Annotated in this window: 54 protein-coding genes; 37 read left to right on the forward strand and 17 right to left on the reverse strand. The window is 44.2% G+C overall.

All coding sequences use genetic code 11. From position 1 onward, the window contains the following. The 7 genes from F597_RS23080 to F597_RS0104330 all read right to left on the reverse strand — a co-directional run. A partial coding sequence (locus F597_RS23080; RefSeq protein ID WP_169337964.1) for a helix-turn-helix domain-containing protein occupies window positions 1-154 on the reverse strand: 154 nt, incomplete at its 3' end. A 54-nt stretch (window positions 155-208) separates the two neighbouring features. Further along, the gene (locus F597_RS0104305) at window positions 209-1,255 is read right to left on the reverse strand and encodes a tetratricopeptide repeat protein (RefSeq protein ID WP_019538481.1); all 1,047 of its coding nucleotides are present in this window, start codon (window positions 1,253-1,255) and stop codon (window positions 209-211) included. A gap of 173 nt (window positions 1,256-1,428) precedes the next feature. Then, window positions 1,429-3,120 carry a M56 family metallopeptidase gene (locus F597_RS0104310; protein ID WP_019538482.1) on the reverse strand — a complete coding sequence of 564 codons (1,692 nt, stop codon included), beginning with the start codon at window positions 3,118-3,120 and terminating at the stop codon, window positions 1,429-1,431. A 61-nt stretch (window positions 3,121-3,181) separates the two neighbouring features. After that, on the reverse strand, window positions 3,182-4,606 hold the full coding sequence (locus F597_RS20100; RefSeq protein ID WP_019538483.1) for a M56 family metallopeptidase: 1,425 nt from the start codon (window positions 4,604-4,606) through the stop codon (window positions 3,182-3,184). A 29-nt stretch (window positions 4,607-4,635) separates the two neighbouring features. After that, window positions 4,636-4,998, reverse strand: a complete 363-nt coding sequence (locus tag F597_RS0104320) for a BlaI/MecI/CopY family transcriptional regulator (protein WP_019538484.1) — start codon at window positions 4,996-4,998, stop codon at window positions 4,636-4,638. 144 nt (window positions 4,999-5,142) lie between these two features. Beyond that, complete coding sequence (serC, locus tag F597_RS0104325; RefSeq protein WP_019538485.1) at window positions 5,143-6,222, reverse strand: 3-phosphoserine/phosphohydroxythreonine transaminase; 1,080 nt, start codon at window positions 6,220-6,222, stop codon at window positions 5,143-5,145. 104 nt (window positions 6,223-6,326) lie between these two features. Next, window positions 6,327-7,253, reverse strand: a complete 927-nt coding sequence (locus tag F597_RS0104330; RefSeq protein ID WP_026327109.1) for an NAD(P)-dependent oxidoreductase — start codon at window positions 7,251-7,253, stop codon at window positions 6,327-6,329. A 242-nt stretch (window positions 7,254-7,495) separates the two neighbouring features. Here F597_RS0104330 and recR point away from each other — a divergent pair, with 242 nt between their 5' ends. The 6 genes from recR (at window position 7,496) to fmt (ending at window position 13,171) form a co-directional block, all read left to right on the forward strand. Further along, window positions 7,496-8,128 (forward strand): recombination mediator RecR, encoded by a 633-nt coding sequence (recR, locus tag F597_RS0104335; RefSeq protein WP_019538487.1) that lies wholly within the window; start codon window positions 7,496-7,498, stop codon window positions 8,126-8,128. Window positions 8,129-8,294: 166 nt separating this feature from the next. Next, window positions 8,295-8,918: a hypothetical protein gene (locus tag F597_RS0104340; protein ID WP_139224039.1), complete on the forward strand. Its 624-nt coding sequence runs from the start codon at window positions 8,295-8,297 to the stop codon at window positions 8,916-8,918. Further along, window positions 8,896-9,423: a GNAT family N-acetyltransferase gene (locus tag F597_RS0104345; RefSeq protein WP_019538489.1), complete on the forward strand. Its 528-nt coding sequence runs from the start codon at window positions 8,896-8,898 to the stop codon at window positions 9,421-9,423. Before F597_RS0104340 ends, F597_RS0104345 begins: the two co-directional genes overlap by 23 nt. A 25-nt stretch (window positions 9,424-9,448) precedes the next feature. After that, window positions 9,449-10,012 carry an L-threonylcarbamoyladenylate synthase gene (locus tag F597_RS0104350; protein WP_019538490.1) on the forward strand — a complete coding sequence of 188 codons (564 nt, stop codon included), beginning with the start codon at window positions 9,449-9,451 and terminating at the stop codon, window positions 10,010-10,012. A gap of 193 nt (window positions 10,013-10,205) precedes the next feature. Further along, the gene (locus F597_RS0104355; RefSeq protein ID WP_026327110.1) at window positions 10,206-11,996 is read left to right on the forward strand and encodes a chloride channel protein; all 1,791 of its coding nucleotides are present in this window, start codon (window positions 10,206-10,208) and stop codon (window positions 11,994-11,996) included. 200 nt (window positions 11,997-12,196) lie between these two features. Beyond that, window positions 12,197-13,171, forward strand: a complete 975-nt coding sequence (gene fmt, locus F597_RS0104360; protein WP_019538492.1) for a methionyl-tRNA formyltransferase — start codon at window positions 12,197-12,199, stop codon at window positions 13,169-13,171. A 2-nt stretch (window positions 13,172-13,173) separates the two neighbouring features. Here fmt and F597_RS20105 read toward each other — a convergent pair whose 3' ends face one another. Further along, entirely contained in the window at window positions 13,174-14,766 is a 1,593-nt protein-coding gene (locus F597_RS20105) for a DUF3078 domain-containing protein (RefSeq protein WP_019538493.1), read from the reverse strand. 194 nt (window positions 14,767-14,960) lie between these two features. Here F597_RS20105 and F597_RS0104370 point away from each other — a divergent pair, with 194 nt between their 5' ends. From F597_RS0104370 to F597_RS0104430, 13 genes are all read left to right on the forward strand, one after another. Further along, window positions 14,961-15,422 carry a protease-associated domain-containing protein gene (locus F597_RS0104370; RefSeq protein WP_139224038.1) on the forward strand — a complete coding sequence of 154 codons (462 nt, stop codon included), beginning with the start codon at window positions 14,961-14,963 and terminating at the stop codon, window positions 15,420-15,422. A gap of 20 nt (window positions 15,423-15,442) precedes the next feature. Continuing rightward, window positions 15,443-16,519 (forward strand): M20/M25/M40 family metallo-hydrolase, encoded by a 1,077-nt coding sequence (locus F597_RS0104375; RefSeq protein WP_019538494.1) that lies wholly within the window; start codon window positions 15,443-15,445, stop codon window positions 16,517-16,519. Between the two features lie 17 nt (window positions 16,520-16,536). Further along, window positions 16,537-16,998 (forward strand): hypothetical protein, encoded by a 462-nt coding sequence (locus F597_RS0104380; protein WP_019538495.1) that lies wholly within the window; start codon window positions 16,537-16,539, stop codon window positions 16,996-16,998. A 59-nt stretch (window positions 16,999-17,057) separates the two neighbouring features. Continuing rightward, a complete protein-coding gene (locus tag F597_RS0104385) occupies window positions 17,058-17,378 on the forward strand; it encodes a hypothetical protein (protein ID WP_019538496.1) in 321 nt (106 codons plus the stop codon). Window positions 17,379-17,611: 233 nt separating this feature from the next. Continuing rightward, complete coding sequence (locus tag F597_RS0104390; RefSeq protein ID WP_019538497.1) at window positions 17,612-18,193, forward strand: LemA family protein; 582 nt, start codon at window positions 17,612-17,614, stop codon at window positions 18,191-18,193. A gap of 58 nt (window positions 18,194-18,251) precedes the next feature. Next, on the forward strand, window positions 18,252-18,674 hold the full coding sequence (locus F597_RS0104395; RefSeq protein ID WP_019538498.1) for a TPM domain-containing protein: 423 nt from the start codon (window positions 18,252-18,254) through the stop codon (window positions 18,672-18,674). After that, window positions 18,652-19,449: a TPM domain-containing protein gene (locus F597_RS0104400; RefSeq protein WP_019538499.1), complete on the forward strand. Its 798-nt coding sequence runs from the start codon at window positions 18,652-18,654 to the stop codon at window positions 19,447-19,449. Before F597_RS0104395 ends, F597_RS0104400 begins: the two co-directional genes overlap by 23 nt. A 1-nt stretch (window position 19,450) precedes the next feature. Next, window positions 19,451-20,374: a tRNA (adenosine(37)-N6)-dimethylallyltransferase MiaA gene (gene miaA / locus F597_RS0104405; protein WP_019538500.1), complete on the forward strand. Its 924-nt coding sequence runs from the start codon at window positions 19,451-19,453 to the stop codon at window positions 20,372-20,374. Between the two features lie 146 nt (window positions 20,375-20,520). Beyond that, window positions 20,521-21,678, forward strand: coding sequence for a diaminopimelate decarboxylase (gene lysA, locus F597_RS0104410; protein WP_019538501.1), 1,158 nt, complete (start codon window positions 20,521-20,523; stop codon window positions 21,676-21,678). A gap of 3 nt (window positions 21,679-21,681) precedes the next feature. After that, entirely contained in the window at window positions 21,682-22,842 is a 1,161-nt protein-coding gene (locus F597_RS0104415) for a glycosyltransferase (RefSeq protein WP_019538502.1), read from the forward strand. Window positions 22,843-23,106: 264 nt separating this feature from the next. Beyond that, a complete protein-coding gene (locus tag F597_RS0104420) occupies window positions 23,107-24,636 on the forward strand; it encodes a Do family serine endopeptidase (RefSeq protein ID WP_019538503.1) in 1,530 nt (509 codons plus the stop codon). A gap of 208 nt (window positions 24,637-24,844) precedes the next feature. After that, on the forward strand, window positions 24,845-25,705 hold the full coding sequence (locus F597_RS0104425; protein WP_019538504.1) for a sigma-70 family RNA polymerase sigma factor: 861 nt from the start codon (window positions 24,845-24,847) through the stop codon (window positions 25,703-25,705). Window positions 25,706-25,985: 280 nt separating this feature from the next. Continuing rightward, window positions 25,986-27,143, forward strand: a complete 1,158-nt coding sequence (locus F597_RS0104430) for an OmpA family protein (protein ID WP_019538505.1) — start codon at window positions 25,986-25,988, stop codon at window positions 27,141-27,143. A gap of 60 nt (window positions 27,144-27,203) precedes the next feature. Here the strand turns inward: F597_RS0104430 and F597_RS0104435 are convergent, their stop codons facing one another. The 5 genes from F597_RS0104435 to F597_RS0104455 all read right to left on the reverse strand — a co-directional run bounded on the left by F597_RS0104435 (window position 27,204) and on the right by F597_RS0104455 (window position 33,499). After that, window positions 27,204-29,672, reverse strand: a complete 2,469-nt coding sequence (locus F597_RS0104435; protein ID WP_026327114.1) for a bifunctional UDP-N-acetylmuramoyl-tripeptide:D-alanyl-D-alanine ligase/alanine racemase — start codon at window positions 29,670-29,672, stop codon at window positions 27,204-27,206. 70 nt (window positions 29,673-29,742) lie between these two features. Next, complete coding sequence (locus tag F597_RS0104440; protein ID WP_026327115.1) at window positions 29,743-30,717, reverse strand: GSCFA domain-containing protein; 975 nt, start codon at window positions 30,715-30,717, stop codon at window positions 29,743-29,745. Window positions 30,718-31,170: 453 nt separating this feature from the next. Further along, the gene (locus F597_RS0104445) at window positions 31,171-32,364 is read right to left on the reverse strand and encodes a class I SAM-dependent rRNA methyltransferase (protein WP_019538509.1); all 1,194 of its coding nucleotides are present in this window, start codon (window positions 32,362-32,364) and stop codon (window positions 31,171-31,173) included. Next, on the reverse strand, window positions 32,361-32,936 hold the full coding sequence (locus tag F597_RS0104450) for a 3'-5' exonuclease (RefSeq protein WP_019538510.1): 576 nt from the start codon (window positions 32,934-32,936) through the stop codon (window positions 32,361-32,363). The genes F597_RS0104445 and F597_RS0104450 overlap by 4 nt, the downstream gene beginning before the upstream one ends. After that, complete coding sequence (locus F597_RS0104455; protein ID WP_019538511.1) at window positions 32,927-33,499, reverse strand: DUF5063 domain-containing protein; 573 nt, start codon at window positions 33,497-33,499, stop codon at window positions 32,927-32,929. Before F597_RS0104455 ends, F597_RS0104450 begins: the two co-directional genes overlap by 10 nt. 351 nt (window positions 33,500-33,850) lie before the next feature. Between F597_RS0104455 and rimP the strand changes: the two genes are divergently transcribed. The 18 genes from rimP to porN all read left to right on the forward strand — a co-directional run bounded on the left by rimP (window position 33,851) and on the right by porN (window position 53,898). After that, window positions 33,851-34,318: a ribosome assembly cofactor RimP gene (rimP, locus tag F597_RS0104460; RefSeq protein WP_019538513.1), complete on the forward strand. Its 468-nt coding sequence runs from the start codon at window positions 33,851-33,853 to the stop codon at window positions 34,316-34,318. Window positions 34,319-34,321: 3 nt separating this feature from the next. Then, a complete protein-coding gene (gene nusA / locus F597_RS0104465; RefSeq protein ID WP_019538514.1) occupies window positions 34,322-35,719 on the forward strand; it encodes a transcription termination factor NusA in 1,398 nt (465 codons plus the stop codon). 75 nt (window positions 35,720-35,794) lie between these two features. Continuing rightward, window positions 35,795-38,887 (forward strand): translation initiation factor IF-2, encoded by a 3,093-nt coding sequence (gene infB / locus F597_RS0104470; RefSeq protein WP_019538515.1) that lies wholly within the window; start codon window positions 35,795-35,797, stop codon window positions 38,885-38,887. Window positions 38,888-39,102: 215 nt separating this feature from the next. Beyond that, window positions 39,103-39,627, forward strand: coding sequence for an OmpH/Skp family outer membrane protein (locus tag F597_RS0104475; protein WP_026327116.1), 525 nt, complete (start codon window positions 39,103-39,105; stop codon window positions 39,625-39,627). Window positions 39,628-39,643: 16 nt separating this feature from the next. Beyond that, window positions 39,644-40,495, forward strand: coding sequence for a glutamate racemase (gene murI, locus F597_RS0104480; protein WP_019538517.1), 852 nt, complete (start codon window positions 39,644-39,646; stop codon window positions 40,493-40,495). Between the two features lie 5 nt (window positions 40,496-40,500). Beyond that, the gene (locus F597_RS21485) at window positions 40,501-41,079 is read left to right on the forward strand and encodes a CvpA family protein (protein WP_019538518.1); all 579 of its coding nucleotides are present in this window, start codon (window positions 40,501-40,503) and stop codon (window positions 41,077-41,079) included. A 154-nt stretch (window positions 41,080-41,233) separates the two neighbouring features. Then, window positions 41,234-41,914: a phosphatidylserine decarboxylase family protein gene (locus F597_RS0104490; RefSeq protein WP_044060050.1), complete on the forward strand. Its 681-nt coding sequence runs from the start codon at window positions 41,234-41,236 to the stop codon at window positions 41,912-41,914. A gap of 6 nt (window positions 41,915-41,920) precedes the next feature. Further along, on the forward strand, window positions 41,921-42,634 hold the full coding sequence (gene pssA, locus F597_RS0104495; protein WP_019538520.1) for a CDP-diacylglycerol--serine O-phosphatidyltransferase: 714 nt from the start codon (window positions 41,921-41,923) through the stop codon (window positions 42,632-42,634). A 70-nt stretch (window positions 42,635-42,704) separates the two neighbouring features. Beyond that, window positions 42,705-42,950: a hypothetical protein gene (locus F597_RS0104500; protein WP_019538521.1), complete on the forward strand. Its 246-nt coding sequence runs from the start codon at window positions 42,705-42,707 to the stop codon at window positions 42,948-42,950. 174 nt (window positions 42,951-43,124) lie between these two features. After that, complete coding sequence (locus F597_RS0104505; protein ID WP_019538522.1) at window positions 43,125-44,387, forward strand: aminotransferase class I/II-fold pyridoxal phosphate-dependent enzyme; 1,263 nt, start codon at window positions 43,125-43,127, stop codon at window positions 44,385-44,387. Window positions 44,388-44,396: 9 nt separating this feature from the next. After that, complete coding sequence (locus F597_RS0104510) at window positions 44,397-45,728, forward strand: threonine synthase (protein ID WP_019538523.1); 1,332 nt, start codon at window positions 44,397-44,399, stop codon at window positions 45,726-45,728. 171 nt (window positions 45,729-45,899) lie between these two features. Further along, on the forward strand, window positions 45,900-46,694 hold the full coding sequence (locus F597_RS0104515) for an SDR family oxidoreductase (RefSeq protein WP_019538524.1): 795 nt from the start codon (window positions 45,900-45,902) through the stop codon (window positions 46,692-46,694). A 4-nt stretch (window positions 46,695-46,698) separates the two neighbouring features. Then, the gene (locus F597_RS0104520; RefSeq protein ID WP_019538525.1) at window positions 46,699-47,793 is read left to right on the forward strand and encodes a VOC family protein; all 1,095 of its coding nucleotides are present in this window, start codon (window positions 46,699-46,701) and stop codon (window positions 47,791-47,793) included. Window positions 47,794-47,846: 53 nt separating this feature from the next. Beyond that, a complete protein-coding gene (locus F597_RS0104525) occupies window positions 47,847-48,821 on the forward strand; it encodes a PorP/SprF family type IX secretion system membrane protein (protein ID WP_157278954.1) in 975 nt (324 codons plus the stop codon). Between the two features lie 171 nt (window positions 48,822-48,992). Next, window positions 48,993-50,411, forward strand: a complete 1,419-nt coding sequence (gene porK, locus F597_RS0104530; RefSeq protein ID WP_019538527.1) for a T9SS ring complex lipoprotein PorK/GldK — start codon at window positions 48,993-48,995, stop codon at window positions 50,409-50,411. A 98-nt stretch (window positions 50,412-50,509) separates the two neighbouring features. Next, on the forward strand, window positions 50,510-51,265 hold the full coding sequence (gene porL / locus F597_RS20115; protein WP_019538528.1) for a type IX secretion system motor protein PorL/GldL: 756 nt from the start codon (window positions 50,510-50,512) through the stop codon (window positions 51,263-51,265). A gap of 8 nt (window positions 51,266-51,273) precedes the next feature. Further along, window positions 51,274-52,824 (forward strand): type IX secretion system motor protein PorM/GldM, encoded by a 1,551-nt coding sequence (porM, locus tag F597_RS0104540; protein ID WP_019538529.1) that lies wholly within the window; start codon window positions 51,274-51,276, stop codon window positions 52,822-52,824. A gap of 105 nt (window positions 52,825-52,929) precedes the next feature. After that, window positions 52,930-53,898, forward strand: a complete 969-nt coding sequence (gene porN, locus F597_RS20120; protein WP_044060067.1) for a type IX secretion system ring subunit PorN/GldN — start codon at window positions 52,930-52,932, stop codon at window positions 53,896-53,898. A gap of 59 nt (window positions 53,899-53,957) precedes the next feature. Here the strand turns inward: porN and F597_RS0104550 are convergent, their stop codons facing one another. The 4 genes from F597_RS0104550 to F597_RS0104565 all read right to left on the reverse strand — a co-directional run bounded on the left by F597_RS0104550 (window position 53,958) and on the right by F597_RS0104565 (window position 57,585). Continuing rightward, window positions 53,958-55,274 (reverse strand): UDP-glucose dehydrogenase family protein, encoded by a 1,317-nt coding sequence (locus tag F597_RS0104550; RefSeq protein WP_019538531.1) that lies wholly within the window; start codon window positions 55,272-55,274, stop codon window positions 53,958-53,960. 97 nt (window positions 55,275-55,371) lie between these two features. After that, a complete protein-coding gene (locus tag F597_RS0104555) occupies window positions 55,372-56,595 on the reverse strand; it encodes an FtsX-like permease family protein (protein ID WP_026327120.1) in 1,224 nt (407 codons plus the stop codon). A gap of 11 nt (window positions 56,596-56,606) precedes the next feature. Next, complete coding sequence (gene rbfA / locus F597_RS0104560; RefSeq protein WP_019538533.1) at window positions 56,607-56,945, reverse strand: 30S ribosome-binding factor RbfA; 339 nt, start codon at window positions 56,943-56,945, stop codon at window positions 56,607-56,609. Window positions 56,946-56,952: 7 nt separating this feature from the next. After that, window positions 56,953-57,585 (reverse strand): O-methyltransferase, encoded by a 633-nt coding sequence (locus tag F597_RS0104565; protein ID WP_019538534.1) that lies wholly within the window; start codon window positions 57,583-57,585, stop codon window positions 56,953-56,955. Window positions 57,586-57,671: the final 86 nt, after the last annotated feature.

Raw genomic sequence — 57,671 nt, forward strand, 5'->3', positions numbered from 1 at the left:
CTTCTTCACTCATCTTCTTGTACCTGGAAACAGTTCTGCGATCAACACCCAACTTTTTTGCAATTTTACTGTCCGAATTGCCCGGATTACTGGAAAGTTCTTTAACTTCGTACCACATACGTACCTTTCTAAGGTCATGTATCTGAGTCTTCATAGTGTTTGTATTTTCGTGAATTACAAATATATGAAGACTCTTCTTTAACCCTTTTTATGTACATTGCATATTGCCAATTTCTGTACATTCAATCTTGCCGAAAATTGTACATGCGAAGTTACTGATTACAAGGACCTCTATCCCCCTCTTTCGGTTGTATGTCCTGGAGAGAGTTGTTCCATAGTAATAGAGCAGATTGATATCAGTATTATTCTGATTATATGCTTTTTCCAGCCAGCTAACTGATTCATAATACAATTTGGAAGCATACAAGCTCATACCCAGATAGTAACAGGTTGTATATGAACTGTCACCCAAAATAATATTTTCCTTTAACCGTTGGGTCGCTTCCATATAGTTGCCCGCCGAGTAGTGTGCCATTCCGTTCAATTGACCGATTAATTGCTGGCCAGGGTTGATATTTTCGAGATATGTCTGCGTCAGATTGATCGCAGCATCATAAAATTTTGCTCCCAGATAGATATTCCCCAGCTTATTTACAGCCAGATAATCCGCCGGATTTTTCGCGATAGCCTGGGAATAGTACCAGATGGCGGAATCACCTTCGGAGCTGTATAAATAGGCATCACCCACCATACGAAGAAGAAGAGGTACAGAATCTGCTTCAAAGACCACTTTCGCCTGTTCAATGGCTTGTTTCCAATTATTATTCCTGTAAAAAGCCATTGCTTTTTGGGTCTGAATAAATTGGTTTTCCGGTGATAAACTGTCGGCCACTATCCAGCATTGTAACGATAACGGTGAATTCCCCGCCTGTAATGCACATTCTGCCATAGAAATCGCCAGATTGGCATCATCAGGATATTCATCCACCAACTGTTTGTAAATATTCAGTGCGGAAGTGTAACTATACAACTTTTCATAACAATGAGCCTTTAGTTGCAAATTCTCCCGGGTGAATGGTTCCGACTCCAACAATATCAATACTTCATTGTATTGATAGTTACGCAAGGCATCCTGCAACTCATTCGACTGAGATAATAACCACACCGAATGAAGGAACAACAGACTGAAAAGTAAGATCTGGGCATGATAGAAAGTGTTTGAACTGTCAGAAGAAACCTCCCTTGCCGGAGACATTCTTTATACCTGCATGTTTTTGTTAAGTTACATGAGCAGAGTCCGGATAAACCCGTCCTCTGCTCATGTCGAAAAAATGATTAACAAGAAGATAGGGTCGATTATTCTAGATTACTTCTGTATTCGACATAGCCAGAACAGATATATTTTTTATTTATTCAACGGAATATTGATCAGTTCTGAAGCCTGAAGACAACCGGCAATGTATAACGTACTCTCACCCGCTCTCCCCTCTGGACACCCGGTTTCCATTTGGGCATAGCCTCTATAACCCTTACAGCCTCTTTATCGAGAGCAGCGTCCTGACCGCGGACAACCTGCACATCACTCAGGCCGCCATCCTTCTCGACCACAAAATTCACGATTACGCGTCCTTGAATTCCATTCTCCTGGGCTACCATGGGATATTTGATATTGTCGGAAAGATATTTCATCATGGCTTCCTGCCCTCCAGGAAATTCGGGTTGTTTCTCTACCACCACAAATACTTCATCGGAAACGCTCGCTTTAACCGGTGCAGAAGATGCTGAAGCTGAAGAAGAATCTTTGGTGTCTTTCCCCTTTAACCTGAAAACCACAGGCAACGTAAACCGTACCCTTACTATCTCTTCCCGCTGCTTACCGGGAGTCCAGTTGGGCATACTTTTCAATACCCTCAAAGCTTCACTGTCCAATAAAGGATCAACACCGCGCACAACATTAAAATCGCTCAGGCGACCATCTTTTTCGACGACAAAGTTAACGATCACTCGTCCTTCAGTTCCTTTTTCCTGTGCCTCTTTCGGATATTTTATATTATCAGCCAGGAACTGCATCATTGCCTCATTTCCCCCGGGAAATGAGGGTTGCTCTTCCACAACCACAAAAACTTCACTGTTATCTTCTCCTACTTCTTCAGGGAGAAGATCGGGCGTATCCGTTGAACCCGGTGTAGTAACAACACTCTCCGTTGTCGCATCCTCTCCGCTTTTCTTATCCCGATTTACACAACTATTGGCAAAGACCAGTAAAAAAGCCAAAGGAAGTATCAGCAGGTATTTCGCCAGTTTCAACGTAGGCGATTTCGTTTTATTCATCATCATAATTCGTTGTTTTAATTGTGATACATTAAAGTTATTTACTATCTGAACTGCAGTCTCATGATAAGTCAATCGTAAAAGATGATATTGGTATTCTCTGCTGTCAACCCCTTCACTCAGTACGCCATTATCAGCAAGGTATTCCAAATTCATAGCCATTTCCCGCTTCAGCAGCCATACAAACGGATTCCACCAGGAAAACAGACATACCAGTTCGACAAGCATGATATCGATGGAATGCCATTGGCGTGTATGCATCTGCTCATGCAATAAAATCTGGGAAAGTTCGGCCTCAGAATGATTTCCGGTATGAATAAAGATCCGGTTAAAGAACGAAAAAGGTGTTATGTCATCTTTTAACCGATAAACTAGAATGCCAGCGATGCTACACCTTTCGCTACGCATATTCACCTGAAGGATCGATAAAAGCTGCCCGATAAAGCGCAAGAGAAATATAACAGTAACAACAACATACATCAACGAAATTATCCTGGTCCAGGGAACAGCCGCTCTGGCAGTACTGTCCTCATCCTGTAATATTGTCGCATTTGCCCCTTCCACAATTACCGTTGCCTCTACTTCTCCCAATCCTATGGACGATATCCGGAAATCACTAAGTGTCGGAATAGTCCAAAAGGGATAAAGAAGCGAGAAAACAATCGCCGACAGGAAGAATACTCGCCGCAGACGCAGGAAAGTATCATTCTTCAATACAAGGGAATAGAGCAGGTAAAACAAGGTAAGCGCAATATTTACTTGTATCAGGTATATAAAAAACGAATGCATGGTTTGTACAAGTTAGCGTGAAACAAATATCTTCTCAGAACCTTTTTAATTTTGCCGTTACCTACTTTTGTTCAGCCATACCATAGCCAACGACTACCACTTCTTCAAGTATCATCATTCCTTCTACTTCTTTTAAATCATCCAGAAGGTCACTCTTAAAGAGATTCGACTTCTCTTCACTTGTCAGAGGATCATCTTCGGGATTATCCCACTGGAGCCTGAAAACCACGGGGAATACACCCCGTACATTTACAACATTACCACGCTGGTTGCCCGGCTTCCATTTAGGCATTGAACTGATGAGACGTTTTACTTCCGCATCCAGCGCAGGATCCACTCCCTGTAGTATATTCACATTGCTGATGCTACCATCTTTCATTATCGTGAAGTCACAGACCACACGTCCCTGAATACCGTTCTCCTGTGCTATCACTGGATATCTGATATTGTCGGCCAAAAATTTCATCATGGCGGTTTCACCTCCGGGAAATTCGGGTTGGGACTCCGCTACTATAAAGAGTTCCTCAGCCTCTCCTTTCTTTTGGGGTGGAGGTTCAGGCAAATTATTTCCTGCCATGCTTTTATCTCCATTCTCTGCCGCATACATGCTGTTCGCCATTACAAACAGAAAAAAGATGGGTACTACCAATACATATTTTACCAGTTGTAATGCCGGCGTTTTTGCTTTATTCATCATCATAATTCGCTGTTTTAGTTGTGATACATTAAAGTTATTTACTATCTGAACTGCAGTCTCATGATAGGTTAATCGTAAAAGATGGTACTGATATTCCCGGCTGTCGATACCCTCGCGCAGCACACCGTTATCCGCAAGATATTCCAGATTCATGGCCATTTCCCGCTTTAGCAGCCATACAAACGGATTCCACCAGGAGAACAGATACAACAGTTCGACAAGCATGATATCGATTGAATGCCATTGTCGCACATGTGTTTGTTCATGCAGTAAAATTTGAGACAGTTCGGTTTCGGAATGCTTTTCGGTATGGATAAAAATCAAACTGAAAAAAGAAAAAGGAGTAATATTGCTCTTTAATTGGTACACCGGGATTCCCGAAATAATCTGTTTTTCACTTTTTGTCCATATACCATAGATAGATAGCAATTGAAATACAAACCGTAATAAGAACGCAAGCGTGACGGCTATATAAAACAAGGAAAGAATTTTTTCCCAAGGGATAGCTACAGGTGCAACCGCCTCTCCTTCTACTACCATAGCCATACCTGGTTCACCAATAATAACCGTGGCAGTCGTTTCCTGAAAATCGGAAGAACGGGAAGTCCATATATCACTTAGCCCCGGGATGGTAAAAAAAGGATAGAGAAGTGAAAAAACAATCACCGACAAGAAAAAAAGGCGTCTCAGTCGCAAAAAAGTATCTCTCTTCAGCACAATCGCATATAAGAGATAAAACAGAGACAGCGCAATATTTACTTGTATCAGGTATATAAAAAACAGTGACATGATATGTTCAATTTGGTTGAAACAAGTCCTTACTTCCGTTTCTTTTCAATCAGACGAATAATCTCCTCAAGTTCGTCCGCAGTAATTTTCTGTTCTTTGGCAAAAAAAGAAACCAACTCTTTATATGAGTTATCAAAATAACTCTGCACTACCCCGGACAAAAAATGTCTCTTATAGGCCGATTCCGATATTACTGGCTTGAATACCTTCACGTTTCCAAATCGCCTCTTTGCAAGATATCCTTTATTCTCGAGGTTTTTGAAGATAGATGCCACCGTGGTATACGGCGGTTTCGGATCTTCCATTCTGTCTACCACATCCTTAATAGCACATTCGTTGAGTTGCCATACATGCAACATTACATTTTCTTCCTGGTGAGTCAAACGTTCCATATCTTTTTATCTATATTAATAATGCAAATCTACGATTTTATCGTAACAAACAATGCATTTCGTAAAAATAATCTGGTTAAATAATTATAAAAAGAGCCGCCTCTATAACAGAGACGGCTCTGGATAAGCTACCGCAATAGACAATCAGAGCTGTTTCTCAAAGTCTTGCATACACCGGATCAGAGCTTCTACTGCCTCTTTGGGACAGGCATTATAAATAGAAGCGCGGAATCCGCCTACAGAACGGTGCCCTTTGATGCCCACCATTCCTCTTTCAATAGCAAACTGAAGGAAAGCAGCTTCTTTGTCTTTGTATTCTTCATTCATCACAAAGCAGACATTCATGATAGAGCGGTCTTCTTTGGCAGCGGTTCCCACGAAAAGTTTATTACGGTCTATCTCATCATAAAGAAGCGCAGCTTTCTCCTTGTTAAGTTTATACATTACTTCCAGACCTCCCAGTTCCTTCACCCATTTCAGTGTTTCATGCATCACGAAAATAGGAAATACCGGAGGTGTATTGAACATAGAACGATTCTTGTCGGAATCGCTGATATGTGTACGGTAATCAACCATAGTCTGCAGTGGCCGGTCAATCTTACCGAGAATATCTTCACGAACGATCACGAAAGCCACACCTGCCGGGCCTACGTTTTTTTGTGCACCACCGTAGATAAGACCATATTTGGATACGTCTATCGGACGGCTCATAATATCGGACGACATATCGGCCACTAAGGGAACCGGGCTATCGATATCTTCATGCAATTCAGTACCGAAAATAGTATTATTGGTAGTAATATGGAAATAATCGGCATCTGCCGGAATAGTGTATTCTTTGGGGATATAGGAGTAGTTTTTGTCTTCTGATGAAGCCACCACATCCACTTCACCGTAAAATTTCGCTTCTTTGATGGCTTTTTTAGCCCAGGTTCCGGTTTGCAGATAGGCTGCTTTTTTCTTCATCAGGTTGGCAGGAACCATAAAAAACTGTGTACTGGCACCTCCGCCAAGCAAAAGCACCCGATAATTATCAGGAATATTAAGCAGTTCTTTCCACAGATCTGCCGTCTCTTTCATGATCCGCTCCCACCCCGGAGTACGATGCGATATTTCCAGAATACCTATTCCGGTATTGTCGAAATTGCGTATCGCTTCAATGGCTGACTCCACTGCCGGCCGGGGAAGTACGCACGGACCGGCATTAAAATTATACTTCTGCATACGGTTATATTTTTGAATTATAAATTAAAAATTATAAGTTACCAAATCACCCCAGTCTCCCTATCTCCTAAATCTCCACAGTCATTTTCCCACCTTATTATTCCTCAATTTACCCTGAAACGTTCATCTCCATTCTGGAAGTACGCCACAATTTGATTGGCAGCAGCTAAACCCGCATTTTTATTGGCATCCATAGTTTGTGCACCCAATTTTTTGGGCGTAGCAAAATAACGTCTCGGGAATTTTTCCAGAAATTCCTCATGTTTATCGGGTTTGACATCGGTAACATATTGGAAAGCCGGGCGTTCTTCCATGATACGGATCAAATCGTCTTCTACCACCAACTCCTTCCGTGCTGTATTGAGGAGAAGCCCATCTTGCGGCATCAGGGATAAAAGGGAATAATCCACACAGTAACGTGTTTCTTCCAGCAAAGGCATATGGAGGGAAACAAAATCGCTATTCTGAAACAATTCCTTATTAGTATATGCAGTGATCACTCCATATTCTCCTTCTTTACGCAAGTCATCATGCGTAAGCGTAGGTGAAAAAGCATACACCGGCATATCGAAGCCTCTCGCTATCTTGGCCACCATCTTGGCCACGTTCCCGAAAGCATATAAACCCAGCCGTCTGCGAGTCAACTCACGTCCTACCGAACCATCGAAATGATTACGCTGCGCATAAATCATCATTCCGAAAACAAGCTCAGCCACAGCATTGGCATTCTGTCCGGGAGTGTTCATTACACAGATACCACAATCGGTAGCGGCTTCCAGATCCACATTATCGTATCCTGCCCCGGCCCTGACAATTATTTTCAGATTGGGGGCAGCTTCCATTACATTCTTGTTGACAATATCACTTCGTATGATCAAAGCATCCACGTCCTTCACAGCATCAAGCAACTGGCTTTCCGCCTCATACTTCTCTAACTTCACGAACTGATGACCCGCAGATTCTATAATATGTTGAATCCCCTGCACAGCAGGTAAAGCGAATGGCTTACTCGTTGCCAAAAGTACTTTCATATTCATCCTTTGTTTATAAAAATTCACCGGATACTCGACCGATTCCCTCAAAGCAGGGCTTTTTATACACTTTTTTAAATTATCACTTTGTAATTAAGAAGTGCAAATTTACAAACTTATATCTAACAAAAAACGAAATCGGAATAAAAAATCCATGATGATTCTATTTTCTACGATTTAAAAGTTATTTGCCCGATAAATTGAATCATCGTATCTTTGTACCACTCGAAAATGTTACGTAAATGAACAGTCCTTACCCATCCGCTTTACTCGAAAATGCAGTCAATGAATTTGCCAATCTTCCCGGGATTGGTAGAAAATCAGCACTGCGACTGGTACTTCATCTGTTACGTCAGGATGAAGACAGAGTAGCCAATTTTGCCGGCACTATGCTGAAATTGAAGCGGGAGATTAAATATTGTGCTGTCTGTCATAACATTTCCGATACCGAGGTATGTAATATTTGCAGTGACAAATCCCGAGACAGTTCTTTGATCTGCGTAGTGGAGAATGTAAAGGAGGTAATGGCCATTGAGAAAACAGTACAATTTGGCGGCCTTTACCATGTTTTAGGGGGTATTATCTCCCCTATCGACGGTATCGGCCCGTCCGATCTGGAAATAGCCAGTCTCGAAGAGAGGGTGAAATCGGGCGAAGTCCGGGAGGTGATCCTTGCCCTCAGTGCTACCATGGAGGGCGACACTACCAATTTTTATATCTACCGTAAGCTTCAGCCTTATGGAGTAAAAGTGAGTATTATAGCCAGAGGGGTATCAATTGGCGATGAGATTGAGTATGCTGATGAGGTGACACTTGGCCGCTCCATTTTGAACCGGACGCCGTTTGATGAATCCTATAAACTTGTTTCAAAATGAAACGAGCATGTAAGTCGATTTAATGATGTGCTGACTTGTCCCGATCTTCGGGAAGTAGTGCAGGTTTGATAATTACTAATCGATAAATCGTTAAATTAACTAATCATTCCGGGTCCATACACTTTAATGAAAAAAGTGAAATAATGATATGAAAAACGTGAATACAATGGAGAAAACCATAAGGCTCTTGAAAGGGCATTATTATGGAAATATTATCCTGCTGGCGACTATTTTCCTACTTACCATATTTAGTCTGATTCCATTCTTTACGAATGGAGAGGTCATTAGCGTTACGACTGAGAGATATGCCATCATGATCTCTATCATAGCCATCCCGGCCTCACTGAAATTTTTCGCCCATCAATTAAAGAAAATACCTCGTCCCACGGAAACCAAGACAGCTACAGAAAAGTATAAAAATGCTTCTTTCCTGCGCCTGTACACTATCAGCGCAGTGACACTGATGCATATTATATTGTTTACCATTTCGCGGAATATGAATTTTTTCTGGTTTACGGTAGTATTGTTTATCGTTTTTCTCTTTTGCAAACCATCATACGAAGAGTTGGAAAACCTCACTGAAACGCCCGGAAAACAAGGTTTGACCGGGGAAGAAGAACAAGAACTACAAGAAGAACAATTATACCCAAATCAGTCTTACGGGGATCACAGCCGGACCGATGACAGAAAAGCCGGAGAAATGCAGGAAAAACGATTTGAGAATATAGAAGATATCCCAGAACCAACACACAATAAATATCCGGAAAATGAACAGGTTACTGGAAAATAATATTCTCCGCCTCCGTGCTCCCGAACCGGAGGATCTGGATTTGCTTTATGCCTGGGAGAACGACACGGCCATTTGGCAAAACGGCGCCTCTATTGTCCCTTTTTCCCGGTACTCCATCAAACAATATCTGATCGATTATAAGCATGACATATATGTGGACAAACAGTTACGGCTGATGGTGACACTCAGGGAAACGGACGAATGCATAGGTACCGTCGACCTGTATGATTTTGATCCGTTTCACCGAAGGGCCGGTGTAGGGATATTGATTGACTGCAAACACCGGCGTAAAGGCTATGCAGTGCAAGCACTCATGCTGCTGGAAGAATATGCGTTCCGGTTCCTCAATCTGAGACAACTCTACGCGATCATTCCCGAAAAAAACAATAGTAGTATCGGTTTGTTCGCTAAGACGGGTTATCGGCAGACAGGGCTGTTGGAAGAGTGGCTTTCTTCGGAAGATTCATTTTACCACGCATTGATAATGCAAAAACTCAAACTGTAAGGTCAAAATATTTTTTTAAAGAACGATGCAAGACGATATAAAAAAAGCGTGCGACATATTAAAAAAAGGGGGAATCATTCTCTATCCCACCGACACCATCTGGGGTATTGGCTGCGACGCAACCAATGAAGAGGCCGTAAAACGCATTTACGAACTGAAGCAACGTGACGATAGCAAATCGATGCTCGTGCTGTTGGATAACCCCGCGAAGTTACAGACATACGTAAAGGATGTGCCCGATATTGCATGGGATTTGATAGATCTGGCCGACAAGCCGCTTACCATTATCTACGATGGAGCCAAGAACCTGGCGGCAAATCTTATTGCTCCGGATGGTTCCATTGGCATCCGCATCACCGCCGAAACTTTTTCTATGGAATTGTGCAGGCAATTCCGTAAGCCAATCGTATCCACATCGGCCAACATAAGCGGGGAATCGTCGCCTTCCTCTTTTTCACAAATCGGACAGGCGGTCAGAGAAGGTGTGGATTATATCGTTACATACCGGCAAAAAGAACAAAGCCAAGCCAAACCATCGGGGATCGTGAAACTGGCCAAAGACGGCTCCATCAAAATTATACGTAAGTAAAAAAAATAATTATCTTTGCATAAAGGCTATTTATAGCCATTTTGAATTTCATTCTACTATTTTAAATGCTTTAGACTATTTCCACGTTTGGCAGCTTTGTTTCTGCTCTCACTTATCGAAATAGTTCTGTGCTCGACAGAGTTAAAATAAGTTTTATCTCTGTATTCGCTTAACGAAAATGTTCCGTACTCCGATGCAACTGACAGAAAGATTCAATAAATTTCTTATTTGGCGCGACAGACACATAAAGGAGCGTCATTTTTTACTGTTCGTCTGCTTCTTAGTGGGAATTCTCACGGCATTGGCCGCCTTCTTTCTGAAAACAGCGATCCACTTCTTTCAGGTTTTTCTCACCGAAAATTTCAGCCGTCCCAACCTCAACTTCTCGTACCTGCTCTACCCTATTGCAGGAATCCTGATTGCGGGACTGTATGTGAGATATGTGGTAAAAGACGATATCAGCCATGGTGTTACAAAAATCCTCTTTGCCATCTCCCAGCGCAAAAGCCGGATCAAACCACACAACATGTATTCATCGTTGGTGGCCAGTTCCATTACTATCGGATTCGGGGGGTCAGTAGGAGCGGAAGCACCGATCGTACTGACAGGTTCCGCTATCGGCTCCAATCTGGGTAGATTCTTCAAACTGGAACAACGCAGCCTGATGATCCTTGTGGGTTGTGGTGCCGCCGGTGCTATCGCAGGCATCTTTAAAGCACCCATTGCCGGAATTCTTTTTGTGATAGAAGTGCTGCTGCTCGACCTCACTATGTCGTCTATCCTGCCTCTTCTGGTAACGGCTGTCACGGCCACTACCGTGTCATACATCCTTACGGGTATGGACGCTATGTTCGCTTTTACACTGATCGAACCTTTCACCCTCAACCGTATTCCCCACGTAATCTTTCTGGGGATACTCTGCGGATTTCTGTCCTTGTATGTGATCCGTATCATGAGCCGTCTGGAGGGGCTTTTTCACCGACTGTCACACTGGAAGAAATTCCTGCTTGGGGGAACCATGCTGAGTTTGCTTATCTTCTTTTTTCCACCGCTCTATGGTGAAGGATACAATACCATCAATATCCTGTTAGCCGGTGGAGATCTATTCCAATCGCTCACCAACGAAAGCTTTTTTCATCAACTGGAAAGTAGATGGACTATTGTTGCATTCCTGGTGCTGGTCATACTCTTTAAGGTTTTTGCCACCAGCGCTACCAACGGCGGAGGCGGTACCGGAGGAGTATTTGCTCCTACCCTTTTCTTAGGTTGTATTGCCGGGTTTGTCTATTCATATACACTCAATCAATTGGGATATACCGTTTATCTCCCGCAGGAAAATTTTGCTCTGATGGGGATGGCAGGGGTAATGGCAGGGGTAATGCATGCTCCGCTTACCGGCACCTTCCTTATTGCAGAATTGACAGGTGGTTATGACTTGTTTTTACCTCTTATGATCGTCTCCCTACTCTCCTATGGGACTATCATGGTCTTCGAAAAGCATAGCATTTACGCTATCCGCCTTGCCAAAAGAGGAGAGCTGATCACCCATCATAAAGACAAGGCCGTACTTACTTTCCTGAAGATCAAAGATCTGCTTGAAAAAGATATTCCAACCGTAACGCCGAAAATGACCCTTGGCGATATGGTAAAAGTAATCTCTACCAGTAACCGGAATATTTTCCCGGTAGTAGATGATAAGGGTATTCTTTTGGGACTCGTAATGATGAACGATATCCGCAACATTATGTTCCGACCTGAGCTGTACGACCGGTTTACTGTAGAGAAATTCATGGTAGGATCTCCCGCCACAATAGAAATACACAGCAGCATGGAAGAGGCAATGGCAAAGTTTGAAAACACCAAAGCATGGAATTTGCCGGTAGTAGACCATAAAGGGGTCTATCAGGGTCTCCTGTCTCAATCATCTGTATTCAATTCTTACAGGGAAGTATTGGTCGAAAATTATTCCGATACGGATGAGTAAGGTGGGAAAATGACCGGGGGACCAGGGGACCAGGGGAGAGGGTGATAGGGTGATAGGGTGATAGGGGTAAATTAGGCTGATATAGTTACACTTTTCATTTTCACTTTTAGTTTTTCACTTGGTTCTCACTTCTTAGTTCTTAGTTAATTACTTATTCGGTAGTTTATTATTCATAACTTATAATTCAAAAATATAACCGCATGGACAAAAAATCATTACGTATCCTCTTCATGGGAACTCCCGAATTTGCCGTAGAGTCGCTGAAAGCACTTGTAGAGAACGGATATAACGTAGTGGGAGTTGTCACTATGCCCGATAAGCCGGCAGGCAGGGGATATAAACTACAACCATCACCGGTAAAGCAATATGCACTGCAGCGGGGACTTCCGGTACTACAACCTGAGAAACTGAAAAATGAAGGGTTTCTGCATGAGCTAAAACGGTTAAACGTCGATCTCCAGATCGTAGTAGCCTTCCGTATGTTGCCGGAAGTGGTGTGGAATATGCCGCCGAAAGGCACTTTTAACCTCCACTCATCACTCCTGCCCCAGTACCGGGGCCCCGCCCCTATCAATTGGGCCATTATCAACGGGGAGAAAGAAACCGGCGTGACTACTTTCTTTCTTTCACACGAGATTGATACCGGTAAGATCATCTTTCAGGAAAAGACAATGATCGATGAGACAGACAATGCAGGTACTTTGCACGACAGGCTGATGATAATGGGGGCACAACTGGTACTGAAGACCGTCAATGCCATACTTGAAGAGAATATACAAACCGTTCCGCAGGATAAACTCTTCAAAGACCTGTCCGAATTAAAGAATGCCCCTAAAGTATTCAAGGAAGACTGTCGGATCGACTGGAATAAACCAGTGCGGGAGGTATATAATTATATCCGCGGTCTATCGCCTTATCCGGCGGCATGGACGGAACTGGTGACCGACAATGAGGAAAAGCAACGTTTCAAACTGTTTGCCGGTGAGCCGATTGAAGAAAAGACTCACGATTTACAGCCGGGCACTATCAGGACTGACAATAAGTCACACCTCGACGTGGCGGTAAAAGACAGTTTCTTACGAATTACGGAACTTCAACTGACCGGCAAGAGGCGAATGAGTACCATCGATTTCCTGAATGGATACCACTTCGAAGAAAAAGCACGCTTCTGTTGAGGTTACCACTTATAATTCAGGCCAAAACTGAGCGTCTGGTTCATCTGCCAGTACTTCAGATCAGGATCGGGAGGAACCCCATCGTCAAATCTCATGATCACATACAAACGAGTGGAGAATGCATTCGTCAAAGCCATATTCAGGCTATTCTCAAATTCCGAGATAACTTTCTCGTAACTGGTAAAATAAGTCAGGCGCGAATCCCAGGTAATATATCTTGTGATATCGTATTTTAATATGGAGGTAATGGTGCTACCGAAGTCAAACTCGGATTTCTTTCCTTCCTCAATACCGAAACGTTTCTCGTCCACATCATCATTCATCACATAGACATAGTTGATGGAGACAGGGGCAATTGCCAGTTCCCACTTAATCTTACGATGGCGCACCGTCTTGGAGGGTCTTTCGTAATTAAACTTCAACCCGACCCCCGCATTCACATACAAAGGAGACAGTATTGACGAAAGGAGGTCGTTTGAGTTGACCGGATATGCTTTAAACATCTGTGATTTTGCTTCCAAATTGGTGGAGTAAGACCAGCCTTTACCAAAAGCATCTATTCCAAAGTCGCCATAATAGCGAATAAGGTCATTACCGATACGGTGCTTGCGCAATGAATCGTCAGGAGAATTAAAGACGGATAACCGCCACTCGAGGGTATTGTTAAACTTCACCCTTTTTTTCTGGTAATTAGCTTTCAATATATGCAGGCTATTAATGTTCAGATTATTCACGCCCCCTTTATGCCAGTTGTCAGAGAAGTAGTTTTGTGCAAACTGAAAAGAGTGTTCACCGGAACGAACCCAATATTTTCGGCCGATCGTAACCCCTTCAATACCCGGAGCATCCAACGAATAAGTCGTTTCTGCCTTTATCAATTCGCGGAAAGGATTGAATGTCTCTCTTACAACCTGATCATCAGACTCCAGACTCGGTATTGAGTCGAAACTTGCCACGGAATATCTGATCCGGTCAGGATACTTCATATAATAATCACGCCGCACATTTCGTACAAAGTCGATATGATCGAGCCGGGGAGCAAAGGTTTTTTCCCGCGGAATAAGGACCCCTTTATCACGATCCTTTTCCTCAGAGTATAACGACAACTCCCGGGGAAGCATCTCTCCAGTAAATATCATCGGCAGGAAAAGCGGATTATAAAAAAGTGTATCCCGGAATGTAAGTCCACTCATTGATTCAAAACTACTATAATTCACCGGAAGCTGCAACGTACCATTCTCTTTCCTGAAATAGATGAAATCAAGTGGGTTCCGGTATGAAGGAGTCGAATCTACCGGCACTATAGGACCCGTTTTCCTCGGTATTTGTCTCGAAACCGGAGGAATAATAATGCTATCAGGAAGCGTATCAGAAGGCTGCTGCGGAGAAATAATCGCACTATCGTCTATCTCTTTGGGTTGTACTCTACGACGTTCAATCTGCCTGCTGATATCGGTAATATCCCGGAACAGATCCAGGCTATCTATCACCGGTATAGAATCTGGCCTCTCGGCGACCTTTTTTTCAACTACGGAAGCTATCACTCCGAATGAGCATACAGTTATTATCAAAAAAGGGAGAATAATTCGTCTCATACGATTATTTTATTTTTTTACGTCAATTCACCTATACATTCTTCCAATGGGCAAAGATATAAAAAAAGTTTTATTTATTCTTTGTTTTTCTTGCCTGGGACTTTAAAACTCACTATTTTTGAGGAGTAAAGAATTAAAACCGAAAAACAGACGTTCATATCTTAATTGATAATTACCATTTTATAACCTCCATTATGATAAGAATCATCATTATTTCCCTGTTACTACTGTCCGGCTTATTTGTTAATTGTCTTCATTCGCAAGAAGTATCCTTAAAAGGATTAGAACAAATTTCGGAACCTTTGGTGAAAGAGTTTATAGATGTTCTGGCTTCAGACGAAATGCGTGGACGCTCGGCACCGAGTATAGAAGCAGATAGAGCCGCAGATTATATCGCCATGAAATTGAAAGAGTTCGGGATAAGATCTGTAAATGGATCTTATTTTCAACCAATTCCATTTTGTGCGGCCGACCTGAATATTGAAAACTGTAAATTTTTTTTAACTAAGGGCAGTATAAATCACCCATATGACTTAAAGGAAAATTTCACTCCTCTGTTCAATACAGGAAGTAACCAGGTACAAGGTGAACTGGTTTTTGCGGGATATGGTATCACAGCTCCCCAAATTATGATGATTATAAAGATATTGATGTAAAAGGCAAGATTGTGCTGGTGATGAAACAGGAACCTCGCAAAAACGACACTATCGCCACATTCTTTGAAGGAAAAAAAGAGACACAATATTCCGGCATACCCTACAAAATACGGAACGCGGCGAAACACGGTGCAACAGGACTTTTACTGGTAACCGACCCGCTTCATAATGTGGCCATTACCGCGCAAGGATATTTATGGAACAGCCTCTATATGAAAGGGCAGGGAAATCCTTCCTATAATATATGCGAAGAAAACGCAAATATTCCCGCAGTCCAGGTGAACCGGGATGTGATTAATGAAATATTCGGTAGCGTGGATTCGCTGAGGACTCTACAGCGAAAAATCGATGAAAGCATGCATCCGGGATCATTTGTAGTACCCGGAATTGAGATTGATCTATCCGTTTCAGTCGGTAAAAAAGAGTTTCCTTCGAGCAATGTAATCGGGTGGTTAGAAGGTTCAGATCCTGTGCTAAAGGATGAATTTATTGTCATAGGAGCCCACTACGACCACATTGGCGTATCACCAATTCCCAATCATCTGAACGATTCTATCATGAATGGAGCCGACGATAATGCCTCGGGAACAGCAGCCGTGATGGCTGTAGCGAAAGCTTTTGCCGCTTCAGATAAGAAACCGGCAAGAAGTGTCCTGTTTATGTTGTTTACCGCCGAAGAGCGCGGCTTGATCGGCTCCGATTACTACACCAAAAATCCACTGTTCCCACTGGAGAAAACGGTGGCAATGATCAATATGGATATGGTCGGCCGGAACGGAAACGATACAGTATATGTGATCGGGCAACAATATAATCCTGATCTGGCAGCACTGGTAAATGCAACAATTCCAGAAGCCGGATTGAAAAAAGAGGAGATGATGATGGATCTATATCGGTCGAGCGATTATTATCCCTTTTACAAGAAGGGTATATCGGCTATCGGGCTAACATCGGGTCTGCACAACGATTACCACGGCGTAGGAGACAATCCGGACAAGATCAATCATGTGAAAGTGCAAAAAATAGCACAACTCGCCTATAAAGTGGCATGGCAAATTGCAGACTCTAACAATTACTACACTATAATCGAACACTAACACATAAACTGAAAATTATGAACTCAAAAAATTTATTCATTATCCCTTTGCTTTTTATTGTATTTGGAGCGTTTGCACAAGAAGCCAACCTGACGATAAAACCTGTTGCGAAAAAGGAATACGACCTGAACCTGCAGTCGTTGACAGATATTACACAGACCATGGCAGGAATGGAAATGAAAGCGAGCATTGCGTACATCGTAAAAGCCGTGATGGAAATAAAAGAAATCAATTCCAACGGCGATTTTACCGTTTTATCCACCTGGAAAGATATTGAAGCAACCTCATCGGCTATGGGAAAAGACACCACCTCGCGTGCTGAAAATCTGAATGTGGTAATGGAAACCGTGTACGACAAATCAGGAAAAATAATCAAAAACAACCGGATAGATACGTTAGGTTCCACAGACCCGTTCGTTGCAATGATCGAACAATTAGCGAAAAATGTAAAACTCCTATTCTGCCGGCCAAAACAATAAAAAAAGGAGACAGCTGGCAATCCTATACCAATGATACCATTCAAACAATGGAGTTTCCAATGGCAATGATTGTCCAAACGGAAGATGAGTACTCATTTGAGGGAGCCGTTACGGAGAACGGGGTAGAATATTACAGAATCAATAAATCCGGCCCTACAAAAGTATCAGCTGAGGGAGCGCTAGAGGGAATGGATATGCACATTGAAGGTACGGGCATGAGCGAGAGTTATTCCCTGCTTGATAAAGCGACTCTGCTTCCGGTAAGAATGGAAGAGAAAACCGGTATGGATATGAGTATCATAATATCCGGTCCGCAATCCATGGCTATTCCGATGACACAGAACACAGAAACAAAAATTCAATTCTCAGAAGTGAAATAACGAATGCATTCAAAAGAAAAACTTTTCTCACCGTTTATCTGTTATTTATATCTGTTAAGATCTCTTGTGGCAGACGGTAGCAACAAAAATTGTTTTACTTTTGCCGGACGGGACAAGACAATGTGAATAATCCCGACAAGTAGTGCCAATGAGACTAATGTACCAATGTACTAATGGGACTAATTTAAATTGGTAGTTAGTGTTGGTAATTCATAACTCATAAATACAACCAAATGAGAAAATTATCTTTCGTTTTACTGATCGTAGTAGGTGCAATGGGCCTTACCGGATGCCAGGGATACAATCGGATGGTAGAAAAACAGGAAGCAGTAACCTCACAGTGGGGGAATGTGCAGAATGCTTATCAACGCCGTGCCGATCTCATTCCCAACTTAGTGAATACAGTGAAGGGATACGCCCAGCACGAACAGGAGACCTTTACTCAGGTGACCGAAGCACGGGCCAAAGCTACACAAACAACTATCAACCCCGAAAACCTCACCGCAGAGAGCTTGCAGGAATACCAGCAGGCCCAGGATCAACTGAGCCAGGCATTGGGAAGATTGTTACTGATACAGGAGAATTACCCTGAACTGAAAGCCAACCAGAATTTCCTCGCACTTCAGGATGAACTGGCAGGAACAGAAAACAGGATCTCGGTAGAGCGGAACCGTTTCAACCAGTTGGCGCAGGACTATAATGCCTATATCCGCAAATTTCCACAGGTGATCTATGCGAAATGGTTCAAATTTGAACCGAAAGCTTATTTCGAAGCGACTTCCGAAGCCCAGACCGCTCCCCAGGTACAATTCTGAGAAGATATTCCCACACCATACAATTTAACTTAACGGGAAAATAAAAACCGGTTGAGATATGTTGAACAAAGAGGAACTACAGAGAATCACGGAATCGATCCAACTCGCGGAAAGCCATACTTCGGGAGAGATACGCGTATGCGTGGCCCGGCAATGCAAGGGCGATCCGCTGGAAGCCGCATTCAAAAAGTTCAGTCAACTGAAGATGGATACGACCCGGCTCCGTAATGGTGTGCTCATCTACGTATCTCCATCCGACCATAAAACAGCTATTATCGGGGATCAGGGCATCCATGACGCCGTGAATGGTGGATTCTGGAATGAAGCCCTGGAAAAGATGCTCTCCTATTTCAAAAAAGGAGAAATTTCGGAAGGGATCTGCAAAGGTGTAGAAAAAGTGGGAGAATTGATCAAGTCCCGTTATCCTGTATCGGAAAATGATATAAATGAATTAGGCGATGAAGTTATTATGGAAGAGTAAATATCTTCTTATACTTATATTCTTTTCTTCTTTAGGGTTATCGGCGCAGGATATCCCCGAACCGATGGTGCCCTACCGTTTGGTAAACGACTTTGCAGATATTTTCTCTCCGGCTGAAGAACAGGCTCTGGAGCAAAAACTACGTGCCTACAATGACTCCACATCCACACAAATATATGTAGTCTCAGTAACCGATCTGGGCGGTTATCCCGCCTCCGATTATGCTTTCAGGCTTGGTGAGAAATGGGAGATTGGACAGAAGAGTAAAGACAACGGTGCCGTCATCCTTATCAAACCGAAAATAGGGAATAGCCGCGGACAGGCATTTATCGCCACCGGTTACGGTCTGGAAGCACGGATCAATGATGCCTATGCCGGTCGTATTGTACGCAACGAGATGATCCCCTACTTTATTGACGAGGATTATTTCGGTGGAGTGAATGCCGCTATTGACGTAATGATAGCACGCCTCTCCGGTGAATTTGTTGCCGATGCCGAAGAAGAGGAAGGGATCCCCTTTTTCGTGATCATTATTATTCTGGTCGGCATCATCCTGTTGCTCTCTTCCCTTTCTAAGGGAGGAGACCAGCATATCGGCGGCGGTGGTCACCGGACAAGCCCCCCTATATTCTTCCCGCCAATGAGTGGTGGGCGTAGAAGCGGCGGCTTTGGCAGCGGAAGCGGCTGGAGCGGGGGTTTCGGTGGAGGTGGAGGCGGCTTCGGCGGCGGTGGCGGTGGCAGATTCGGTGGTGGGGGCGCCGGAGGAAGCTGGTAACATGGAAAAGAAAACTTTGATCACCGTTCTGGGCCCCACGGCGAGTGGAAAAACCGCATTTGCTGCACAATTAGCATACACGCTCGATGGCGAAATTGTGAGTGCCGACTCCCGTCAGATATACCGGCGGATGGATATAGGTACCGGCAAAGACCTTTCGGAATACACTGTAAAAGGATCTTCTATCCCCTATCATCTTATCGACATCCGCGAACCGGGAGAGAAATACACCCTCTTTGACTATCAACACGATTTTCATAAAATCTACTGCGACATCCTCAGCCGCAACAAGACTCCCATACTGTGCGGCGGCACCGGACTTTATATCGAATCGGTGCTGAAAGGATACAATCTTCCTGATGTACCCGCCAATCCGAGACTGAGGTCAGCACTCGAACAAAAATCACTCGAGGAACTGACCGACATCCTGCAAAGTTATCGTCCACTACATAATACAACCGATACCGACAGTAAAAAAAGGGCAATCAGAGCCATCGAAATAGAAGAGTACAAGTCGAAACAAGAGAGTTCAGCCACCACCCTCCCGGCAGTGAATAGCATCCTATTAGGTCTTGATATCGACAGGGAGCTCCGGCGGAAAAAGATCACTGCACGCCTGCACGCACGTCTTCAGGAAGGGATGATCGAAGAGGTGCGGAGTATCCTTGATTCCGGAGTTTCACCCGAAGATCTGATTTATTACGGACTGGAATATAAATTCGTAACACTTCACGTGACCGGTAAGTTAAGTTACGGAGAGATGTTCCGGCAATTAGAGATTGCCATTCACCAATTTGCCAAACGGCAGATGACATGGTTCAGAGGCATGGAACGACGCGGATTCTTCATTCACTGGATAGACGCAACCCTACCCATGGAACAAAAACTGCAACTGGCAGGTAAATTGACAGTGGACAATGGATAATGGACAATGGATAATTTTCAGTTGTCAATTGTCAATTGTCAATTAAAGAAAAAAATCGTAATTTTGCCGTTCAGATAGTGATGCGCCCGAAAAAATAAGATACGCAAGGTGCTTTTAACAAACTCCATCTTTATAAATTAACACCAATGATCAAAGGAATATTTCCCGTTGAGAAATTCAAACAACTCGACACACCGTTTTATTATTACGACATAAAATTGTTGCGGGCAACACTCCACGCAATAAAAAAAGAGACAGAGAATAAGCCTTTTCATGTGCATTATGCAGTGAAGGCGAATGCCAACCCACGTATCCTGAAAGAAATCGCTTCCTACGGATTCGGTGCTGACTGCGTAAGCGGCAATGAGATACTGGCTGCACTGGCAGGCGGGTTCACTCCGGACAAGATCGTCTTTGCCGGTGTAGGAAAAAGTGATCGTGAAATAGAGATCGGGCTCGATAACGATATCTTCTGCTTCAATGTGGAATCGATTCCCGAGCTCGAAGTGCTCAACATATTGGCCTCGGCAAAAGGGAAAACAGCAAGGGTCGCGTTCCGCATCAATCCGAATGTGGATGCACATACACATAAATATATCACTACCGGACTGACAGAAAACAAGTTCGGCCTCAATGAGCAGGATCTGCCACGGATTCTGGAGGTAATGAAAACCTCGGTAAACCTGCAACTTACCGGTATCCATTTTCATATCGGTTCGCAGATCACCGACCTTAAATCATTTGAGGATCTTTGTGTAAAAGTAAAGGAATTACAGGAATGGTTCAATACGCAGGGGATCAAACTACCGATTATCAACGTTGGTGGAGGGTTGGGAATAAACTATCAGCACCCCAACCATATCCCGATGGCTGATTTCGAGTCTTATTTCCGGCTCTTTGAAAAAAACCTGCAATTACAGGAAAACCAGGCATTGCATTTCGAACTGGGACGTGCGGTGGTAGCACCCTGTGGCTCGCTTATATCACGGGCACTCTTCGTGAAAGAGGGTATCCAAAAGAAATTCCTGATCGTGGATGCGGGCATGACCGACCTGATACGTCCCGCGCTCTATCAGGCTTTTCACCATATTGAGAACATTTCCTCCGACAAAGAGCCTATGCTGTACGATGTGGTAGGCCCTATCTGTGAATCGAGCGACGTCTTCGCAGAACAGATATTACTCAACGAAAGTGCCAGGGGAGACCTGATCGCTATCCGCTCAGCCGGTGCATACGGAGAAGTCATGGCATCCCGATACAACTGTCGTGACTTGCCCCTATCCTACTTCTCCGACCAGTTTTAAATTATGATACTCAACCAATTTACCCTGATAGAATGGATACTGGGAGGTACACTATTGCTTTGCTTCCTGATACAACTCTTTTTCTGGCTCTTCTTCTATAAACGGCCTTATAGTTACCAAAAAAAGAGAAAAGAGATATCTGTTCCCGATGAAGCGCTACCTCCCATCTCAATCATTGTTACCTCAAAGAACAGTGCCGAAGAGTTAGCACGGAATCTGCCATTCATTATCGAACAGGATTATCCCGATTTTGAAGTGATTGTGGTGAACAGGGGATCGACCGATGATACCGACATGGTACTGAAAGCCGCAGAACAGAAATATTCACGGCTCTATCATACTTATGTACCGGCGGAGGCCGACGGCGTCAATGAAAAGAAACTGGCACTCACATTAGGTATCAAGGCAGCGAAAAACGACTATCTCCTTTTTACCGAAGCATATTGCAAACCCTGTTCCGAACACTGGATAAAAGAATACGGAAAGGAATTTACACAAGGTAAAGAGGTGGTCCTGGGTTTTAGCCGGTTAGAAATTTCCCGAAAAACAGGCCTGCGGGGTTTTATGCTGTATGACAACCTTATCCATCACCTGAAATTCCTCTCTATGGCCATCCTGCGCAAACCGTTCATGGGAATCGGTCGTAACCTGGGTTACAAAAAGGAGCTTTTTTTCAAGCATAAGGGTTACTCCCCTATATTGAATCTGGAAGGCGGGGAAGATGACCTTTATATTAACAGGATCGCCCCTAAAAAAAAGACAGGAGTGGTACTTTCCAGGGAGAGCCTGACGGAGACTGACAGCGTGAAACACTTCTCCACATGGCGCACATTGAAGTCGGGATATCTCTATTCAAAACAATATTATAAAGGATTCTCTTTCCGTTTATTCGGACTGGAAACATTTTCAAAATATCTTTTTTATCTGTTATTTATTTGTGCTATTATACTGGGAGTGGTAACCGACAACCATATACTGACAGTTTCAGCTCTATTGCTTTTTGCGATCAGATACGTAGTTCAATGGAGAGTGATCACCCTGAACAGCCGTCTCTTCAACGCAGGGAAATACCATATTAACCTTCCCTTTTACGATATCTTCCAACCGCTCAACAACACCCGCTTCAGGAAATATGCAACCAGACGAAACAGGACGGGAAGATAAGCATAAAAACAGACATGACAAAAATGACAGACAAAAGCAGTAAAAAACAGAAACTAAAGAAGCGCTATAGAAAGTGACAAACGGTTTTCCGTCAATCTGTCATGCTAAAACGGCTCTGAATGAAACGGATAGGGTTAAATCGGGTTAATCGCTCTTCGTTTGCGTTAAAAGTGTTAAAAAGTCGATCTACAGCGAAAAAATCTGCATGCTATTTGTCATATATTTGCAAAATAGATTAATGACAAACATCAACATTCAAAGAATATGAACACAGGAAATAGTAAAAATGTATTTGTTATCGTTCTGGTCGCAATTATAAGTTCCGTTGTCACTCTATTAGGTTACAACGTAATAAGTAAAAACAACGGAAACAGTGCATTCTCCGGTTTATCAGGAGACAGGGTTTCAGAAGAAGTCAGCGCCTATGCCGACTCCTTTGAACAAGACAAGAACATAGTACTCACAAACCTTACCACATCGGATGGTTATCCCGATTTTACGGAAGCAGCCGCCAAATCGGTCGACGGCGTAGTGCACGTAAAAACAAAGACAATAAGCCAGCAACAATATATTAATCCGTTCGATTTCTTCTTCGGATTCGGTGACCGCATGCCTTCTCAACCACGCGAACAGGTGGGTTTCGGCTCAGGGGTGATCATCTCCAAAGACGGATATATCATTACCAATAATCACGTGGTGGAGAATGCCAATGAGGTATCGGTCACACTGAACGACAACAGGGAATTCAACGCCAAAGTGGTCGGTACCGACCGTATGAGCGATATTGCCCTACTAAAAATTGATGGGGATGACTTCCCCTATCTCACTTTCGGGAATTCTGATGCTCTCCGGGTGGGAGAATGGGTATTGGCGGTAGGTAACCCGTTTAACCTGACCTCTACGGTCACTGCCGGTATTGTCAGTGCCAAAAACAGAGGTAATGTGATGGGAGGCGGGTTAGGTATTCAATCATTCATTCAGATAGACGCAGCCGTCAATCCCGGAAACAGTGGAGGTGCACTGGTCAATACACGGGGAGAACTGGTAGGGATCAATACAGCTATTTACTCACAGACTGGTAATTTTGCTGGTTATGCCTTTGCAGTGCCTATTTCCATCGCAGGTAAGATCGCGGCTGACCTGAAGGAATACGGAACAGTGCAACGCGCCTTGCTGGGAATTTCAGCGCCCAATATAGAAAATATCAGGCGTCAGGATCCCGAAAAAGCGCGCGAACTGTCGCAAATCAGGGGTGTCCTTGTAGAAGGCTTCAGTGAGCGGAGCGCCGCCAAGGCAGCCGGTATCCAGAAAGGGGATATCATCACGGCCATCAACAATGTCCCTATCCGAAGCTTCTCCGAATTGCAGAGCCAGTTGAACAGGTACCGGCCGGGAGACAAGGTCAGCGTAACTGTTAAACGTAACGATAACGACCGTTCATTCAATGTTGAACTCACGAACGACGAAGGAAGTACCGAAATCACACGCGGAACAGATGTCACGAGCAGTCTGGGCGCCACATTCAAACAAATACCTGATGAAAGGAAAAGAGCATTGGGAATATCGAGCGGTATTGAAGTGGAAAGCGTAGAAAGCAATGGGCTCTTCCGGAAAGAAGGAATCAACAAAGGATTTATCATTATGAGAATCAACAATACACCTGTGAATAGCGAAAGCGATGTGAATAACATTGTAGCAGCCACCAGCAACCGTCAGGATAAAGTACTGCTTGTAGCGGGCTTTTATCCCAACGGAAGAACACAGTATATTGCCATTGATTTGACAAACAGGTGATGAACACGGGTTAACAAAGGTTAATCTCAACTTTTTCAGTAACAAAAAAGTAGTGATTCGTGTTTTATAGCAAAGGAATTGGGTGTAGTACCAGATTCCTTTGTTATAGTTTATTGACGGGGCTTTTATTTAAGTATCAGAAATATTTTGTACTTTTGCACCCCCGAAATAATGCATCATAAGATAATTTAGTAAGGATTAAGTATAAATGAGACAATTAAAGATTACAAAATCAATCACAAACCGGGAAAGCGCTTCTTTGGACAAGTACCTCCAGGAGATCGGCCGTGAAGACCTGATCACCGTAGAGGAAGAGGTCGAATTGGCACAAGCCATCAAAAGAGGCGATCGCCAGGCACTGGAAAAACTCACCAGGGCCAATCTCCGATTTGTGGTATCGGTAGCCAAACAATACCAAAACCAGGGATTGAGTTTACCCGACCTTATCAATGAAGGGAACCTCGGTCTGATAAAAGCTGCCGAGAAATTTGACGAAACCAGAGGGTTTAAATTTATCAGTTATGCCGTTTGGTGGATTCGTCAATCAATTCTGCAAGCGTTAGCCGAGCAGTCTAGAATTGTCAGATTGCCGTTAAATCAAGTAGGATCACTTAATAAAATCAGCAAAGCCTTTCAAAAATTTGAACAGGAGAATGAGCGGAGGCCTTCGGCTGAAGAATTGGCACAGGAACTGGATCTGTCGGTAGAAAAAGTGACAGACTCACTAAAAGTGTCAGGCCGCCATATCTCTATGGATGCTCCTTTTGTAGAAGGAGAAGACAATAGCCTGTTGGATGTATTGGTAAACGATGACGCACCTGTAGCTGACCGCACACTGATTAACGAATCACTCCAAAAAGAGATTGACAGGGCGCTCTCTACACTGACCGAAAGAGAAAGCGATATCATCAAAATGTTTTTCGGCATCGGCTGCCAGGAAATGACCCTGGAAGAGATCGGTGATAAATTTCAGTTGACGCGCGAACGTGTCCGCCAGATCAAAGAGAAAGCAATACGAAGGCTCAGACAAGACTCCAGGAGCAAGTTACTAAAAACCTACCTGGGTTAATCAGAGCCTATTCTCAGATGAAAAAGCAAAAAAATTGCTTAAAATGCCACTATACCGATGTTTTTTGGTGATTTTTTACACAAAATAGAGTATATGTGAAAATTAAGTTTTATATTTGTGATCCGAAGTAAGAATGAATACGCTTCGATGAACATTATTTTAGCGGAAATGTTATACATGAAGTAATAAAGGTACTAAGTGTGTATTACACATGTCTAACGAACGACAGAAAAATAATATCGAGTTATTGTAATAAAATGTTTAATTAGAATTTAAATTTATGAAAAAGTTTGGTTTACTTTTATTCTCGGCTCTTATCGCTTTCAGCATAAGTGCACAAGAAGTACAAAACGTTTCTCACGGTACAGTGTATCTGAAAAACAAAGCAAGTGATAATTGGTATATTGGTCTTGGCGGTGGAACCAACCTTTACATGACCAAAGGCGAAAATGACGCCGATGCAAGCTTCGGCGACCGTCTGGGATGGAACGGACAAATCGAGATCGGACGCTGGAACTCTCCTAACTGGGGTGCCCGTGTAGTTATCGACGGTGGTCACATCAAACACGTTGCAGGTGGAACTGTTCCTCCCGAACAAAACTGGTTAGGCGGTCACTTAGACCTGATGTATGACGTTACCAACGCATGGGGTAGCTACAATCCCGACAGGGTTTACAGCCTGGTTCCTTATCTTGGTATCGGTTACATGTACGGACTGGATGCAGACTGGAAAAAACCCAATCCTGACGGAGACCTGTTCAAACATCAGAACCAGACATTGACCTACAATGTGGGTTTGATCAACAATTTCCAACTTTCCAGAAGCGTTGCTTTGTTCCTTGAAATAGGCTACAAAGTATTCCAGGAATCTTTTGATTTCAGTGGAACAGCTGGAGATTTTGAATATGACAGCAAGTTGACTGCTGCAGCAGGTATCAAATTCGGTCTTGGCGGAAAACAGGATTTCACTCCTGCCGAACTGATGGATTACAACCTGATCAACGACTTGAACAGCCAGATCAACAGACTGCGTGCTGAAAACGAAGAACTGAGACTCAGACCGGAATCTTGCCCGGAATGTCCTGAAGTTCAACCGACCGTTGTTTCTGAAGGTGTATACGTTCCGAACGTAGTATTCTTCCGCATCAACTCTGCGAAGATCGACAGAGGTCAGCAAGTAAGCGTTTACAACACTGCTGAATACCTGAAAGCTAACCCGAATGCGAAAGTAAACATCGTGGCTTATGCCGACAGACAAACCGGTACTCCGGAATACAACTTCGCACTTTCTGAAAAACGTGCAAGAGCGGTTGCCGACGCGTTGACTAACGACCACGGAATCAACAGTGATCGTATCTCTATCGACTGGAAGGGTGATACCGAACAGCCGTACGCAGAAAATGACTGGAACCGTGTTGCTATCTTCTTCGTTGAGTAAGATTAAGGTATAGCAAACAGTAAATAAAAAAAATATCCCGGCAATGCCGGGATATTTTTTTTATTCCTTAATATAGACACGTTTTACGCGTGGGGACACAGAAGTGAGTATTTCATAAGGGATCGTTCCGATACTTTCCGCCAACTCTATTACAGATAGATTTTCGCCAAACAGAATAACGGTATCTCCCTCCGCTGCTTTAATATCGGTAACATCTACCATACAAAGGTCCATGCAAACATTCCCCACAATAGGAGCATATTGCCCGTTAATAAGTACTTTTCCTTTCCGGTTCCCAAATTGCCTGTCCAATCCATCCGCATAACCAAAGCGAATAGTAGCTATACGGGCATCCCGTTCCAGTTTTTCCTTTCTCCCGTAACCAATAGTTTCGTTTGAGGAGATCCGCTTGATCTGTAAAATAGTCGTTTTCAATGTACAGGCATTCTTAAGACCCGGTAAACCGCTTGCACTTATGCCATACAACCCGATTCCCAAACGCGCCATATCCCACTTCGTTTCCTGAAAACGCTCCATACCTGCAGAATTGAGAATATGCTTATAGACGGGATAATTGAAGGCTTGCTCAATTTCCTCTGCAGCCTTTCTGAATATTTCCATCTGCCTGTGGGTAAAATCATCGAAATGCCAGCTTTCACTTGCCGACAGATGAGAGAATACGGAACGTACCTTCAACCCCTTTTGTTTTTTAAGCAGGACAATCATCTCCGGTATCTGCTCCGGCAAAAATCCCAACCGGTGCATTCCGGTATCGATTTTCAGATGGATGGGATAACCAGTAATACCTCTTCGTTCCGATTCCTTAATGAATGCCTCCAGAATACGGAAATTGTACACTTCCGGTTCCAGATCGGCAGAGAAAAGTTCTTCGAAACCATTCACTTCGGGATTCAACACGATCAAAGGCAAAGAAATACCTTCTTTCCGGAGTTGGATCCCTTCCTCGGCCACAGCTACCGCCAGGTAATCACAACGGTGGTATTGAAGAGTCTTGGCAATCTCTACAGCACCGGCGCCATATCCGTTGGCCTTCACCATGCAAACCAGTTTCACATCCGATTGCAGGCGGGATTTATAAAAATTGAAATTATGTACTACAGCATCCAGGTCGACTTCCAGCATTGTCTCGTGTATACGCTCCTCAATAAGAGCGCTGATCTGTTCGAAATGATATCTCCGGGCCCCTTTCAGCAGGATCAACTCATGATTGAAGTTTTTCCATTCGCCTGAAGAGATGAATTGATCCGTTGTCTGATAAAAGGATTTCTCCGGCATTGAAAACAGATCGTGATGGGCAGAGATATCTCTGCCTATACCGATAATTCTCACCACGCCACTCTGCTCAACCATCTCCGCTACCTTTTTATAGAGAGACCTCGGTGGTATCCCCGTCTGAAGAATATCGGAAAGAATCAACGTTTTCTTCAGATGGCGGTCCAGCTTTCGCTGTTGTTGGAAATCAAGCGCAATTTTAATGGAATTGATATCAGAATTATAGGTATCATTGATAATAATGCAATTCTCTTTTCCTTTCCGCACGTCTAACCGCATGGCGACCGGTTCGAGTGTAGCCATTCTGGAGGAAATATCTGCTGGAGAAATATGCAGGTAAAGTGCCACCGCAAGGCAACTTATTGCATTTTCAATAGCAGCATCATCCGTAAAAGGGATGGTAAAGGAATCGTCAAAATCCAGCAACGAATAGTTAATCACCGTTTTCTCCCCTTTCTTTTTTACGGAAGAAATATATAAATGTGCATCTCTGTTCTTTCTCGACCAGGTAAAAGTTTTTTGGGAAAGCACCATCTGATCGACACATTCTGAAACCAGATCGTTATCTTCATCAAAAATAAACACATCACAGTTGACAAAAAGTGTCAGTTTTTCCATGATCTTTTGCTGCAAAGAAGCAAAATTTTCCTGATGAGCCTCCCCTATTTTTGTCAATACTCCGATAGTAGGCCGGATAACCGGCTCCAGCTTTTCCATCTCATCCGGCATCGATATCCCTGCCTCAAAAATACCCAGTTCTGTATCATCGTCTAATTGCCACACTGAGAGAGGTACGCCGATTTGGGAATTATAACTCCTGGGTGAACGGACAATATTATAATTTTTCTCGAGTATCTGGTAAAGCCATTCTTTTACAATAGTTTTCCCGTTACTGCCGGTAATTCCAATGACAGGTATGTTGAATTTTTTTCTGTGATAAGCCGCGATCTTCTGCAATGCCGACAAACTGTTCTTCACTTTCAGGAAATTAGCATCAGCAAACTTTTCCCATTCCGGTAAAGTCTTAGATACTATAAAATTGCGTACGCCCTTTTCATACAGTTCTCCTATAAAAACATGTGCATCATTATTTTTCGTTTCCAGTGCGAAGAAAAGTGTCTCAGCCGGCAGTGTCAATTTACGGCTGTCGGTAAGCAAAATAGTTATTCTATCTGATCGCTGTTTGTTAACCGGAACACCTAATATAGCTCCTATATCTTGAATACTGTATTGCATAAAATTAATTTACCAATTTGTAGATTTGTAGATAAAAAAATAATCCTCAAATCATTAAATCATTACATCATCACATTAACTTACATTTCTCCTCGTCGCACGAAATCTCTGGATATCTCCGGCTAAAAGTCTCCATTTTCCGTAAGGTATCCTTTACAAACGCAGTGTGAGCCTCCGTGCCGGGATAAAGCGGACGATGCTCAATTGCTTTTCGGATATGCTCCCATTCTTCATTAATATGCATGGTCTCAGCAGAAAAGAATGTATTGCTAAAAAGTTGCCAAATATAATCTACCGCAAAAGAGGAAGGGTGCATCATATCTTCATCGTAAAACCTGTAATCACGTAGTTCATCGATCATCACTTCGTAGGCAGGAAAATAGCAGACATTTTCCGGGAAAAGTTGTTGTAAGTTGTCTATCGCCAGATGAAGTACCGATTTACTGATTTGATTCTCATGTGCTCCCTCTTTCCAGTGACGGACGGGACTGACAGTAAACAGCAATTTGATACCCGGACGAATGGACGTAAGCACAGAGATCAACTTCTTCCACTCCTCAGTAACCTCTTCTACCGATAAACGGACCCGGTGGAACAGACGGGCAGGAAACTTATGGCAATTCCCCGCTATTTCCCCGCTGTCTCTCCATCGATATATGTATGCAGAACCAAAGGTGATAAGAAAAAGATCCGCCTGTTTGATATTTGCGGCAGCACTTTCAAAACGTTCCGAAATATTCCGCAAACAAACAGTCTTGTCAGGAGCAGAAAATTGGCCATGATGCATCAAGCTATGATATATCCCATTATTGAATACCAGATCAGTTTCCGAAAAAGGAATTGCGGACAACAATCTTTGCATGGCAGCGGAAACAGAAAAAGGGTTGTACAGAATACCGAAAGGATTCACATCCACCTGAAACTTATATTGCAGAAGTTTCCTGCCTATATTTTCAGAAAAGCAGGAACCGAAAAGCATCATCCGGCTGGAGTGATCAATCCGTATATCCGATACGGGAATATCTATGATTGTCCTAAAATTCATATATAAACCATTTTCATCACAAAAATAACAATAATAGCGCCATTTCGCTCATTCAACCGGTTTATATTTTGTGAAATCACAATATGGATGATGTGATAATCTGAGGATGTGTTGATGAGATGATTGTCAGGGAAGAGGGTTCCCTTTTAGTTTTTCACTTTTAATTTTAAGTAGAGGGTCATAAAAAAGGAAAGGTTGTCTCACGACAACCAATCTTCATTGTTAACCTTAAATCTAATACCATGAAAAACACGTTACAAATATAAGCGTTTTTGTGTTATAAAACATACTTTCCTAGCATAAAAATCATATATTTCATATAATTTAACTAAGTTCCGATAGAACAGCGGTGTTTTAAACAGATTTAAACGCATTTTTTACTAACCGGGTTTATCTGATGACTAATTACTAATGATCAATGAATGGGCGTCCACAAATCTTAAATCTTGAATCTTATTCCACCTGAAGTACCAATCCTTTCAGGTATTCACCTTCGGGATGATAGATATTGATAGGGTGATCAGCCGGCTGTGTAAGTTGGTGCAGGATACGTACTTTCCTGCCCGATATGGCGGCAGCACTGAAAACAGCCAGCCGGAACTGCTCAGCAGAGATCACCTGCGAGCAAGAAAAAGTAAACAGGAGACCGCCTGTAGCAATTTTCTCCAGCGCATGAAGATTCAGCTTTTTGTAGCCCTGCAATGCGTTATTGATGGCTCCACGATGTTTCGCAAAAGCCGGTGGATCCAGGATAATAAGATCCTTTTCTTCATCAGGAAGCTGTTTGAGGAACTTAAAAGCATCTTCAGGGCAGGAACTGTGCCGGGGATCGTCGCCAAAATTGAGCGCTACATTCTGGTCGGTAATCGAAACCGCTTTCGCAGAACTGTCGACCGATACCACCGAAGCAGCACCTCCCCGCAGGGCATACACCGAGAAACCTCCGGTATAACAAAACATATTCAATACGTGCCGGTCTCCCGCATAATACTCCAATAGTGCACGATTTTCCCGCTGGTCGACGAAAAAACCGGTCTTTTGTCCCTTCAACCAATCGATACGGAACTGTAAACCATTTTCCATGGCAATTTCATCGACATCCTTCCCTCCCGAGAGATAGCTGTTTTCAAGAAAGATACCGGCTTTATAGGGTAGTGTTCCCTCCGATTTATAAAAGATATGCTTCACTGCATCGGCAGGAAGGATGCACTTTAATGCATTCGTCACAAACTCCAGGTCTTTGTGAATTCCCACCGAATGGGCTTGTACCACCGCCGTATTCCCGTATATGTCGACAATTAAGCCCGGGAGATAATCACCCTCACCATGCACCAACCTGAAAATTGTATTATCAGGTCTGACAAGATTCAGCGTTGAGCGCATCTTATAGGCATTGGACAGTCTTCTTTCATAAAATGCACCATCTATAGGTTCATCAACAAAAGACATGATACGTACAGCAATACTGCCGATCTGGAAATGCCCCACCCCTAAAAAAGTACCGTCAGCTGACAATACCCGTACCGTTTCCCCTTCAATCATATCTTCCGGTTTATGGGCGATGGCACCCGAGAAAACCCATGGATGAAAGCGTTGTAGTGACGCCTCCTTCCCGGGACGCAACCGTATCTCTTTGTATGGTTTCATCTCTCTGTTCGGATTAAATGGTTATAAATACGAAGGCAGGCCCAGGCATCGATCGCCGCGTAGGACTGTTGTGCGGGGGTAAGCGTTTCCGCTTCCCAATTCGAAACACGCTGATTCTTGGATATCTTTCTGCCAAAAAGAATAGCATAAATCTTTTGCAGACTGTTATCCTCTATGCCGAATTGATCTACAAAACCCTGCAGATCGATAAAATTTTCCGGTTTCCGTCCCGACCGTTTTCTGATGGCCGCAAAATCGTCGCGCAACGAAAGACCTATTTTCTTGATCCCGGGATCGCTCAGGATCCTTTCCAGTTCATCAGGATAACCGATTTTATTTAAACGGAACAGGAAACACACCTCCTCCGTGGAGAGTTGCACAAGAGCCACCTTATTTATTTGTCCCCGCTTGAACGCAGGCCTGGTCTCCGTATCGAAACCCAGCGCACTGTGTGAAGAAAGATAGTTGCAAGCTTTCTGTATTTCTCCAATATGGTCAACAACCACTATATTACCCTTAAAGGTCTCTAATGGCAACTCTGCCACCTGTTCTTTTGAAATCGTTAACCCCACAATTCGTCCTCCGATAAATCCGCCTCATCATTTTCGTTTTCCAGGTAGAGACACCTCAACGCGTGCAGCGGACGCAACACGTTTACCAATTTTTGTCCCCAATAGAGACGGAAATTTTCTTTACACTGATACAGAGCATCATTCATCTGTTCAGTAAGGCCAAACTGATACACCGACACAAAATTCCTGATATCCTGATAAATATCTGCAATATTTTCCGACACAAACGTAGATACGGGCGTATCACTGTATTTCATGTCTTCTACAAACACATCAAGATAGACATCCTCCTCACCCATCACTTCCGACACCCCGTTTGCTACCCGTGAATAATCTTCTTCCCTCACAAAAGTGGCGGGAATTTCCTCCTCCGTGGTTACAGTCTCAGGTAACAAAAGCGCCTTCACATACAAAAGGGGAAGCATTTTCAATAGCCTGTCCACCCACTCTTCACGCGGAAGAGGTTCATTTTCTTCCAAAAACACACAAACCTCCACGGCAATAGTGACGAAGTCGATTACACTTTTATCATATACGATCTTATCAATATCTGCTTTCTCCATACTCTCAATCCGTTTATCAGCATGCCCTTTCTAATCCGGTCAGGGCATACACTTTTTTTTCGGAAGACAAAATTACGCATTATTTTCCGATAATATCACACCCGGAGGTAGCAAACAGGAGCCCTGACAATACAAAAAAAGCCACAAACATTTTGTGAATCCGTTTGAAAATAATATCTTTGCACCCGTAAAGGAGGAGGGAAGCAGGACACACACCGCTTCCTTTTTTGTTCATACAAAACAGACTCAAGAGTCAAAATCACGACACAAGACATTTTAATTATATCTTTGTGTGTGAACTTTTAGTGAATTTATATCTCATGAGTCTCTCTTACTGAATGATAAATAAATATGATCGAAAAGAAACTGATTATCGATTTTACGGAGCAGTATCTGGAAGGTTCGCCCAATTATTTGACGGACGTTTCGGTTAGTGCGGATAATACAATTACCGTAGAAATTGATAACGATCATGGAGTGGATATTGACGATTGTGTCGCGTTGAGCCGTTATCTGGAGTCAAAACTCGACCGTGACACAGAAGATTTTGAACTGACCGTCACCTCGGCCGGACTCTCTTCGCCCTTCAAAATATTGCGTCAGTACAAAAAATATGAGGGCCGGGAAGTGGAAGTACTCAGCAAGAACGGACAGAAAATTACCGGGATGCTGAAATCGTCTGATGACAACGGGTTCATTGTCTCAGTCACAAAAAAGATAAAACCCGAAGGTGCCAAACGCAAAATCGAAGTGGAAGAAGATATCCGTTTTGCGTTTGAAGAAGTAAAACATACAAAATATCTTATACGATTTAAATAATATATGGGTAAGAAGAAAGAAACCATCAGTCTCATCGATACATTTTCTGAATTCAACGAGCTGAAGAATATCGATAAAGCCACACTCATCAGCGTGCTTGAAGAATCGTTCCGCAATGTTATTTCCAAAAACAACGGTACAGATGAAAACTATGATATCATCATTAACCCCGACAAAGGTGACTTGGAAATATGGCGTAACAGGGTGGTTGTGGAAGACGATGAACTGGAGGATCCCAATTTAGAAATCAGCCTGTCGGAAGCCCGGAAGATCGACGAGGATTTTGAGGTGGGAGAAGAGGTTACCGACGAGGTATCGCTTGATCATTTCGGCCGCCGCACTATCCTGAATCTCAGGCAGACGCTGGCTTCCAAGATACTGGAACTGGAAAAAGACAACCTCTATAACAAGTATAAGGAAAAAGTAGGAGAAATTGTCTCCGGAGAGGTCTATCAGGTCTGGAAAAAGGAATTATTACTGCTCGATGATGAGCATAATGAACTGATCTTACCCAAGACAGAACAGATACCCAGCGATTTTTTCCGGAAAGGTGAACATGCCCGTGCTGTTGTAGCACGCGTGGAGAACAAGAACAACAATCCCAGGATCATTCTTTCGCGTACGTCACCCGTATTCCTTGAAAGATTATTCGAACAGGAGATTCCGGAGATTGCGGACGGACTGATTACCATCAAAGGTATTGCCCGTATTCCGGGTGAACGAGCCAAGGTAGCTGTGGAAGCTTATGACGATCGCATCGACCCGGTAGGAGCCTGTGTTGGGATGAAAGGATTTCGTATTCACGGCATAGTGCGTGAATTGCGAAACGAGAACATCGACGTAATCAACTACACTAACAACACCACTCTCTATATCCAGCGGGCATTGAGTCCTGCAAGGATCAACTCCATTACCGTGAGGGAGGAGGAACGTCGTGCCGAAGTATTTCTTAATCCCGAAGAAGTCTCCCTTGCCATTGGAAAGGGAGGTGCCAATATAAAACTGGCCTCCATGCTCACCGGTTATAACATCGAAGTGTTCCGCGACATAGATGAGGTGGACGAAGAAGATATCTATCTCGATGAATTCCGTGATGAGATCGATGGATGGGTGATCGACCAGTTAAAAAAGATCGGCTGCTCCACTGCCAAGAACGTACTCGCGATGGGACGTGAAAGGCTTATCAGAGAAGCGGATCTGGAAGATAGTACAGTAGATGAAGTATTGGCCATTTTACGTTACGAGTTTGAAGAAGATGACCTGGATGATACAGATATGGATGTAGAAGCAGATGTAGATGTGGATACAGATATAGATGTAGAATCAAATACAGATATGGATACCGGAACAGATACGGATGTGGATATGGGCATGGATGCCGAAGAGGAAGATGATAATTAGCCCAATCCAATCCCGATCAATATAGTATACATACTGTTCACAACATAAAAAGAGAGTAAAGGTTAGGAGAGATATATGCCTGTAAGACTAATAAAAGTATCAAAAAATTTAAATGTGGGGATCAACACTCTTGTTGAATTCCTGCACAAGAAAGGTATTGAAATAGAAGCAAATCCCAATGCAAAAATTGAGGATGAACAGTATGATATACTGATTGCCGAATTCGGTAAAGACAAAAATATACGCAAAGAAGCGACCATCACCCGTGAAAAACTACATCGTCGTGACGAAAAACGGGAGACTGTCGCCATAGAGGGGTATGAACTTCCGGAAGAACAAACTCCCAGGAAAAAGACAGAAAAAGAAGCTATTGAGACGGAGATACCTGACGAATTAAGACCTCACTTCAATGTCGTAGGTAGTATTGACCTCGACAACCTTCATAAAAAGAAAAGCGAACCAAAGAGAGAAGAGCCGGTGAAGGAAGAGAATGAAGAGATCATTGCGCCGGTTTCCCGGGAAGTGGAAGCACAGCCCGAGCCCGAAGTAGAAAAACCGGCTCCTGTTGAAGAGGTTCCGGCAGAAGAGATTTCTATTGAGCCGGTTCCCACTGAAGAGGTAACTTCACCTCAGGCGGAAGAACAAGCAGAAGAGAAAAAGGAGGAGAGCGTAAAAGAGAAAACAGAGGAACAAGCAGAAGAGAAAAAGGAAGATATAGCACATCCGGTAGCAGTGGAAAAAGCCGAACCGGAAGAAATAAAAAAACCAGAGCCGGAGGAAGCAGTAACAAAACCGGCATCCGAATCTGTATCGGAAGCTGCCGGAACAGAGTCGCATAAAGATGACTCTGAAGAGGAAGAAAAAACCGATGAAACTAAATCCGACTCAGTATTCAGGTTACATAATAATAAACTGGAATCCAATATTGTGGTTAAAGGATCTATCGATCTGGATTCGATCAATGACCGTACCCGGCCGCCCAGAAAATCAAGAGCACAACGGAAGAAAGAACGCCTTGAACGCGAACAGAAAGCGCTGGACAATAAAAAGCTGAAAGAAGAAAAGGTAAAACAACTGAAGAAGGAAGCTATCGATGAAAAGAAAAAACAGCCGGAGGTTTCAGATAGTGATAGCGACGGCGGAAAGAAAAAGAGAAAACGTATACGTTCGGGACAGGTGAACATCGACAAACCTACGACCTACAGTCAGGGTTCCAAAAGCAACAACAAAAAATTGTCGCTTAGGAAACCACTTAAAGCCGAGGTCAGTGAAGAAGATGTACAAAAACAGATAAAAGAGACACTCGCACGCCTCACTGAAAAGAGAGGAAAGAAAGCAGGTGCGAAGTATCGTCGTGAAAAGCGCGAAGCCAGCGCCCAGAGACAACAGGAGGAACTCAAACAGCAGGAAAAGGCAAGCCGCATATTACAGTTGACGGAGTTTGTTACGGCAAACGACCTGGCCAATATGATGAATGTCCCTGTAACCAATGTTATCTCCACCTGTATGAGCCTGGGGGTAATGGTGGCTATCAATCAGCGCCTCGACGCCGAGACCATTAATATTGTGGCCGAAGAATATGGCTTCAAAACCCAATATGTGAGCGCCGATGTAATTGAAGCAATCGCCGATCAGGAAGATGCGCCAGAAGACCTGATACCGCGTCCGCCCATTGTGACGGTGATGGGACACGTGGACCACGGGAAAACATCATTGCTCGACAGGATCCGCAGTACTAACGTAATTGCGGGTGAAGCCGGTGGTATCACGCAACATATCGGAGCCTACAACGTACAGTTATCCGACGGACGTAAGATCACCTTTCTTGATACACCGGGCCATGAGGCATTTACCGCCATGCGTGCACGTGGTGCCAAGGTGACAGACGTAGCCATTATCATCGTAGCGGCAGACGACAATGTGATGCCCCAAACGGTAGAAGCCATCAACCACGCGGGTGCGGCAGGCGTTCCTATTGTGTTTGCCATTAACAAGATCGATAAACCGGGAGCCAATCCCGAAAAAATAAAAGAAAGACTGGCCGAAATGAACTACCTGGTAGAGGATTGGGGAGGAAAATACCAATCACAGGATATATCGGCAAAGAGTGGTATCGGTATCAATGAACTACTGGAGAAGGTATTGCTTGAAGCTGACCTGCTGGAACTGAAAGCCAATCCCAATCGGAGGGCAACCGGATCCATCATTGAGTCGTCACTCGATAAGGGAAGAGGTTATATGGCCACCGTGCTGGTAGAAAATGGAACGCTCAGGCAGGGTGATATCGTATTGGCAGGCTCCTACTTCGGCCGCGTGAAAGCAATGTTCAACGAGCGTAATCAGCGTATAGAAGAGGCCGGACCATCTGAACCGGCTCTGATACTCGGTTTAAACGGAGCGCCTCAGGCTGGCGACACATTCAATGTAATGGAGACCGAACAGGAAGCACGCTCAATTGCCAACCGTCGCGAACAATTGCAGCGCGAACAATCGTTGCGTACACAAAAAATGCTTACACTCGACGATATCGGACGCCGCATCGCCATCGGCAGCTTCCAGCAGCTGAATATCATTGTGAAAGGAGACGTGGACGGATCGGTAGAAGCACTCTCCGACTCATTGATACGTCTTTCTACGGAAGAGATCCAGGTGAATGTTATTCACAAGGCCGCAGGGCAAATCTCGGAATCGGACGTTAGCCTGGCGGCAGTTTCGGATGCCATTATTATTGGCTTCCAGGTGCGTCCCTCACTCGGAGCACGTAAAGAGGCAGAGAAAGAAGGTGTGGATATCCGCCTCTACTCTATCATCTACGATGCCATAGAAGAGGTCAAAGCGGCTATGGAAGGTATGCTTTCTCCCGATATCAAGGAAGAGATTACCGGTAACGTTGAAGTGCTGGAAGTATTCAAAATATCAAAAGTGGGAACCGTAGCCGGATGTATGGTGCGCGACGGCAAAATAAAACGCTCAAGTCGCATTCGTCTTATCCGCGACGGTATCGTAATCTTCACCGGCGAATTGGAATCGTTGAAACGGTTCAAAGAGGATGTGAAAGAAGTTACTTCAGGCTATGAGTGCGGCGTCACTATACGTAATTTTAATGATATAAAAGTGGGTGATGTAGTTGAAGCCTACGAAGAGACTGAAGTAAAGAAAAAATTATAAGAAATCCCAATTATGGATCATCCCGTTCAATACGGAGATTCAAGGGCTTTATTTATGGTAACCAGTTGACATTGTAATTTTAATTCCTACCCTGAGAGCGGCCGCATCTGCTCTTTACAAGCGGGTGCGGCCACAACACACAGGAGATGGGAAAAGAAATTACAATTGCAACCAGGTTTTATCAATTGAATATTCACTTTTTAAAATAGTTGACAATGACAAAAAGAGTTTTTTTCACGCTTACCCTACTTATTTCATTGGTCGGTGGAACTGCTTTTTCACAGGTGTTGCCACAAGTTTCCGTTGCTTATGTAAATACAACCGAACTACTGGACCAAATGCCTGAAAAAGCACAGGCCACACAGCAACTGCTTACATTAAGTGAGAATTACGAAAAAGAGCTGGAACTGATGCAGAATGAATACAACAAAAAGTATTCCGACTATATCACCTATCAAGCCTCTCTCTCAGAAAATATCAAGCTGCGCAGGATGCAGGAACTTACCGAACTGGAAAGTAGGATAACTCAATTCATGGAATTGGCCCAGAAAGATATTGAAAATCGGGAGAAAGAATTACTGGAACCCCTGAAACAGAAAATAAACAATGCCATTCATAATGTCGGTGTTGAACAGGGATATACTGTAATTTATGATCTGGCCAATCCTGGAATCGCCTTTGTATCACCCGATGCGGTCAATGCCAATCCTTACGTAAAATCAAAACTGGGCATCCGCTAAGCGATCTTCGGCAGACGTGGAAGAACAAACAGGACTGGAAAGCCGGAAAGCGGGGCCAATCGGTATCTTCGACTCCGGATACGGCGGACTTACGGTACTCTCCGAAATAAGAGCGCTGATGCCGGAGTATGATTATATCTATTTGGGCGACAACGCCCGTGCTCCGTATGGCAGCCGTTCCTATGAACGGGTATACCAGTTCACACTTGAAGCGGTGAAGTGGTTTTTCAGGCAGGGGTGCCATCTGGTAATCCTGGCATGTAACACGGCCTCCGCAAAAGCATTACGAACCATCCAGCAGATCAATCTGCCAGAGCTTGATCCCTCGAAAAGGGTATTGGGTGTGATTCGCCCCACAGCAGAGTCGATAGCAACTCTTTCAGAAAACGGCCATATAGGTATTTTGGGGACAGAAGGAACCATTCGATCGGGATCGTATGAGTTGGAGATCAGCAAACTCTACCCGGATATAACCGTAACGGGCGAAGCATGTCCCATGTGGGTTCCCCTTGTAGAAAACAGGGAGTACCACAAACCGGGAGCTGATTATTTTGTACAACAACATCTGGAGAAACTCTTTGAGAAAGATCCTCTTATCGACACAATTATCCTGGGATGCACGCATTATCCACTACTCATGAATAAGATAACCCAATATCTGCCGAAGAATGTGAAAGTAATTTCCCAGGGAAAGTATGTGGCCGAAAGCCTCAGGAGCTATCTGCAAAGACATCCTGAAATGGATAAAAATTGCACAAAGAAAGGTAGTATACAATACTTTACCACCGACTCACCGGAAAAATTCGGACAACAGGCATCCATTTTCCTGAATGAACAGGTTGATGCCTTGCAAACCAATCTTGAATAAAAGCTATGAACTGGTTTGATCTCACCGTAGGCATATTGCTGCTTATCGCCTTTATCAACGGATACCGTAAAGGATTAATTATGCAGCTTGTGGGACTGGCAACTATCGTCCTGGCAGCCATCTTTGGGGGAAGACTGGCCAGTACCATCCTACCCGAAATAAACAGGTTGATCGACCTCTCGCCGGAAGCAGCAAGGGTATTGTCTTTCATCCTCGCATTCGCAGCTATCGCTATCGCTCTCTCACTGGTCGGACGAATACTACAGCGCTTTATCGATATAATCTTTCTCAGTTTTATCAACCGTCTGCTGGGAGCAGTAATTGCAACCGGCACAATGATGGTGTTCCTGAGTATCATCCTCAATCTGGTATTGATGCTCGACTATAACGAACAGGTCATCAATAAAAAAACGAAAGAAGAATCATTTTTCTTCGAACGGGTGGAAGCGGTAATTCCCGCTATCGTTCCTTATCTTCAACCTCAACTATGGGATGAAATTATTCCCGAAAAATATCGTGAAGAAATAGAAAGAAAGAGCGAACCCATTGACTCGACATACCAACAGCGCCATTTCAATATTTAAGTGGAATGGTGGGAAGGTGGGAAGGTATCAATGAATTAATGTGCTAATATGCCAATGTGCCAATGAGAATAATGAAATGAGAAGTGAAGAAGTGATTTAATGATTAGTAGATTTGATGATCTTGAATCTTAAATCTTGAATTTTAAATTTTGAAATGAAACAATTACGAATACATAAAGAAGGTAAATCGGCTTTGATAAAAATAGGTGTTGTACTTATCCTTATCAATGCAGTTCTCCTGATCCTGCTTCCCGGTACAATATTTACCCTTTTCCTGGCAGTCTTGTCATTTCTGTTATATGCGATGGCGATCAACTTTTACAGACACCCTGATCGCACCTATAAAGGTGATCTGCACGGATTGGTAAATGCCCCTACAGACGGTAAAATTGTAACCATAGAAAAAGTATTCGAAAAAGAGTTCTTCCATGACGAACGTATTCAGATTTCTATCTTCATGTCATTCTTTAATGCTCACTCCAATTGGATACCGGTCACCGGCAAGATCACTCATTTCTCCCATATAGAGGGAAATTTTCATGCCGCATACCTGCCTAAATCGAGCCATGAAAATGAGCATACGAATATTTTGATAGAGACGCCCGATCATGGTACAATACTCACGAAACAGATCGCCGGGGCAGTGGCAAGAAGAGTGATCACCTATGTGAAAGAGGGTGATGAAGTACATATAGGAGCGCCACTCGGTTTCATCAAACTGGGTTCCCGAATGGATATTTTTCTGCCGCTGGACAGTGAAATATTGGTCGAACCGGGAGAAGAAGTACATGCCAACGTCACCTTTTTGGCAAGGCTCACCCAAAAGGAAAGATAACGGACTATGCGAAAACAGATACCCAATATTCTCACTTTGTTGAATCTCTTCTCGGGATGCATAGCCATTGTCATGGCGTTCCAAGGTAACTTTAAAGCGGTAGTAATATGGGTTGCAATGGCCGCCCTGTTCGATTTCCTGGATGGGATGGCGGCACGACTACTAAAAGCTTATTCCCCTTTGGGTAAAGAGCTGGATTCCCTGGCAGATGTGATCAGTTTCGGTACTGCACCTGCATCAGCAGTTTTTATACTACTTCGGGATTACTCCTTACTGCCAGGTTATCTGGAACCTCTGCACATCTGGATCCCATATCTGGCATTTCTTATTCCTGTTTTTTCTGCCTACCGGCTGGCCAAATTCAATATAGACGAACGACAAACCACCTCATTTATAGGCCTGCCTACTCCGGCCAACGGACTATTCTGGATTAGCTACTGCTTCGGAATGACTGAAATAGTAACCCTAAATGAAAACTTCTTCTATCTAACCGCCGGATTGATTGTTCTAATGTCGCTGATGATGATCTCCGAAATACCGATGTTCTCATTAAAAATCAAAAAAATGGCGTTCAAAGGGAATGAAAAACAGATTTTTCTGATCATCCTGATGATCCTGCTTATTACGCTACAGGGGATCAGCGGTATCTCTTGGGGAATAGCAGCCTATATTCTCCTCTCTGTTTTAGGCCGTAGCAGCAAGCAGAGAACCGTTAAATAATACAAATAGATTGATTATCATTGCGTGAATCATTGTATCTTTATTCCTGAATCAATTTATCACACAACATATGGGATTCCTAATTAAATTTCTTCTGGGTTTTATGGTTGTCTATTTTCTGCTGAAAGCAGTCGCAGCCTTTCTTATGGGAAAGCGTGGCAGACAGACTTCAAACTTCCGGCAGCAACAGGCACAACAGACCAGACAACCTGAAAACCAACAAGATCGGATCATTGAGTATCAGAAAAAAAAATTCGAGTCGAGCGAAATCGAAGATGCAGATTTTGTAGAAGTAAAAGACAGCCGTAAAATATAAATCCGACAAGATAAGGGGTCTATACAAACAACCCGTCAACAGCCGCTCTTTTCAATTCAGGATAGGGGCGGCTCATTTTCTACAGGGACGGGATTTACCTGTACAGATATTTCTAAGTTAGTTTAAAAATAGCTATTTTTGCAAAAAGGAAAATCAAATCAATCATATACAATCATGACAGATATTTTTGACCGGCTGAAAAGTGCCGAAGGTCCGCTTGAACAGTATCGCAAGAAAGCGGAAGGATATTTTATATTTCCCGAACTGGAAGGTGAGATAGGTCCCAGAATGAGGTTTCTCGGTAAAGAGGTGATCACCTGGAGTCTGAACAATTATCTGGGATTGGCCAACCACCCTGAAGTTCGTGAAGCGGATGCGAAAGCTGCAGCCGACTGGGGTATGGCATATCCTATGGGAGCACGTATGATGTCGGGACAAACGAAATATCACAAAGAGCTGGAGGAAAAACTCGCTGCCTTTGAGAAAAAGGAGGCTGCCTATCTGCTGAATTACGGTTATCAGGGAATGGTTTCTATCATCGATTCTCTGGTCTCAAGGAATGATGTTATTGTTTACGACTCCGAATCCCATGCTTGTATCATGGACGGCATTTTTCTGCATAAAGCCAAGGGTGGAAAGAGTTTTGTATTTCCCCACAACGATATGGAGAGATGTGACAAGATGCTTGGTTTCGCTACCAGAAAAGCAGAAGAGACAGGCGGTGGTATCCTGGTGATTACCGAAGGGGTATTCGGTATGTCGGGCGATTTGGGAAATCTTCCCGGAATCGTTATACTCAGAGAAAAATATAATTTCCGCCTCATGATAGATGATGCACACGGATTTGGCACCATGGGAGAGACCGGAGCGGGTGCAAGCGAACATTTCGGATTGATGGACGAAGTGGACATTTATTTTGGCACCTTTGCTAAATCAATGGCCGGTATCGGTGCTTTTGTCGCTTCTGAAAAAGCTATCGTCAATTCATTGAAATACAATATGCGCTCTCAGATTTTTGCCAAATCACTTCCTATGCCCATGGTGATCGGTGCATTAAAACGCCTCGAAATATTACAGACACAGCCCCAATATAAAGAAAATCTGTGGAAAATCGCCAAGTCGTTGCAAGAAGGACTGGTGGCCGAAGGATTCAATATCGGCAATACGCAATCACCGGTGACCCCCGTCTATTTCAGCGGCTCCGTTCCCGAAGGCACCAATATTGTAATCGATCTGCGTGAGAATCATAATGTTTTCTGCTCCATCGTAGTATATCCGGTGGTACCTAAAGGAGTATTAATGCTCAGACTGATCCCTACTGCCTCTCATACACAGAAGGATGTGTATGAGACCATTGAGGTATTCAAAAAGATAAAGGTTAATCTCGAAGCGGGAAAATATATGGCTGACGAGATGAAATCGATGTCCACTACATAAAAAAAGAAAATGCTTCGCATAAAAATTCAGCATAAGTACCATTTAGCCTGTACCGGCTGTGGGCATGTGACTCCCAACTTCTGGACATGGTTCGAACAGAATCAACAATGCCCGAAGTGCGGAAGCAAACATTCCGAAGTGTGGTACAACCGACGTTATCAGCGGTTACCGCGACTTATCGGACGCCGCAACCCTAACAGTTTCTGGCACTATTTCCCTTTTCTTCCGCTATTACGCAGAAGGCATATCATCTCGAAAGGTGAAGGTGCCATTCCCGTAGAACAGTGGACATTCCTCGAAGAGTTTGCGAAAGAGAAGTACGGACTCGATCTCAATGTTCATGTCTACAGGAATGACCTGAACGGAGGTACAGGGACATTTAAGGATATTGCTGCTTCGCTGGCAGCCAGCCTGTTCAACGAGATCGGCATCAATCAGTATTGTATTGCTTCCACCGGTAATTCGGCTACGGCCTATGCCAAATATCTTTCCCTGGCAAAGGTGAATTGTTCCGTATTCATGCCGGAAGACGCTATCAAAACATCAGAGGCCACTATCAGTTCCTACGGGCAACAGGTTTTCCGTGTGATGGGCGACTATGCCAAAGCAAAGGAGATTGCAGCGGGATATGCCAGACTGCACAATATTCCGATATCGACCGGCAACATCGATCCTATCCGTGTGGAAGCAAAGAAGACAATGGTCTTCGAATGGCTTCGCCAGATGGATAAGTTTCCTGATGTATATATCCAGGCAGTCAGTGGCGGTACAGGCCCCATTGCTATAGACAAAGGTATCCGCGAGATTAAACAGGTCTATCCTGAATTGAAAAATCCCCGCTTCCTTCTGATACAGACAGACGGATGCGACCCGATGGTGCAGGCGTGGGAAGACGCCGAAGCCGTCGGATTCCCCGAAGGTTTTGAGAAGAAATATCCTATTATCGACAATCCTCAGACAGAAGTTCCTACCCTGGCAACCGGAAATCCGGCTACCTACCCCATCGTAGCGAAATTGGTAAAAGAGTCAGGAGGCAGCTTCCTGCGAATGCGTGAAAAAAAACTGGTATCCGTAGGTAAACTGACTGCCTATGAGCAGAAAGTAATCCCCGGACCGGCATCTGCCGTTTCTATCGCCGGATTCTTCGTCGCACTCAGGAAAAACCTCATCAAAAACGGAGAGACAGTACTGCTCAATATCGGAGAAGGACCCAATCGTGCTCCCTATTTCCTGGAGCAGATGATCTATACCTCCCATAATGTATATAATGTGGATGAATGTGCTCCCCACTCCATAGACGATTACCGGTCACAACTCTGGAATGAGGTGATGCGCGACTAATTGAAGGAGAAAAGGAATTGAAGGAGAAAAGGTGGAATGGTGATTAGGCTAATGGGATAATTTGTTGATGTGATAATTTACTGATTTGATGATTAGTTAATGTGCTGATTATAAAAGAGAAAAACGAAAAGTGAAATTGGTAATTAGTAATTAATAATTGGTAATTGGTAATTGGTAATTAATAATAGAACAATATGGATCACAGGTGCTTCGTCGGGTATCGGTGAAGTATGCGCTTATCTCTATGCACAGAAAGGAGTCAACCTGATCCTTACGGCTACACGGGCCGATAGGTTGGCGAAAGTGCAGGCAGAGTGTATCCGGCTTGGTGCACAATGCGTAATATTACCATATGACCTGTCCGATCTGGCACATATCGACGAGCTGACCGACAAAGCCATTACTGCTTTCGGGAAGATCGACATCGCATTTCTGAATGCCGGTATCAGTCAACGCTCCAAAATACTGGAAACAGACGGCAAGGTAGATGAAAAGATCATGGCTGTGAACTTCTTTGCACCGGTAAAGATCAGTAAACAGCTGTTACCTGACATGATTAAAAAAGACGGAGGAACTATCGCTGTCACCACCAGTATCTCCGGGAAATTCGGCTTTCCTCTGCGATCAGCCTATGCTTCATCCAAATTTGCCCTTTATGGTTTTTTCGAAACCCTTCACGCGGAGTACTACGACCGGAATATCCGGGTAGTGATGGTCTGCCCCGGACGGGTAAAGACAAGTATCTCCTACAATGCGTTAGAAGCTGACGGTAGAAAACACGGACAAATGGATGACGGGCAGAACAGCGGTATCTCTGCGGAGAAAGCAGCAAAGAAGATCGTGAAGGCTATTGATAAACAAAAACCTGAGGTGCTCGTCGGAGGTAAAGAGTTACTGATGGTATATATCAAACGTTTTTTTCCCGGACTGGCAAGAAAAATAGTTAGAAAGATCAAAGCGACATAATTGTATGAAAGAGAACTACATCATTGCAGGAATCCAACAGGTAGGTATAGGAGTAGAAAAACTGTATGAAGCATGGAAATACTATATTGACCTGTTCAATATGGATATTCGTATTCTTGAGGACGATAAAGTTGCCGAACTGATGCTACCCTACACAGGAGGAAAACCACAACGGCGCCACGCTCTGATTGCTGTTAATATGCAGGGTGGCGGCGGTTTTGAAGTGTGGCAATACTCAGAACGGAAGCCAAAACCGCTTGACTTCACATTGAATATGGGCGATCTGGGTGTTTTGATATGCAAAGTCAAAAGCAGGGACGTTGCCCACACGTTCGAAGAATTTTCCAAAAATCCGAAAGCCCATATCCTCGGCGGACTCAACAAAAATATCGACGGAAATCAGACTTTTTATGTGAAAGACCCATATGAAAATCTGTTTCAAATCGTACAGGACGATTACATTTTTAAAGACGAAGGGCAGTCGACAGGCGGTGCGGCTGGTGTAACTATCGGTGTGACAGATATCGATAAAGCGATGACAGTATATCGTGATATTCTGGGTTATGACAAGATTATCGCAGACGAGACAGGCATTTTTCCCGATTTCGAAGGATTGCCTTCAGGTACACAAAAATTTCGTCGTCGCTTGCTGACACACTCACAACCCAGAAAAGGAAGCCTTAGTGAACTATTCGGCCCCTCCTATATCGAACTGGTGCAGGCACTGGAACGTACCCCGAAAAAACTTTACGAAGGGCGTTTCTGGGGTGATCCCGGCTTTATTCAGGTTTGTTTCGATATCCGGAATATGGATGCATTACGCAAAAAGTGTGCGGAGTTGGGGCATCCCTTTACGGTAGATACCACACAAAATATCAAGGAAGGCAACTCCTTCGATATGGGTGATGCCGCAGGACAATTTGCCTATATTGAAGATCCGGACGGTACGTTGATCGAATTTGTGGAAACACACAAAATACCAATCGCAAAAAAATTAGGACTAAGCCTTAACCTGAAAAACAGGGATCCCGAAAAACCGCTTCCGAAATGGATGCTCGGAATGCTCCGGCTTATGCGGGTAAAATCCTCCAAAATATAGTAGGAAATTCCTCCTGGACACAATTTTTTCGTCGTTTTTCAGTTATACACATAATGGAAAAACGGTGTTTATTATTAACCATACTCCTGTTGCTATGCAGCCTATTACATCTGCAGGCACAATGGGATGACCCGCCCGGTCAATACTGGGCCGTAAAGAGTTATCTCAATTCCTCGTTTGCAGGTGATACAGAGGCAATCAGCACCACTGCCTTTTACCGTTATGCATGGAGAGGCATAGAAAATGCACCTCAACAACTTATCCTTACCGCTGATATGCCCTTTGAATTTTTCGGCAGACGCCACGGTGTCGGATTGGTGATTAATAATGAAACCGTAGGCCAACTGCGTAACTCATTACTGGCAGTACAATACAGTTTCAAAAAAGAGTTCGGTAAAGGCTTTCTGAATATGGGGCTACAAGCCGGAGTGTATGACTTGAATTTCGATGCAGGAAGCAAATATATTTTTGAAGATTCCTTACAACACGGCCGGGGGACGCTGAAAGTGGACCCGGCCGACAAACAGGTGATCGACCTGGGCGCCGGTATCTCCTGGACAGGGAAATCTGTTTTCATAGGTCTGTCGGCAATACATCTCAATCAACCCCGGTTTTATGCACATAATGACTCTCTCGGAGCTGATCTTCAAAGCGATTCTACGTTGTCGGCTATTCCCCTTTCCTATAATTTGATGGCCGGATACAATATTACTCTCTTTCATACGTTAGAAATACAACCGATGTTGTGGGTTCAGACCGACCTCAGCACGCTACAAGTGCAGGCTACGCTTCGCCTCGAATACAATAAAAAATTATCAGGTGGTGCATCATGGAGGATGAACGACGGATATCTGCTTTTTGCCGGAACTACCATCCGTGAAGTAGAGTTGGGATATGCCTACGGATTGCATACCAGGGGAATCGGACAAAATAGCAGGGGGAGTCATGAGCTCTACCTCCGGTATAATTTTCCGCTCGATCATTTCAAACCGAAGCGGCAACCGCATAAGAGCATCCGGTTACTGTAAAGCGGGAAAGTAGAAAGGACTGGGGAGAGGAGATGACCGGGAGACTGGGGAGATTGTGAATTCCAATCCGACATCCCAAAGTTCAAGTCTTGAATCCTGGTTCTTGACTCTTTTAGTTCAGATATTGTCACTTTTAGTTTTTCATTTTTAGCTTTTAGTTTTCTGGCAATTATGAGAAGATATATCTTATTTGGGCTGTTACTGATAGTGATCGTCTCTTGTGGAAGACGGGGGATCGGGAGCAGTATCGGCGGTGAACTGACCGGCGTCCCTGCAGGCAAAGTGTGGGGGGAACCCACACCATACAATATGGTATTGGTGTCACGGGGAGCTTATATCATGGGGCCGGGAGAGATCGATTCTCTTTGGGGATTCTCGATACCTACCCGCGGCGTATCAGTGGATAATTTTTGGATGGACGAAACGGAGATCACTAACTCCCAATACAAACAGTTTGTTTACTGGGTACGGGATTCCATCATCCGAGAACGGCTGGCAGACCCGGCCTACGCCGGCGATGACTTTTACAAGATCACTGAGGATGAATATGGTGATCCTGTCACCCCCCGGTTGAACTGGAGGATTCCCATCCCCTGGACAAGAAATACCGAAGAGGAAGAGGCTGCCATCAACAGTGTTTATACCACACATCCCATCACAGGAGAAAAAATGCTGGATGCCCGCCAGATGAATTTTCGTTACGAGTGGTTTGATGCTGCGGAAGCGGCCAGACGACAGCACCGACTGAATCCCGCAGAGAGGACATTGAACAGTGACATCATCATCGATCCGAATGAAATCATCATAATATCGAAAGATACAGCTTATATTGCTTCCGACGGCCGAATTGTTAACGAAACCGTCACCCGCCCTCTGAGCAGCCTTTACGACTTCGTACACACACGTATCGTCAATATATACCCCGATACCACCTGCTGGGTGAATGATTTTCCGAACGCGGATAATGAACGCTATTTACGCAATTATTTTTCCCATTCCGCCTACGCACACCACCCGGTAGTAGGAGTTTCATGGGAACAGGCGACTGCTTTCTGCGAGTGGCGTACCCTCTTTCTGCGCAGGAGTATTAACAGGGAAGGAGTGACGATAGAAAAATATCGTCTCCCTACCGAAGCGGAATGGGAAATGGCAGCACGGAATGCCAATTCCGACAACCGATACCCGTGGGATTCCGATGCTACAACAAGTGAAAGCGGCTGTTTCCAGGCCAACTTCAAACCGGGCGACGGAGCCTATGGTGCCGATAACCACCTTATTCCCGCTAAAGTAAGAAGCTTTAAGCCTAATAATTCAGGATTGTATGATATGGCCGGGAATGTGGCGGAATGGACTTCTACAGCCTACACCGAGTCGGGGAATGAACTGATGGGTGACCTGAACCCTGAATACAGCTATAATGCCGCTACCGAAGATCCCTATGCATTGAAACGAAAAGTAGTGAAAGGAGGTTCATGGAAAGATATCTCTACCTTTATCCGGTCGGATATGCGCGACAACGAACACCAGAACCGTGGACGTTCCTATATCGGATTTCGTTGCGTAAGGACGCAGGTCAGCTCGGGGAAATAAATTCAAAATTTCAAATTCAATATTTAAGATTTGTACAATTCCTATTCATCGGTAATTAGTAATTAGTAATTAGTAATTAGTAATTGATAATTAAAAAAATGAACGCCTACAAAAGATATAAAAACAGACTTGAACGGTTTCTGCAAACCGAGCGGGGGAAACGGTTCATCAACTTTGCCTATAGTTTCGGAGCTGCCATCGTGATACTCGGTGCGATGTTTAAACTGCTCCACTTTCCCTTCGGCAATGAGATGCTCTTTATCGGGATGGTCACCGAATGTATCGTCTTTATCCTCTCGGCGTTCGACTCACCGATACGCGATTACAGGTGGGAGCAGGTATTCCCGGCGCTCTCTTCCGTAAACTCTGAAGAGGATCCCGGTTTTAACGCTGCTATAGCACAACAGACACCACCATCCGCTCGCGAAACGGTTTCCGTTTCCGCTACGCACAATTTTACACCGCAGCACTCCGAAGTATCTACAGCTCCCCACATCCATCCGGCAAGTTCTCCCGGCGAACCGGGGTATGAAATCCCTCACAATCTCTCGGCACACACCGAAGAATACGGAAAACAGATGGAAAACCTTAATCGTACATTGTCAGGACTCAACTCCATCTACGAGATACAGCTCAAAAGTGTCAGCAGCCAGATCGGCGCCATCGAGCAGATCAATCAGGGGCTGGCCCGCCTCAGAACTATGTATGGCGATACACTCCCCGACGGATCAGTTATTAAAGCAGAAACAGAGAAAATGGCGGATCAGCTCAGAGAACTGAACGAAGTCTATGCGCGTATGCTGAATGCTATGACAGTCAATAAACAGAACAATCCCGGTAACCCCCACATATAATCCCATCCATGGCAGTCAACAGTCCCAATTCCCCCCGTCAGAAAATGATCAACCTGATGTATCTGGTATTCATTGCAATGCTGGCGTTGAACGTATCGGTCGAAGTACTCGACGGATTCGAAATGGTGGATAATAGTCTGGGAAATTCATCCGGTACGATGCTGGAACGCAACAGGCTAATCATGGATGAATTAACGGCCTACCATGCACAAAACCCGGAAAAGGCCGGTGAGTGGTTCCGGAAAGGAGTGCAGGTGCGCACCATGAGCGATTCGCTGACAAGGTATATTGGAGAACTGAAACTGCGTATGGTGCGTGAAGCTGACGGAAGAAAAGCAGATATCAATAACATCAAACACAAAGACGATCTGGAAGCCGCTTCGGTGGTTATGCTCTCCCCCGTAAATGGTGAAGGAAGAAAATTCAGGAATACAATCGATACCTACCGCGACTCAGTAACGCAACTCGTAACAGATCCCGCCCGCCGGGCAATTATCGAAAAAAATCTCAGCACACAACCACGGTCAGCCAATAAAAGCTGGGAAGCCTCTCTTTTTGAACAAATGCCGCTGGCTGCAGCTATCACCATGCTTACCAAGATAGAGAATGATATCCGTTCATCGGAAGGAGAAGCACTCTCCAATATCCTGCACAATGTGGATATTGGCGATTTTCGTGTAAACCGGCTGAATGCCTATATCATCCCCGAGTCCGATATCGTCATCCAAGGTGGTTCCTATAATGCCCGTATTGTACTCTCGGCAGAAGACTCTACCCGGCAACCTCTTATTATGGTCAACGGGGAGATTCTCGACACAGAAGAAAACGGATCCTTTTCCGTCCGGGCCGACCGTACCGGAACATTCCCGGTAGAAGGATATTTAGAAATGACCGGCAGTGAGGGTAGCGTGACCCGTCGCCCGTTTGCGGGCAGCTACACTGTGATTGAACCGATCGCTACCATCGCTCCTACCCTGATGAATGTATTGTATGCCGGCATCGACAACGAGATCGGCATTTCCGTACCCGGTATCGCTCCGCAGGATGTCAGTGCGACTATCACCAACGGCACCCTCAGCCGTCGGGGAAATATGTGGATTGCCCGTCCCTCGGCCATAGGACAGGATGTCACAATATCGGTATCGGCCCGTACCACGGGTGGAGATGTTCGGCGAGTGGCCGTTAAAGAGTTCAGGGTACGTGCGCTCCCCGATCCCACTCCATATATTGAATACAGTGATGCGAACGGAAATCCGGTAATGTTCAGGGGAGGTGGATTACAGAAAGCGGCTTTAATGAATGCCAGCGGGATAAATGCAGCTATCGACGACGGCATCCTTTCCATTCCGTTCCGGGTAATCAGTTTCCGTACTGTCTTTTTCGATTCCATGGGAAATGCTATTCCCGAAGTTTCCGATGGGAACCGTTTCTCTGATAGGCAGAAAGAGCAGATCAGACGTCTTGCACGAGGCAGTTATTTCTATATTTCGGGTGTACGGGCTGCCGGTCCCGACGGCACTGAACGGGAGATTGCAGTGATGGAGGTAAGGCTGATGTGATAATTTAATAATTTCATGATTATGAATTAAAAAACGACGTAGTCAAATTTTATAATCTTGGTTCTTGAATCTGGAATTTTGAATTTTGAATTTGAAATAAAAAGAATGCAAACAAAACGATTACTTATATTCATTCTGTTGACAGTAGGAGTTACTACCCTTTCCGCCCAAGAGACAGCGAGGGAGAGAATAGAACGGCGGCAGAGCACAGTGCAGCAACAGGCTACCGGCACGAACGTCCGCATAGAGCAGCAGAACCGCCGCAGTGAGGAAAGTATACAAAATGCCAAATGGTCTCGTATTATCTACCGCTATCTCGACCTCACCAAAGAGGCCAATGCCCCACTCTATTATCCGGTCACTCCCGTAGATGGAAGAATAAGTCTCTTTACTATGTTATTTAATCTACTGCAGGAAGAAACCATTCCTGCTTATGAGTACTTAGACGGACGGGAAGAATTCACAGAGGAATACCGGGTCAATTTTCAGGAATTGCTGGATCGGTTTGGGATTTACTATGAAACATCCGACGGAAAGATCGTAGTCAACGATGTCGATATCCCCGGTAATGAGGTAGAAGGTTATTTTGTGAAAGAGGCCTACTATTTCGATACAGGCAATTCCTCTTTCAGGGTTAGGCCGCTCGCCATCTGCCCCGTTTTGCAGCGCCGGGACGATTATGGTGCCACCACCCGCTATCCGCTCTTCTGGATCCCCTACGAGGAGATAGTCCCTTATGCACGACGGATACCGGTCATGGGGTCATCGCTCAACAACAGTATGAGCGGTAGCATCGATGATTTTTTCCGCATGAGAAAATATAACGGGGAGATTTATAAAGCGCAAAATCCGCGAAACCTTGCTATCTCGCAATATACCTCCACTCCCGAAGAAATGAAGGCTGAACAGGCAAGATTAGAACAGGAACTGATCGATTTCGAAAAGAATCTCTGGAAGCAGGAAAACCACTCTGTTGTCCCTCAACAGCAGAAAGTAAACCGTCGGAGCAAAAGAAGATCTCCGGCAACTTCATCCGGCACGGCTTCTATCTCCATGCGGGACAGGAGATATTAATATTCATCGGGAGAAAAGCCAGCCTTTCCTGTGCGTTAGGTGAGATGTTACAGATATCACTATTGCCCGATACCGCTATAAGCAAAACCGTAAGAGGCAAGCTCTTCCATATTGTAGATATTTCTCCCGTCGATCACAACATGATTGTTCATGATCTTCTTCAGGATACTCCAGTTGGGGAGCCGGAATTCTTTCCATTCAGTAGGTACTATCAACGCATCAGCGCCATTGGCGGCATCATAAATATCGGTAGCATAATAGATGGAATCGTTCAGGTAATAACGGGCTTCCTGCATTGCCGCGGGATCATAAGCCCGCACAGATACACCTGCCTCCCGCAGGCTTTTGATCAGGGTGAGTGACGGTGCTTCACGCATATCGTCGGTTTCCGGCTTAAACGACAATCCCCATACAGCTGCGGTCTTCCCTTCCATTTCGCCGTTAAAATGATGTTTAAATTTTTGAAACAGGATATCTTTCTGACGATTATTCACTTCTTCGACTGCCTTCAAAACGTTCATCTCATATCCGGCATCTTCCGCCACCTTAATCAACGCACGAATATCCTTGGGAAAACAGCTACCTCCATAACCGCAACCAGGATAAAGGAAACTTCTGCCAATCCGGGAATCGCTGCCCATACCACGGCGTACCATATTCACGTCGGCTCCTACCCTCTCACACAGATTGGCGATATCATTCATAAAACTGATACGTGTAGCCAGCATAGCGTTGGACGCATACTTGGTCATCTCCGACGAGAGGATATCCATAAAGATAACCCGGAAATTATTCAGCACGAAAGGACGGTAAAGTTTAGTCATCAAGTTTTTTGCTTCTTCGCTTTCCACTCCCACAATCACCCGATCGGGGCTCATAAAGTCGTTCACAGCCGCACCTTCCTTCAGAAATTCGGGATTGGAGGCCACATCAAATTGCAGATCTGTCAATCCCCGTTCATCAAGTCGTTTTCTCACCAGATCCCTGATACGATATGAAGTTCCAACGGGAACAGTACTTTTGGTGACAATCAACAAGGATTTGGACATGTGCTCGGCAATAGTATTTGCCACTGTCATCACATAAGAAAGATCGGCCGTTCCGTCTTCGTCGGAGGGAGTACCCACTGCGATGAACACAATTTCCATATCGTTCAGTATGGCCGACAAATCGGTCGAGAAATGAAGACGGTCCGCTTCATAGTTGCGCACCACAATATTCTTTAACCCTGGTTCGTAGATAGGTATGATCCCTTTTTTCAACCTCTCAATCTTTTCTCTGTCGATATCCACACAGGTCACATCGACACCCATCTCAGAAAAGCAGGCTCCTGAAACTAAACCTACATAACCTGTTCCTACAATAGCTATTTTCATATTTTTAATTAAAAATGAAAAACTAAAAGCTTCTATCCTCTATCCTGCAAAGCACATTATCCCTTTTCTAATCTTTCCACCTTTCCACTTTTCCACCTTACTGTTGGAGTTTCTTTCTCAAGTTATTGACGGGATAAAGCACTGTCAACAGGCTTATCAAGCTCACAACCGCAAAGGCGATCACCACATCCGTCATTTTGACGATCACCGGATAGGCATCAATAATATAAGCACCAGGCGTATCACTTAACTGAAGTAATCCGAAATGTTGCTGCAATAAACATAATGACAATCCGGTAATTATGCCGGAGATGATACCGATAAACGAAATCAACCATCCTTCGTACAAAAAGATACGTGATATCAATTGTTCGGATGCTCCCATATTCTGCAGGCTTTTGATATCGTCCCGTTTCTCCACGATCAGCATTGAAAGCGAACCCACCAGATTAAAAACAGCAATCAACAAGACGAATACCATGATAAGGAAGGTCACCCATTTCTCAATTTGCATCATCCGGTACGATTCTTTTTGTTGTTGATACCGGTCTTCCACAAGAAAATTATCTCCCAGGATACGTTCTATTTCACGCTTCACTCTGTTCACCGAGACGTTGGGGTCCAATTTGATATCCAGTGACGTCACCTGGTTTTCATACTCAAAAAGATCCCGCGCCAGTTGAATAGGAATGATAGCCATTTGTTCGTCATATTCCGGGGAATTGAGGCTGAAAACGCCACCAATCTGAATGTATGCTCTAGTGAATGCTGCAGCCGGGTTAGCCAGGTTTACCCTTACATCACGTTTGGGTGCATATATTTCAATGGGATTGATAAAACCGGGACGCGCGCCAAGTGTCATTGCCAATCCGGAACCCAGCGTAGTATAGTCCACCACATCTTCGCGCAGGTTAAATGATCCCTCCAGTAATAACTTCTCCATGTCGGTCATCAACTTAAACTCCTCCGATACTCCTTTCATCAGCACCGGAACCTGACTTTCGCCGAACATAAAAAGGGCATTCTCTTCCAGTGATTCGGAAATGATCTGTATGCCATTTACCTGTAACGCCTTCTCAAATTCCGGCGTATGATAATCAAACACTTTTCCCTCTTTCACCGTAATCTTCAGATCGGGATCGAAAGCATTGAACGTACCCTCCACAATACCTCCGAAACCATTAAAGATAGAAAGTACGCATACTATAGCCGCAGTAGCGACAGCGATACCGCATACCGATATAGCGGAAATCACGTTGACGACATTGTGTGATTTCTTTGAGAAGAGATATCTGCGCGCTATGAAAAAGGAGACGTTCACCGGCCGGGATTTTACTGGTCTTTCAATAGTCTGTCGATATTTTCGATATAATCGAGCGAGTCATCCACATGAAACGTCAGTTCAGGGATCACCCGCAATTGGTTTCTTAACCGCTTGCCCAGGTCGTAACGGACGGTCTTCACATTTTCATTGATATTTTTAACCAACTCTTCTGCTTTTTCCGACGGAAACACACTCAGATAGGCATGGGCGATACCCAGGTCGGGCGATACCCGTACGTTGGTTACCGAAATCAATACGCCCTGCATCTTTTTGGCATCCAGCAGAAAAATCTCACTGAGTTCTTTCTGTATCAACCGGTTTACTTTTTGTTGTCTGTTCGTATCCATGCTATTGTTATTTTTTTCTTATCAATGTCAATCCGTCGCGGAGAGGCAGGATCACCTTCTCCACCCGGTCGTCATCGGCCAGTTTCCTGTTAAAATCCAATATCGCTTGGGTTGCCCAATCGTTACTTTTCACCTCTTCTATTACTTTTCCGTACCAAAGGGTGTTGTCGACCAGGATAAAACCCCCTTTCCTGATCTTCGGGAGGGTATCTTCGTAATGAAGACAATAATCTTCCTTATCGGCATCAAGGAAAGCGAGATCGAAACTTTCATCCGGAAAACGGGAAAGGATATCCAACGCATCACCAATATGAAGGATAATCTTGTTTCCGTGCTCAGACTGTGCAAAATTATTGCGTATCCGATCCTCTAATTCATCATCAATTTCAATGGTGTGAAGTTCACTTCCTTCTACGAGGCCTTCTGCGAAACAGAGAGCTGAATATCCGACAAAAGTACCGATTTCCAGTACCCGCTTCGGACGGATCATTTGCGTGATCATTTTCAGGAAGCGTCCCTGCAGATGCCCGGAAGTCATGTTTCCCTGCAACAGTTTCACATGCGCATCCCGATCGATCTTTTTCAGCACCTCCGGCTCCGCATCTATATGGGACAGTATGTATTCTTCTATTTTGCTCATTCGATACTACTTTTAGAATTACTAATTACCAATTACAGATTTATCGTGCGAACCTCATTATCTTATTATATTGGCACATTAGCATA

The sequence above is a fragment of the Proteiniphilum acetatigenes DSM 18083 genome (assembly GCF_000380985.1).
Lineage (GTDB): Bacteria > Bacteroidota > Bacteroidia > Bacteroidales > Dysgonomonadaceae > Proteiniphilum > Proteiniphilum acetatigenes.

What these genes read in the sequence shown, in the direction of transcription:
- F597_RS0104305 (WP_019538481.1), bottom strand. Translation starts at nt 1,255, where the DNA reads ATGTCTCCGGCAAGGGAGGTTTCTTCTGACAGTTCAAACACTTTCTAT.
- F597_RS0104310 (WP_019538482.1), bottom strand. Translation starts at nt 3,120, where the DNA reads ATGCATTCGTTTTTTATATACCTGATACAAGTAAATATTGCGCTTACC.
- F597_RS20100 (WP_019538483.1), bottom strand. Translation starts at nt 4,606, where the DNA reads ATGTCACTGTTTTTTATATACCTGATACAAGTAAATATTGCGCTGTCT.
- F597_RS0104320 (WP_019538484.1), bottom strand. Translation starts at nt 4,998, where the DNA reads ATGGAACGTTTGACTCACCAGGAAGAAAATGTAATGTTGCATGTATGG.
- serC (WP_019538485.1), bottom strand. Translation starts at nt 6,222, where the DNA reads ATGCAGAAGTATAATTTTAATGCCGGTCCGTGCGTACTTCCCCGGCCG.
- F597_RS0104330 (WP_026327109.1), bottom strand. Translation starts at nt 7,253, where the DNA reads ATGAAAGTACTTTTGGCAACGAGTAAGCCATTCGCTTTACCTGCTGTG.
- recR (WP_019538487.1), top strand. Translation starts at nt 7,496, where the DNA reads ATGAACAGTCCTTACCCATCCGCTTTACTCGAAAATGCAGTCAATGAA.
- F597_RS0104340 (WP_139224039.1), top strand. Translation starts at nt 8,295, where the DNA reads ATGGAGAAAACCATAAGGCTCTTGAAAGGGCATTATTATGGAAATATT.
- F597_RS0104345 (WP_019538489.1), top strand. Translation starts at nt 8,896, where the DNA reads ATGAACAGGTTACTGGAAAATAATATTCTCCGCCTCCGTGCTCCCGAA.
- F597_RS0104350 (WP_019538490.1), top strand. Translation starts at nt 9,449, where the DNA reads ATGCAAGACGATATAAAAAAAGCGTGCGACATATTAAAAAAAGGGGGA.
- F597_RS0104355 (WP_026327110.1), top strand. Translation starts at nt 10,206, where the DNA reads ATGCAACTGACAGAAAGATTCAATAAATTTCTTATTTGGCGCGACAGA.
- fmt (WP_019538492.1), top strand. Translation starts at nt 12,197, where the DNA reads ATGGACAAAAAATCATTACGTATCCTCTTCATGGGAACTCCCGAATTT.
- F597_RS20105 (WP_019538493.1), bottom strand. Translation starts at nt 14,766, where the DNA reads ATGAGACGAATTATTCTCCCTTTTTTGATAATAACTGTATGCTCATTC.
- F597_RS0104370 (WP_139224038.1), top strand. Translation starts at nt 14,961, where the DNA reads ATGATAAGAATCATCATTATTTCCCTGTTACTACTGTCCGGCTTATTT.
- F597_RS0104375 (WP_019538494.1), top strand. Translation starts at nt 15,443, where the DNA reads ATGAAACAGGAACCTCGCAAAAACGACACTATCGCCACATTCTTTGAA.
- F597_RS0104380 (WP_019538495.1), top strand. Translation starts at nt 16,537, where the DNA reads ATGAACTCAAAAAATTTATTCATTATCCCTTTGCTTTTTATTGTATTT.
- F597_RS0104385 (WP_019538496.1), top strand. Translation starts at nt 17,058, where the DNA reads ATGGCAATGATTGTCCAAACGGAAGATGAGTACTCATTTGAGGGAGCC.
- F597_RS0104390 (WP_019538497.1), top strand. Translation starts at nt 17,612, where the DNA reads ATGAGAAAATTATCTTTCGTTTTACTGATCGTAGTAGGTGCAATGGGC.
- F597_RS0104395 (WP_019538498.1), top strand. Translation starts at nt 18,252, where the DNA reads ATGTTGAACAAAGAGGAACTACAGAGAATCACGGAATCGATCCAACTC.
- F597_RS0104400 (WP_019538499.1), top strand. Translation starts at nt 18,652, where the DNA reads ATGAAGTTATTATGGAAGAGTAAATATCTTCTTATACTTATATTCTTT.
- miaA (WP_019538500.1), top strand. Translation starts at nt 19,451, where the DNA reads ATGGAAAAGAAAACTTTGATCACCGTTCTGGGCCCCACGGCGAGTGGA.
- lysA (WP_019538501.1), top strand. Translation starts at nt 20,521, where the DNA reads ATGATCAAAGGAATATTTCCCGTTGAGAAATTCAAACAACTCGACACA.
- F597_RS0104415 (WP_019538502.1), top strand. Translation starts at nt 21,682, where the DNA reads ATGATACTCAACCAATTTACCCTGATAGAATGGATACTGGGAGGTACA.
- F597_RS0104420 (WP_019538503.1), top strand. Translation starts at nt 23,107, where the DNA reads ATGAACACAGGAAATAGTAAAAATGTATTTGTTATCGTTCTGGTCGCA.
- F597_RS0104425 (WP_019538504.1), top strand. Translation starts at nt 24,845, where the DNA reads ATGAGACAATTAAAGATTACAAAATCAATCACAAACCGGGAAAGCGCT.
- F597_RS0104430 (WP_019538505.1), top strand. Translation starts at nt 25,986, where the DNA reads ATGAAAAAGTTTGGTTTACTTTTATTCTCGGCTCTTATCGCTTTCAGC.
- F597_RS0104435 (WP_026327114.1), bottom strand. Translation starts at nt 29,672, where the DNA reads ATGCAATACAGTATTCAAGATATAGGAGCTATATTAGGTGTTCCGGTT.
- F597_RS0104440 (WP_026327115.1), bottom strand. Translation starts at nt 30,717, where the DNA reads ATGAATTTTAGGACAATCATAGATATTCCCGTATCGGATATACGGATT.
- F597_RS0104445 (WP_019538509.1), bottom strand. Translation starts at nt 32,364, where the DNA reads ATGAAACCATACAAAGAGATACGGTTGCGTCCCGGGAAGGAGGCGTCA.
- F597_RS0104455 (WP_019538511.1), bottom strand. Translation starts at nt 33,499, where the DNA reads ATGGAGAAAGCAGATATTGATAAGATCGTATATGATAAAAGTGTAATC.
- rimP (WP_019538513.1), top strand. Translation starts at nt 33,851, where the DNA reads ATGATCGAAAAGAAACTGATTATCGATTTTACGGAGCAGTATCTGGAA.
- nusA (WP_019538514.1), top strand. Translation starts at nt 34,322, where the DNA reads ATGGGTAAGAAGAAAGAAACCATCAGTCTCATCGATACATTTTCTGAA.
- infB (WP_019538515.1), top strand. Translation starts at nt 35,795, where the DNA reads ATGCCTGTAAGACTAATAAAAGTATCAAAAAATTTAAATGTGGGGATC.
- F597_RS0104475 (WP_026327116.1), top strand. Translation starts at nt 39,103, where the DNA reads ATGACAAAAAGAGTTTTTTTCACGCTTACCCTACTTATTTCATTGGTC.
- F597_RS21485 (WP_019538518.1), top strand. Translation starts at nt 40,501, where the DNA reads ATGAACTGGTTTGATCTCACCGTAGGCATATTGCTGCTTATCGCCTTT.
- F597_RS0104490 (WP_044060050.1), top strand. Translation starts at nt 41,234, where the DNA reads ATGAAACAATTACGAATACATAAAGAAGGTAAATCGGCTTTGATAAAA.
- pssA (WP_019538520.1), top strand. Translation starts at nt 41,921, where the DNA reads ATGCGAAAACAGATACCCAATATTCTCACTTTGTTGAATCTCTTCTCG.
- F597_RS0104500 (WP_019538521.1), top strand. Translation starts at nt 42,705, where the DNA reads ATGGGATTCCTAATTAAATTTCTTCTGGGTTTTATGGTTGTCTATTTT.
- F597_RS0104505 (WP_019538522.1), top strand. Translation starts at nt 43,125, where the DNA reads ATGACAGATATTTTTGACCGGCTGAAAAGTGCCGAAGGTCCGCTTGAA.
- F597_RS0104510 (WP_019538523.1), top strand. Translation starts at nt 44,397, where the DNA reads ATGCTTCGCATAAAAATTCAGCATAAGTACCATTTAGCCTGTACCGGC.
- F597_RS0104520 (WP_019538525.1), top strand. Translation starts at nt 46,699, where the DNA reads ATGAAAGAGAACTACATCATTGCAGGAATCCAACAGGTAGGTATAGGA.
- F597_RS0104525 (WP_157278954.1), top strand. Translation starts at nt 47,847, where the DNA reads ATGGAAAAACGGTGTTTATTATTAACCATACTCCTGTTGCTATGCAGC.
- porK (WP_019538527.1), top strand. Translation starts at nt 48,993, where the DNA reads ATGAGAAGATATATCTTATTTGGGCTGTTACTGATAGTGATCGTCTCT.
- porL (WP_019538528.1), top strand. Translation starts at nt 50,510, where the DNA reads ATGAACGCCTACAAAAGATATAAAAACAGACTTGAACGGTTTCTGCAA.
- porM (WP_019538529.1), top strand. Translation starts at nt 51,274, where the DNA reads ATGGCAGTCAACAGTCCCAATTCCCCCCGTCAGAAAATGATCAACCTG.
- porN (WP_044060067.1), top strand. Translation starts at nt 52,930, where the DNA reads ATGCAAACAAAACGATTACTTATATTCATTCTGTTGACAGTAGGAGTT.
- F597_RS0104550 (WP_019538531.1), bottom strand. Translation starts at nt 55,274, where the DNA reads ATGAAAATAGCTATTGTAGGAACAGGTTATGTAGGTTTAGTTTCAGGA.
- rbfA (WP_019538533.1), bottom strand. Translation starts at nt 56,945, where the DNA reads ATGGATACGAACAGACAACAAAAAGTAAACCGGTTGATACAGAAAGAA.
- F597_RS0104565 (WP_019538534.1), bottom strand. Translation starts at nt 57,585, where the DNA reads ATGAGCAAAATAGAAGAATACATACTGTCCCATATAGATGCGGAGCCG.